This is a genomic window from Rhodomicrobium vannielii ATCC 17100, from assembly GCF_000166055.1.
GTDB classification, from domain to species: domain Bacteria; phylum Pseudomonadota; class Alphaproteobacteria; order Rhizobiales; family Rhodomicrobiaceae; genus Rhodomicrobium; species Rhodomicrobium vannielii.
On the sequence record NC_014664.1, the window covers coordinates 3,412,834 to 3,469,967 of the forward strand.

A 57,134-nucleotide genomic window follows, 5' to 3' on the forward strand; every position below is an offset into this window, starting at 1 on the left:
GGAAGCGATCAGGCTTCACCCTTCCCACTTCTAAGTCTCTGTCGGCAAACGCTTTCGCGGTTCGTGAAATCGCGTGAGCGGTTCGCGCGCGTCGATCGCGGCAAGGTGAACAGCCGCTCCCCGATCGCGAGGCTTTCAGACTTTCGCGATGTCCGAAGCGGCGTGGGCGCTCGGGCGCTCGGTCACTTCCAGCCTTTCCGGCCGCCCCGCAGCGAACGGGTTTTCGTGGTGCTTCAATTCCGCCTCGATCTCGTCGAGGCTCCACGGCGTGAAATCATGCGCGTCCGCCGCCACGTCGAGGCTAAGCCCTAGCGGCGCGTGGTTTAGCCGACCATGCACATGGCCAAACAGGTGCCAGCTTCCCGTCCACGACCCATTCCACTCGCGCATCGGATAATGGCACAGCACGATGTTGTGCCCGCCCGCGTCAATCTCGCGGATGAGGCTCACGCTTGCGAAAAGCCTGGCGTGGTGCTTCAGCGTCTCCGTGTCGTGATTGCCCTGAACGAGGTGGATCGTGCCGTTGAGCCGCTTCAGATACGCATCCGCGCCGATAAAATTGCGAAAGCAGAAGTCGCCGAGGTGGTAGACGGTGTCGCCTGGGCCCACGCGCTCGTTCCATCGCGCGATCATCGCCTCGTCCATTTCGGTGACGCTCGCGAAGGGGCGATTGCAGGCCTGGATAATGTTCTGGTGACCGAAATGCGTGTCGGAAGTGAAGAATAATGTCATCGCTGCACCTCGTCCGGGAGCGCCTCACGGCGCTTGAGCCCGTTTCGATCCGAAGCATCGCAATCCGACCGGTATCAGAGCGTGAAAAGACGGATCGGATCGGTTGCACCAACCGGAAGCGGCTCGGAACTCAGGAGCCAAGCTGTCGCTGCTCCGGCTCGGTCTGACATTTAGGAGCGGCTTAACGAATTGCAAATGACGACGTTGTTTCGAGCGCGAGACGGCCGCTCAGCGCGGATCAGCCGGTGACGATACCCAAGGCGGGCATGCTTTCAGAGCGCGCCGAGGCTTCAGACGTCTTTTCACGAAGCGGACACTCGCCCACGCGGAAAAAATGCGCCCGAACAAAATGCCCTAGTGCACTGACGCAAACATAGGATTCACAAAGCAGACGAAGCAAGGCATGCTTCAGGCATGGCTCAAACCGTCTGCATCCTTCTCTCGTCCGAAGACCGCTCACGTTTGGCGGCGGTCATCGGGGACCGCAACAGCCCGCAGAAGCACGCGCAGCGGGCAAAGATCGTGCTTCATTCTGCTGAGCGCCGTTCCGTTTTCGACGTCGCCCGCTTAAGCGGCGTCAGCCGGCCAGCCGTATGGCGTTGGCAGCGGCGCTACGCCGAAAAAGGGGTGGACGGGCTGTTGCGCGACCAGACCCGCAAGCCAGGCAAGCCGCCTTTGTCAGCGAAGAGCGTCGCGAAAGTGCTGGCGCTGCCGTGTTCCGAGCCCCCCGGAAACGCCACGCATTGGACCGGACGCGCTGTCGCCAAGGCGGCGGGCGTCAGCTTGCGCACGGTGCAGCGCATCTGGGGAGCCCACCGCCTTCAGCCGCACCGCTTGCGCACGTTCAAGAAGTCGAACGATCCCGCCTTCGCCGAAAAGGTCGAGGATGTGGTGGGCCTCTACATGAGCCCGCCCTGCCATGCCGTGGTCCTGTCCATCGACGAGAAGAGCCAGATCCAGGCGCTCGACCGCACTCAACCGGGCCTGCCGTTGAAGCCCGGCAAATGCGCGACCATGACCCACGATTACAAGCGCAACGGAACCACCACGCTGTTCGCCGCACTCAACGTGCTGGATGGAACCGTGCTCGGCCGCTGCATGAAGCGCCACCGCCATCAGGAGTTCATCAAATTCCTCAACGCCGTGGAGCGCAAGGTCCCAGCCGGCAAGATCATCCACGTCATTCTGGACAACTACGGAACCCACAAGCATCCCAAGGTGGACGCCTGGCTGGCGGATCATCCGAGGTGGGTTTTTCACTTCACGCCGACCTCGGCGTCCTGGCTGAACGCGGTCGAAAACTTCTTCTCCGCCATTACCCGGCGGCGCATCCGTCGTGGCGTCTTCAAATCCGTCGCCGACCTCGAAGACGCCATCAAGCGCTACATCGCCGATCACAACCGGAACGCAAAACCCTTCGTCTGGACCAAAACCGCCGATGAAATCTTCGACAAGCTCAACCGCCTCAATCTGCACCTTCTGAATGAGTCAGTGCACTAGACAGGGACTTTGCGTAAATCGGTGACGCGCGCCCCCTCCCGAGCAAGCGCGCTGTGTAGAGCAGCCCCGCTATGGCTTCTCGCATTTTCTTGGTGAGCGGCTTCGGTCCCTCGCGAAGAGCGGCGAATTGCTTCTCAATCTGCACCATGGCCGCCGCGTGGCGCTGCTTCACGAGAGCGGGGTCGCGTGTTCTGAGTGAGAAAGTTACCTCGCCACCGAGCTTCGCCGACACCAGCAGATCGGCCGCGTCGGGGGTTTCAGCCGGAAGCTTGATGGTGACGCGCTTACCCAAAGCCGCCTTCCGAATGTCAGCAGGAACGCGCTTGCGGAAGTGCGGAAAAGTGGTGCTGGAGCGTGTGGAAGGACGAGCCATTGCTAAGACCATGTGGAGCACCCCTGTGTAGCAGTGGGATGCCGAAACATGCAATGGCGTCAAATCTCTAAGCCGTTACAGATGCTTAGAGGCATGGTGGTGCCGCTTGCGTGACTCGAACACGCGACCCCCTCATTACGAATGAGGTGCTCTACCGGCTGAGCTAAAGCGGCGATGCGGGGAAACCCGCGTGACATGCATAGCAACGGACTTCTCGCGGTGCAAGCCCGCTTTGAACAAATTTTGGCGGACCATCGGATGGAATTATCAATCGTCAACGGCTGGCCGCTCAGCGCGTACTCGTTGGCCTCCTGCATGCCGCGCCAGAGTTCGGGATCACCAGGATCGTCCTCAAGATGCTCGGCGAACTGGCGAGGGACGTCTGCTTCTTCTCGATAGGCGTTTTGGCGGTTTCGTTGATCTGATCCTCCAGCGCGAGGGTATCGTCACCGACGAGCGAAGCCGAATGCTACTCCTCGCAGACGCCGGACGAGCACTCGTCGAGGCTGCACGTAAGCTTGAGCGGAACGCGCGTGGTGACTACGCTCCCGACCCTACGGCGCAGCGTTTTCCTGAATGGAAAGGCGCGGCTGATGGGGAGGTGAAACCTCTCGCAAGTGTCAGCTTCGATGAAGTCTTCGAGCGCTGGAAGCGGGAGCGCACTCCCGCCGCGAGCACCGTCTCCACCTGGAAAGGCTACGTAAAATCTGTCGTGGCTCACCTCGGCCACAACGACATGGCGCGTGTTAGAAAGGACGACGTGTTGGCCTGGAAGGACTCTCTCATCGAGCAAGGCTACTCGGCCAGCAGCCTTCAGGTTGGCCGAATTGCAGCCATCAAGGCGCTTTTCGGGTTTGCCGTGGACAACAGGCTCGTGCCCGCAAACCCTTTCGATGGCATGAAACTGCGTCAGAAGCGGCGGGCGGGCACCCGGATGCAGCCTTACACAGACGATGAAGTTGCCCGCATTCTATCGCTGTCTTCCCGAGAGACCGTGCCTTCGCGCCGCTGGTTGCCTTGGCTCATGGCTTTAAGCGGCGCGCGCGTGGCGGAGCTTGCGCAGCTATGGGGAGGACGTGTTCTCAAAGTGGACGGCGTTCACGTTCTCCGCCTCACCCCAGCCGAAGACGGTGGATCGCTGAAAAACGAAGGATCGGAGCGCGACGTGCCGATTCATCCCGCGCTGATTGAGCAAGGTTTCCTCGATTTCGTGATCGAAAAAGGCGATGGCCCGCTGTTTTATGGAAAAGCGACGAGAGCGGCGAAAGGCGGCCGCCACGCGAGCAAAGGCGTTTCTAACCATCTCGCCACGTGGATCAGGAAGCAGGGCTTCACAGACAGACGAAAGGCTCCTAACCACGCCTTCCGCCACTGGTTCAAAAGCGCCTGCCTTCGGGTCGGTGTGCAGGACAGCGTCGCCGACGCGATCCAAGGTCACAAGGGAAGCCGTGGCGAGGCCGACCGCTACCGCCATGCGGACATCAAGACCATGGCCAAGGCTATCGCCATCATCGGGGTGCCGAAAGAACAGCTCCGAAACTAAGGCCAGAAGCGGACCAGAAGCACGATAGGTAACACCAAAAACACAGGGCTCGGAGGACGGAAGCGGCGAACTTTCCCAAGGACAGCGGCACCGAGGCGGTTCAGTAGACGCGGTAGAGTTTAAGTCTTCAGCGTCTACTGCTGGGGCAAACCTCACAAAGCGCCTGCCTGGTCTACTGCGCGTAGCTCGGCGTGGCCTTGATGCCTTTGTCGGTGGCGATGCGATACACGCTGCTTCGCCCGATGCCGAGCCGACGCGCTACCTCGGTCGGCGACACACCAGCCTTGAGCAGCGCCTCGACCTCGGCCGCCTTCGCCTGCGCGGTGGGCTTCCGGCCCTTGTACTTGCCATCCGTCTTGGCCTTCGCGATGCCCTCACGCTGCCGTTCCAGCATCATCGCGCGCTCGAACTCGGCCACCGCGCCCAGCACCTGGAGCATGAGCTTGCCGGTCGGCGTCGTCGTGTCAAGGTTCATGGCGAGGATGCGAAGGCCAGCGCCACGCGCCTCGATGGCGGCCACGATCTCCATCAGATCCCGCAGCGAGCGCGCCAGCCGGTCCAGCTTCGTGACGACGAGCACGTCGCCCGCGCGGATGTAGTCCAGCGCCGCCACAAGCTCCCCGCGTTCGGCCACGCTGCTCACCTGCTCCACGAAGACCTTGTTGCAGCCAACCGCCGCAAGCTCGCGCTCCTGTGCTTCGAGGCCCGCAACCTGCTCCGTGGTCGAGGTCCGCGCGTATCCCACACTCACCATGTCCGCCCCCAATCTGTTCCACACACGTCTTAGACGTGGTCCTGACCGTGTGCCAAAACTCGAAAAACTACTCGTGTGGGACAGCTATAGCATGGCTTTGGAACATCCCGCAAGGGCATGCCCTATTTGGAACGGCTTATGGAGGTTGTGTTTATCGCCGGACCCAGTCCGCCCAGCACCCGGATAAAAGGAGGAAGAGGCAATCGATCTAAACGGCGTGCGACGCGAGCGATGGTCAAACCGAAGGTGGTCAGCCTCTGTATAGGTAACGCTGCACGTTGATAAAGGCTTGGCGGATTGAGAGCATGTCCCCCAGCTTCGATTTCGCGTCCTCGAAGGTGCCGTAGCGTGCTTTCAGCAAGTCCCCGAGTTTGCGCGGAGAGAGTTCGGTCTCTCCAACGGTTTCATAGGCTTTCAGCACGTCAAGAAGAAAGTCTCGCATTGGGGCGGTGTCAGCGCCGTCCAGACCGCCGTTTCTTGCGGCGTTCGCACGATCAGAGCGGGTTTTCGGTGGCGTCGTGAACCGGATGTAGGCGAGAACGTCAAACAAGTCGCTGTTTGGGGCATCGATCAGACGCCGCATATCGGCCAATTGGTCGGCACCATAGCCGCGCTGTTCCAGCAAGGTCACGAAGCGTTCGCGCTCGTCCGGATCGCTCCACTTCCCACGCAACTCGTCCTCATCGTCGATCATGCCAGACAGATCGCCAAACAGACTCTCCATGAACTGTTGGGCCGTCATCGGCTTGCCGCCCGGTCCCCAATAGCTCGTCGCGGCGATGTATTGAATGAGCCGTTCCTTGCCGTCTGCCAGCTTGATAACCAGCTTGGGCTTTGGCTCGTCATCTCCGCCTTCCTCGCCACCTTCAGGCGGTTCCGGTGGCTCGGGTTTTTCGGGTGGTTCAGGTTTGGGCGGCCGCGGTCGCGGCTCTTCCGGCGGCAGCGGTTCACCGTCCCACTCGGGATCGTTGAACTTCTCATGCGCTTTCACGAAGTCGTAAATCGTGAAGAAGTCTTTCCGGTCGTAGGTTCGCGTTCCTCGCCCGATGATCTGCTTGAACTCGATCATCGACCGTATCGGCCGCATCAACACGATATTGCGGACGTTGCGCGCATCCACGCCGGTCGAGAGCTTCTGCGAGGTTGTCAGGATCGTCGGGATGGTCTTGTCGTTGTCCTGAAAGTCGCGGAGATGCTGTTCACCCAGCTTGCCATCATCGGCGGTGACACGGTGGCAGTAGTTGGGATTCGAGCTGGTCTTGATCTGGTTGATGTAGTTGCGCACCCGAAGCGCGTGTTCCTGTGTGGCACAGAAAACCAGCGTCTTCTGGCGCTGATCGATCTCGGACATGAACTCGGCCACGCGGCTTCTCTCGCGGCCCTCGATCACGATGCGGGTGTTGAAATCGGCCTCTGTGTATTTGTCTTTCTCGACCTCGCCCGAAATGATTTCGTCGGTGCCGTCCCACACATATTCGTCAATCGTGCTGGCCATCTGGCGCACCTTGAAGGGTGTCAGGAAGCCATCCTCGATCCCCTCTCGCAGCGAATACACATAAACCGGCTCGCCGAAGTAGGCGTAGGTGTCGGCATTGTGCTTGCGGCGGGGCGTAGCGGTCAGGCCGAGCTGCACGGCGGGAGAGAAATATTCCATGATCCCGCGCCAGTTGCCCTCATCGTTCGCGCCACCTCGGTGGCATTCGTCGATGACGATGAAGTCGAAGAAATCGGGCGGATAGCCTTCGTAACTCGGTTGGCCGTCGCCGGTCATGAAGGTCTGGAAGATCGTGAAGAAGACGCTGGCATTCTTCGGCACTCCGCCTTTTTTGCGGAGCGTGTCCGGATCGATCCGGGTGATCGCATTGGGGTCGAAGGCCGAAAAGGCGTTGTAAGCCTGATCCGCGAGGATGTTGCGATCCGCCAGAAACAGGATGCGTGGGCGGCGCGTCGGCTCGCCGGAGAGGTTCCAACGGGCGTGGAACAGCTTCCATGCGATCTGGAAGGCGATGGAGGTCTTGCCAGTGCCGGTAGCCAGCGTCAGCAGCACGCGCTTCTCGCCCCTGCCTACGGCTTCCAGCACGGCATTGATGGCGTTGTGCTGATAGTAGCGCAGTTCCCACTTGCCACCCGCCACCTCGAACGGCACCGCCCCGAACCGTTCGCGCCAAAGGCTGGCTTCCGCAAAGCATCGCTCCCAAAGCTGACCCGGCGTCGGAAAAGGCTGGTTCAAATCGCCTTCCGCGCCGCCGATCATGTCGGTCTCGTACCAGCCGAGACCGTTGGTGGCGTAGGCGAACCGCGCCTTGAGCCGCCCGGCATAGTCCTTGGCCTGAGCGACGCCGGTGGTGTGATGTAGGCCCGCCCGCTTGGCCTCGATCACGGCGAGCTTCTGGTCTCGGTAGATCAGCACGTAGTCGGCGGTGAGCTGTTCGCCTCGCTTGCCGCCCGGCATGATGCGACCGGGGCAGATCACTTCGCGCCGGATACGGGAGCCTTCGACCGAACCCCAGCCCGCAGCGGCAAGAACCGGGTCGATCCGGTTGGCCCGCGTGTCAGATTCGGTTTCGCTCTCGAACATGCGACGAGCTTAAGCTAGGTCAATTCGCCTGAGAAGGCTTTTTGCAGGAGGGATTGGCGGAGGGAGTTTATAGATCCCGACTGCGCGATGTATGCCCTTGCCAAGTCGGCAATGTGGACCTCGATCTCTTCCAAGGTGTCGGCTATCGCACGCTGCGATGCGAGATCAGCAGGGAACCATATTGTCTCTTTCTTCAGATGGCTGAAATGACGGGCGTAGCCCTTCCCCGCTAACGGAATGCTGCGAAGCGCGTAGTAATAGAACTTCGGCTCAATTTGTGAAATGGGCGCGAGAAGCTGCGTGCCATCTGCCCCGACCACGAAGTCAAAATCAATGTATTTCAGGTGGCGCGTATGGTCACCGAAAACGACGATTGGTCTTTCTACCCGCACCAAATCTGCATCGTCCTCCCAGTAGCCACTGATGAAATCCGCCTCTTGAGAAACTATGGGGTATCGTCCTTCGCTGAGATAATCTTTGCACTGAACTTTAGAAGGAATTTTCGTTCGTCTATATGAATTTTCAACAAGGCACTGCTGCCAATCGCCGTTCCCCGATTTGAGCCTTTCCGCGATAGTGACTTCAAGCAATTTCCGTGCGTCGGCGAGGTTGGCTTCGGCGTTGGCGCGGGCGCGGGAGAGGCCCGCGAAGGCTTCATCCAGAATCGCAACAATCCGCGTCTGTTCGTCCATCGGTGGGAGCGGGATTTGCAGGTTTGTAACGTGTTCGCGGGAGATGCCGGGTATTGCTGCGCCGTTGGCCAGGGAGGCGAAATGCGCTCCGTGAGCACCTAGCAGAAGGTGCAGGAAGTCCGCATCAATTCCCTTGGCTCTAACGGCCATTATCTGGCGGCTGATCGCAACCCTGCCACGGCGCAGACGGTTGATCTTGCCGACACCTGAACCTTTAACCGTTAAGAGTATGTCCCCTGGATCGGCGAACCGTTTGGGCTTTTCGGTCCATTTGGATATTAGTGGCTCATCTCTGCCGAAATCCGAAGGACCTGTGATGTATCCAACGCCGTGCCCGTCGATATTGTAGTCAACCGCGTCGATATGCTGGCCGGAAATCAGTTCGATGAAGTCGCCTAGTGGCCTAACCTCCCACCCAACCTTCACAGCAGCCCCCTTATCCGCTCAAGGATTTCCGCCGTCTCGGCATCGCGGGCAAGGATCGCGTCGATGATCTCCTCGGGGCTGCGCATGGCCTCGGCTTCGGGCGCGTTCGGGTTCTTCACCGACAGATCGAACGTCTTCGCGTCGACTGTGGCGATGTCCACGATCCACGATTTCGGGCCGGTCACGAAGCCGCGCTGCAACTCGACAAACTCGGCCATGTCGTCGTCGTTCAGCGGGTTCGTTTTGCCCATGCTGCGGCCCGGAACAAGCTGGTAATACCAGATGCGCCGCGTGGCCTCGCCCTTCTGGAAGAACAGCACCACCGTCTTGACGCCCGCCCCCTGAAAGGTGCCCTGCGGGCAATCGAGGATTGTGTGGAGGTTGCAGCTTTCCAGAAGCTCGCGCCGCAGCGCCACGCTGGCGTTATCGGTGTTGGACAGGAAGGTGTTCTTGATGACCACCGCTGCCCGCCCACCGGCTCGCAGCTTGCGGATGAAGTGTTGCAGAAAGAGATAGGCCGTCTCGCCCGACTTGATGGGGAAGTTCTGCTGCACCTCGCGCCGCTCGCCGCCGCCGAAAGGCGGATTGGCCAGAACGATGTCGTGTCGGTCTTTCTCCTGGTAGTCGAGCACGTTCTCGTTGAGCGAGTTCGTGCGAACGATGTTCGGAGCTTCGATCCCGTGCAGGATCATGTTCATGATGCCGATGATGTAGGCGAGCGACTTCTTCTCCTGCCCGTAGAACGTGCGGCGTTGCAGGGTTTCATAGTCGCTGGCGCTGATATTCGGGCGGCGTAGGTAGTCATAGGCTTCGCAGAGAAAGCCCGCCGAGCCGACCGCGCCGTCATAGATCGTTTCGCCGATCTTCGGGGCGACCACCCGGATCATCGCGCGGATGAGCGGGCGGGGCGTGTAATATTCGCCGCCGTTGCGTCCGGCGTTGCCCATGCGGCGGATGCGAGTTTCGTAGAGAGCGGAAAGCTCGTGCTTGTCGGCCTGGGTCTTGAAGTGCAGGCTGTCCACGATCTCCAGCACGTCGCGTAGGATGTAGCCCGAGCGGAATTTCGAGCGCAGTTCGGTGAAGACCTCGCCGATCTTGTATTCGATGGTGTCCGGGCCGGTCGCGCGCTCGTGGAACCTGGCGAGGTAGGGGAACAGGCTGCGATCCACGAAGTCCACCAGATCGTCGCCGGTCAGCGCGGTGTTGTGGTCGAATTGCCCGTTCTTCTTGGGCGCGGCCCATTGGTCCCAACGGATTTGGCCGTCGATGATCGGCTTGTAGTCCTTGCCTTCGAGTTCGGCACGGTCGCGGCGCTCGCTTTCCAGATCGTGGAGGTACTTCAGGAACAGAATCCACGAAGTCTGCTCAACGTAATCGAGTTCGTTGCTGATGCCTTCTTCGGCGCGGAGAGCCTTCTCGATGCTGTTGAATGCGTTCTCGTACATGCGTTCTGCGATGCTTCTTGGGCCGGAGGGAACGGCCCATTGCAATCCGCGGCCACCAGGAATTGGCAGTCCACGCGAGTTGCTGCACCACATCCACGCGGTGATCGCTGTCCGTCGAAAGCGAAGACCGCCGCGCCGTCACGAGAGTCGAGGACGGCCACGGGGGGATTGAGCGCGAAGGCCGCTTGTCCGATTGGACTTTGAATGGCCATAGCAAAATACCCGCACCGCGTCACGCCCGGGCTTCATCTTATGCAAAATGCACTCCCAGAAGGCTGCATAGGCAGCCGTCAGAACTCGTCATGGTCTTCTTCTTCATCGTCTTCAGGAAGGTGGCCGTCCAGCTTCTGGCAAAGCTCTGGGAGATGCCGACCGAAGTAGGCGGCCAAGGCTCGCGCGGCAACGTCGGGACTCTGAGTGAGTGAGCGTCCGAAGGTTTTGCTCAGCTTCTCCGCTACCTCGGCCGCCTTGTCGTCCAGCCATGCTTCTCGTTCGTCGTCGCTCATTGTCTCCAAATTCTGTTTCTTCGTCATCATCACGGCGTGTTGCCAATTGCGCGCATCATAAGCGTCGTTGCCAAGAGCGGTTTTCATGCGTCTCATTTGGGCGACCTGACCGTCGCTCACCCCGGCCGACTCTCTGATCTGCTTCTTTGAGTAGTGGCCGAGGAGCACGAGCCGCCACGCAAAGTTCTGGCGCTCGTAGTTCGTCATCGGCAGCTTGGCCTTGCTGTTGATGCGCCCGGCGACAAGGATGGCTTGCTCGACACTTCCGTTGAAGTAGGAAACCGGCATGTCGTTTCGCTTGGATAGCTTATAGGCTGCGGCCCGGTGATGCCCGTCGATGATGATCGCCTCATCACCTGCCATGACAACAAGGATCGGGTCGAGGTCTCCATTTTGCCCCTTGGCCTTCAGAGCGCGTTCGAGATCCCCGATATGACGTTCGTCCATTCGGCCTTCGTTCATACCGTGACGAGGTTGAAACAAGGCCGGGACCATCATCAACCGCGACATCGGCAGCCGTTCAGGGCGATCTGGTGCGGTCTTCGAGCCGACTTTCTCCTTCACCTTGGCGAGAAGGCAAAGCGGTTGGTAGCTGAGTGCCGCATCGGCCTCGGCTTCTTCTGTATCCATTTTTCTGTGTTCTCCGTGGTGCTGCCTCGTGTCATTCGTGCTCCCCGCGCCTTTGGACGTGGCCCAGGCCTCTGTTGTGATCAGCAACAAGAGCCTGAGCCGTGGCACTGCGGAGGGAAGAGGTCCGCCCAAGTGGCACACGAAAAGCCACACAGAGCGAAGGACACAAAATTGTTGTGTGTCTGTACGGAGGCCACAATCACCGGCGAGGCAGGCAGAGACTGCTACACAGACGCAGCCCACGAGGCTTGCTTTTTGTGAGATTTTGAGTAATATTATCAATGGTCTATGATCGGGATCGCCCAATCACGCAAGCGGCACCACCCAACTCCCTGAAAATACTGGCCCTTTCGATAGTTCCGCCGCTCAGGTTGAGGGCGAGATGTGGAACGGAGTGGAACCAAACTCCACGAAAGGGAACGGTTTCCCCACGAAAAACCCACGACTGAATTCCACTCGCGTTCTCGCGAATCGCGGGCACGCCCCCGCCAGTGACGCTAGTTGCGCGGCATGCGGACACCAACGAGCGATTTTTTTCTCACGTAACGACCTAACTCGACAGGCGAACTGGCAGACGCTTTCCAAGCCGCTTACGGCCCTCGTGTCACTAGGTGAGCTGGCACCATCGCGGCCTGATGCGTGGGCGTATATCGAGTTGTAAAATTTATACCAAAAAAAGCCCGGCATGCGGATCAGGCAGCCGGGATTTAATTACAAAATAGTTACACCAACGGCTTCGAACTCGCAAGTGTCGCTGCATGATGTAGCGCGCTCGCCAACACTGTGCAAGGCAAGAAATGCGCGCGACATCGTCGAATATACGTCGTCATTCCATGCGATTTTCTCAGCGGCGTGACATGAGAAAATCGCAAGAAAACCCTAGGGCCACGGGAATTGCACGGGTTTGCTAGGCACCCTTGTCACGCTCATAAGTAAACAATGTCACGCCATTGAGCAAATCGCGATTGAGCAAAGAAAATCGACTGAAGCGCTATCCGAGATGGCCCGCGCGCTGCATGCCTTGACAGATCAAGAGCGCGGGAGCGCCTCCACCATCACGCAGGAAGCACCTGCGCGCGCGATAACGCACGAGAGGCGCGACGACGCCGAACCAAAGGCCGAAGGCGACTTTGCCACGCTCGTGGAGGACTTGCCCGCTATGGCGCTCCGGGAGCGCTTCCGGGCTGAAGCCAATAGCCATCGCAACATGCTTGACCGCGCAAAATCTCATGGCCGCGTCATCAATCCCGCCTTCCGTGATTTCCGGTCCTTCCTTCGCCATGTGGGACCGATGCCCGCACCCGGATACACCCTCGACAGGATCGACAACGAAGACCCGGAATATGCTCCCGGCAAAGTCAGATGGGCTGACAAGCAAACGCAGAACACGAACAAGGGCGACAGCCTCACCTTTGCGGATGAGAAGGGGCGCACCTTCACAACATCGGAGCTTGCGGGCAAACAGGGCATAGACCCTTCCACGATCCGGCAGCGTGCCGCACGCGGATGGACCGACATGGAAATCATTGCGGGCAAAAAGCAGGATGCCGTCAATGACAACACGAACAGCGATGATGCCTACCGCTCAGAGCGTAGGGCGAACCAAGCGGTAATTCGGGCAGAAAAGAAGCGTGCCGACGCCATCCAAGTCGCAAAAATAGACGAAAACCGTATCAGGCATGACACGGACGATTTGCCCGCTCCACCAACCTATTTTCTGGAAGAGTTTCCAGACATGATCGCGGCCCCCTTCGAAGTCATGTTCAAAGGCTATTGCAAGGCGGCGAAAGAAGGGTGGTGGCCAAAATACAGAAGATATATGACGCCCGAACGGTTCGCTATCCAACACCCCGACTTCCACAAAATGATTGCTGAGGTTGACCCGGATTTTGCTGCCAAGATGCACGATGCTTCCAAGGCAAAGGAAGCACATATAGCCGAGCTATGATATTCACTCAAGCTACGAATAAGGAACGCCCCGTATCTTAAGCGCTCGATCTTCCCGCTAGAGGAAAGGCGTCTCAATGAGAAAAAATGTTATCAAGCATGATGATAGATGGGGGGAAGTTGACCTCATAAAAAAAGATACATACAGGATCGTTATAATCGAGTGGAAAACCAAGCAAACGCGCGATAATACGCACGGATTTACTTGGGAGGTATATTTTCCAAATGCCGTAAGCCCGTATGCTTCAGGAAATGCAACAACTAAATCTGAAGCGGCGCAAGTTTGCTGTAACTTGGATTATTCGAAATTTCGATGAGGAAGATTAGCGCGTCGGACACAATTATATGCCACCACATAAACACTACGTGACTATCTACCGGTAGATGTTTATTTGTCGTGCCATCATCCCCTTTCAATTGGTGCGTGGCATAGATGTTTGGATACAGCTTTTTCAGGTCTAGCAGAAAGACGGCGGAATCACGTGCAATTGATTGCACTGAAATCCGTACAACGCTTGCCGCCCCCGATCAAGACCTGTTCGACATCTTCAGCGCATCTCCCTCTCAGGCGGGAATTTCTGTTACAGCGCAAACGGCCATGCGTTCAAGTGCAGTGCGGGCAGCCGTGGAACCCATCTCCGGCGGCGTGGGCAATCTCCCGCTGATCCTGTATCAGCGCGGCACAGACGGCCCCGCTCACGCGCTATGTCACCCGGCCTACAAGCGCCCTCACGATCAGGCGAACGATCGGACGCACGCAACCGAGTTTGGACCAGCTCACGAGTGAAGGTGCAACGTCGAGGTGGGTCGACAAGAGACATTCGCTCCGGGCGAAGTTCGGGCGAGTTTACCCTCAGCTGCGGACATTGAAGGTTTGATGGAATGGGCTAGCAAAGAAATCAGACCTGGCGTCGGGGTTTAGGCAACTCGTTTTTTCACCGGCAGCACACCGCCAGCCTTGAAGGTGCGCATGGCGAAGCTCGATCTGACGTCGCGGAGGGCAGGCATGGCCAGCAGGCGACGAAGCACCGTTGCCTCATAAGCCGCCATGTCGGGTACGACGACTTCAATCAGGAAATCGACATCACCCGATACCAAATGGCATGCGAACACTTCTGGAATCGCAAGGACGGCGCTGACGAAAGCATCGGCATTCTCAAGTGAATGGCGCTCGACGCGAATGCCAGCAAAAATCGTGAGACCAAGATTGACAGCCTTCCGATTGAGAATGGCTCGATAGCCCTCAATTACCCCCGCCTCTTCCAAAAGTTTAACTCGCCGGGAACACGGGGACGGTGAGAGGCCGACACGATCAGAAAGAGTAATATTCGGAAGACGAGCATCCGCTTGAAGTTCCTCCAAAATTCTACGATCGATTGCGTCTAACGTTGGCGTGACAGGATCACCCATGAAGCCCCTCAAAAGTTGCCATTTATGCCAAATTCTGTGCCATTGACTAGCAAGTTTGGCACCATTCAAAGCCGACTTCAGCGTATTTTGTCACTACTTCACTTCTGCAAGAGGCTGACAATGGCTGACTCCGAGCGCGTCCCAGGATTTTCCACGCGCGCCATCCATCATGACTACGATCCTCTCGATTATCACGGTGCGTTGAACCCGCCGGTGTTCCTCACTTCGACCTTCGCTTTTCCCAGCACTGAGATTGGAACAGAGCGATTCCAGGGTGCAGCCGAGGGGTATATCTATAGCCGCGTCGGCAATCCGACTGTCTCTGTACTTGAGAAGCGCCTCGCTGCCTTGGAGGAGGGCGAAGCGGCGCTCGCTACTTCGTCAGGGATGGGGGCGATTACGGCAGTGATCTGGACGCTGCTTAAGGCTGGAGACGAGATCGTTGCCGACAAGACGCTTTACGGCTGCACGTTCGCGCTCCTGCATCATCAACTCCAACGGTTCGGCATCGTCACGCGGTTCGCCGATCTCACCGATCCAGCAGAATTAAAGGCCGCGATATCGGAAAAAACGCGGCTGGTCTTAACCGAAACCCCGTCCAACCCCAATATGCGCGTGATCGACATCGCAGCTATTGCGGAAATCTGCCAGAAGGCGGGCATTCTATTCGCCGTCGACAACACGTATTGTACGCCGTATCTGCAAAGACCTATTGCGCTTGGCGCCGACATTGTCGTGCACTCGGCCACAAAATATCTCGGCGGCCATGGCGATCTCCTCGCAGGCGCCGTTGTGGCCCGCAAAGAGCACATCGAACAGTTCCGTCTTATCGGCGTCAAGGAGATGAATGGGGCCTGCATTTCTGCTTTCGATGCATTTCTTATCCTTCGTGGGCTGAAGACGCTGAGCCTTAGAATGGGCCGCCATTGCGAAACCGCGCTTAAGATCGCTCACGATCTGGAAAGCCATCCCGCAGTCGAACGAGTCTATTTCCCGGGCCTCGACAACCACCCTCAGAAAGCCCTTGCAAGTCGCCAGATGCGCGGCGCCTTTGGCGGCATGATCGCTATGGAGCTTAAGGGGGGGCTGCCTGCAGGACGAGCCTTCATGAATGCGGTTCAACTCGCCACTCGTGCCGTAAGCCTTGGCGACGCCGAAACGCTGGTCCAGCATCCCGCCTCCATGACGCATGCCACTTACACCGCAGAGGAGAGGAACAAGCACGGCTTTACAGATGGGCTTATCAGGCTCTCGGTGGGACTTGAGGACTATGAAGACATCCGCGTCGACCTAATGAGAGCGCTGGATCAACTCGTACGTTGAAGTTTAATAACGCCTCGACCGTTACTAGTGCACTGACTCATTCAGAAGGTGCAGATTGAGGCGGTTGAGCTTGTCGAAGATTTCATCGGCGGTTTTGGTCCAGACGAAGGGTTTTGCGTTCCGGTTGTGATCGGCGATGTAGCGCTTGATGGCGTCTTCGAGGTCGGCGACGGATTTGAAGACGCCACGACGGATGCGCCGCCGGGTAATGGCGGAGAAGAAGTTTTCGACCGCGTTCAGCCAGGACGCCGAGGTCGGCGTGAAGTGAAAAACCCACCTCGGATGATCCGCCAGCCAGGCGTCCACCTTGGGATGCTTGTGGGTTCCGTAGTTGTCCAGAATGACGTGGATGATCTTGCCGGCTGGGACCTTGCGCTCCACGGCGTTGAGGAATTTGATGAACTCCTGATGGCGGTGGCGCTTCATGCAGCGGCCGAGCACGGTTCCATCCAGCACGTTGAGTGCGGCGAACAGCGTGGTGGTTCCGTTGCGCTTGTAATCGTGGGTCATGGTCGCGCATTTGCCGGGCTTCAACGGCAGGCCCGGTTGAGTGCGGTCGAGCGCCTGGATCTGGCTCTTCTCGTCGATGGACAGGACCACGGCATGGCAGGGCGGGCTCATGTAGAGGCCCACCACATCCTCGACCTTTTCGGCGAAGGCGGGATCGTTCGACTTCTTGAACGTGCGCAAGCGGTGCGGCTGAAGGCGGTGGGCTCCCCAGATGCGCTGCACCGTGCGCAAGCTGACGCCCGCCGCCTTGGCGACAGCGCGTCCGGTCCAATGCGTGGCGTTTCCGGGGGGCTCGGAACACGGCAGCGCCAGCACTTTCGCGACGCTCTTCGCTGACAAAGGCGGCTTGCCTGGCTTGCGGGTCTGGTCGCGCAACAGCCCGTCCACCCCTTTTTCGGCGTAGCGCCGCTGCCAACGCCATACGGCTGGCCGGCTGGCCGGCTGACGCCGCTTAAGCGGGCGACGTCGAAAACGGAACGGCGCTCAGCAGAATGAAGCACGATCTTTGCCCGCTGCGCGTGCTTCTGCGGGCTGTTGCGGTCCCCGATGACCGCCGCCAAACGTGAGCGGTCTTCGGACGAGAGAAGGATGCAGACGGTTTGAGCCATGCCTGAAGCATGCCTTGCTTCGTCTGCTTTGTGAATCCTATGTTTGCGTCAGTGCACTGTAAGCATCCGGTGAGGGCCGCAGCGTGAGCGCTTGCGGTTGATGACTACGCCGCCAGTTGCAAGCCGGGCTGCTTCCATTCCCAGGGCAGCAGCTCATGGAGTCGGCTTTGCGGCTGGCCTGCGATGCGGGCGAGCACATCGGCCAGCCAAGCCATCGGATCGATGCCGTTGAGTTTGGCCGTCATGATCATCGTCATCATAAAGGCGGCCCGGTCGGCGCCGCGATCTGAACCGGCGAAGAGCCACGACTTTCTTCCGAGCGCAAAACCTCTCAGCGCTCGTTCGGCCGAGTTGTTGCTCAGGCAGATGCGGCCGTCGCCAAGGAAAGCGGCGAACCGATCCCAGCGCTTGAGCAGATAATCGATGGGCCTGGCGACGGAAGCCGAGCGCGACAATCGCGAGCGCTCCTCGCCAAGCGAGGTTTTCAGATCGGCCAGAAGCGGCGCGCTTTGCTTCTGGCGCACGCGCAGGCGCTCGCTGGCGGGAAGGCCGTTGATGGAGCGCTCGATGTCGAACAGCGCGTCGATGCGCTTGACCGCTTCCAGCGCAATCGGGGAGATGGCCGGCGCCTGTTTGCCGCGCTTCGCGTTGGCGGCGATGTCAGCCAGTTCGAAGAACTGGCGCCTGGCGTGCGCCCAGCACAGCGCCGAGACGATGGCGCCTTTTTCGCGCGCCGGATCGTAAAGCCCGTTATAGCCGCTATAGGCGTCGGCCTGCAAAATGCCGGCGAAGTCTCGAAGATGGCTCTCGGGATGCTCCTGCCTTCGGTCTCGCGAAGCGTAGTAAAGCGCGGCCGGCGGCGCGGTCCCGCCAAAAGGGCGATCGTCTCTGACATAGGTCCAGATGCGGCCGGTGACTGTCTTGCCTTTCGCCAGGATCGGCACCGTCGTGTCGTCGCCAAACAACCGTTCGGCCGAAAGAACATGGGCCTCGATCAGCGCCTGGAGCGGTTGCAGCGCCGCCATGCAGGACCCAACCTGATCGGCCAGCGTCGAGACGGAAAGTTCGACGCCTTCGCGCGCATACCGCTCGCTTTGCCGGTTGAGAGGCTGGTGCTGGCCGAACTTCTCGAACAAGATCATGGCCAAAAGGCCCGGCCCGGCAAAACCGCGCGGCGTTGCATGAAAGGGCGCCGGCGGTTGCGCGATCGCCTCGCAGCACCGGCAGGAGAACTTCTCGCGCACCGTTTGGATGACTTTCCAGCGGCGCGGAACAACCTCGAGCGTCTCGGTGACGTCCTCGCCGAGCTTCGACAGCTTCGTCGAGCCGCAAGACGGACAACATGTCGGCGCCGGGAGCACCACGCGCTCGCGCGGCAGATGCGCCGGGAAAGGCTTGCGCGATGGATGCTTGCGCGTACGAGGACTGGCGTGCCTTGCGTCCGGGCTGTGGCTGTCTCGGCGAGAAGCTCGTCCTCGGCCGCGGCTGTCTCCAGCTCTTCGAGCTGAAGCTCCATCTGCTCCAGGAGCCGCGCCTTGTGCTCCGAGCGGCTACCGTAAAGCACCCGCCGCAGCTTCTCGATCTCGAGCCTCAGATGAGCGATCAGCGCGTCCGTGCTGGATGTCGCCGCGCGAGCGCGAGCCGCAACGGCCTCGGCGGAAAGGCGGGCGGCGCGCTCGGCGAGGATCATCGCATGCGCGGCGGCAAGGTCGGAAGGAAGAGCGTCAAGCGGCGTGGTCACCCGACAAGAGAATCATGGTTCGCCAACGTTTTCAAAGGCAAACCGTCAGCCAACCGAAGTCGGTCTCCAGGTTTTTTGCGGATTGCGCCAATCGATCCCGGAGAGCAGATAGCCAAGCTGCGCGGGCGAAATCGAGATCGCGCCGTCAGCCGGGCTCGGCCACAAGAACCGGCCTTTCTCCAGACGCTTCGTAAAAAGGCAGGCGCCCTGGCCGTCATGCCAGATCACCTTCAGAAGATCGCCCCGGCGGCCGCGAAAGCAAAACAGATGGCCGCTCAAAGGATCGCGCTGCAAAACCTCCTGGACCTGCAAGGACAGCGACGGGAAGCCCCTGCGCATATCGGTGTGACCCGTCGCCAGCCACACCCGCACGCCGGTCGGAACCGGGATCATGGTCTCCTCCCGTCGGCAATATCGAGAATGCGCTTCAACGCGCCCATGTCGGCGCCGGGGCCAACCCGCACGCGCCGCCCGTTCAAAAGCTCGATCTCGATGCGATTATCGGCGGCGGGCGCGTCACTGGCGCTGTGATCGTAGATCGTGTCGCGGCTCTTCCCTGGCGCCGTCAGAGAGACCGGCAGGAATGCCGGTGCGGGCTCTGGCTTCTCGTCGTTCTTGGCCAGCTTCCGCCAACGAAACAGAAGGCTTGGCTTGATCCCATGCCTGCGGGCGACCGCTGACACATTCACGCCGGGCTGCAAAGCCTCGGCGATGATCGCCTGCTTCTCGTCCTCGCTCCAGCGGCGCCGGGTATCAGCAACTACGGAATACCGGCGGGCAAAAGTATCTCCAGACATAGGCACGGGCATAGCTCCTGTCGCGACAAGCGTCACAGACAAGACCTGTCTCTTACACGCCCCGCAAGGCGGCCCTCAGCGGAGGCTTACAGTGCACTAGCGTCTGGATGACAAGAAAAGTTCTGAAGCAAGAGGCGTGACGAGTACGTTTTTGGCAAGAGGTTACGGACGGCGGCTCAACCTCCAACAGCAGGCGCTTTCCGAAATAGGCCACCTATCTCTTCACGGCCTGTTTCGGTCTTCGCCCGCCGCAGCTGCGAGAGGTTTCCGCAATTTGCCCCCGTGGATTTTGCTTCGGCGCAATCCATGATCGCCTATTGGGCGCGTCTACCCGGGTAGAATCCCTGCATCGGTTGCGTGGAGCAACATTGGAGTCCGTTTCCACCCTGTCGCGCCATTTGGCTATCATTCTTCGAGTAGTAGCGAGGATAAAAGCCCAAATAACAAGCCCCGCCCGGCCGCGCAACCTGTCGAAGGGTGCTCATGAGACACTCAAAGCCCCGTTCACGCATCGGCGACAGAACTGTAGCTATCCCTCAGCGACGATCTTTCTTTCGCGGCACTTGAGAGAAAAGCAGACTGCGTATGCCGCGCCGCCGCCGCATCATCGATTGCCGCAAGAAGTCCGGCATCGAGTGACAGGTTCGCTTTGACCGCGCGCCCTGCTTCATTGAGGAGCGACAATCGCCAAAACCGCTCCTTCTTTCGTTGCCTCCGAAACTTCGACGGCCTAAATTGTGCAATTAATTGCATAAGAAAAGGAAAAAGACCATGAGCTCTTGTCGGCGGACAGGGATGGTAGCACGTGTATGGGCGGTAAGTGTTGGAACCGATGCAGTCTATTTCATGAAACGCGACACTTGGCGTTTGCGTCTCAGAGGAGAGCGGTGCGCACGATGGTTGGACGCCGTGTCTTCGACGCGCTGTGCGGCACCACGGACGAAATCTCACCCCGCGCGCTTCAAGGGCTCGATCTGCGTGAGGGTATCGCCCAAGGCGTCCTCGGCGGTTTCGATCGCATGGCGGGCTTGCAGATTCATCCAGAAGTCCGCCGTCGTGCCGAAGAAGCGCGCAAGGCGCAGTGCCGTGTCGGGCGTCAGTTCCGTCTGCTCGGTCGCGAGACGCTCGATACGAGTGCGTGGCACGCCGATGGCGCGCGCGACAGCGCCTGCGGACAGGCCGAACGGCTTGAGGAACTCCTCGCGCAGAACCTCGCCTGGATGAATGGGGGGAAGCCTGGTCATGCTCGTCCTCTCAGTGATAATCCGTAAACTCCAAGTTTTCCGGGCCTTCCGCCGTCCATCTGAAGCACAGTCGGAACTGGTCGTTGACCCGGATCGAATGCTGGCCGGCGCGGTCGCCCTTGAGGGCTTCGAGCCGGTTCGCGGGCGGGATGCGCAGATCGTCCAGAACGCGCGCGGCATCCAGCATGACAAGCTTGCCCCGCGTCGCAGCGATCAGGTCGGATGGAAAGCCCTTGGGCACGCGGCGGCTCATCAGCGCAGCAAGCCGATCGTCCTTGAAGCTTTTGATCGCCATCGCCGCACCCGCATCTCTCGATGGAATGTATCACGTCATGATACGCGACGCGAGAAGAATGTATCGCGGCGAGATACAAGCGCTCGCTTCTTTCTAGGCGGCCGCTGCTTCTGATAAGCTTCACGCCAGAATTTTTGCATGGGCAGCCGGGCGGGCGGTGCCATTCGACAATCGATTTTTCGCAGGCGGATTTCTTCATCTCGCGGTCGGGCGCGGACGCTGCCATCGCGGAGCGCATCGCGCATATCCTCGAAGACGCGGGCTACCAGGTCATTCTCCAGCAATGGGACTTCGGCAACCGCAATTTCATGCAGGCGATGCACGAGGCACTTGCGAGCGATGCCCGCGTGATCGCGCTCCTGTCGCGTGACTACCTCGAAAGCGACCATTGCCTTGGCGAAGCGCTTAACAAGATCGCTCACGACCCGCTCAACAAGAAATCGCGGCTGATCGTGATGCGTGTCGCGAACTGCACGCCGACCGGGCTGTTCGCCGCGCTCGCCTACTGGGATCTGGTGAAGCTCACTGACCCGGCGCTTCTCCGCGACGTGGTGCTGGCGGCCGTGAAGCCCGGCCGCGCGAAGACGGCGCACGACGCGGCCTCGCCCTTCCTCAAGCCTCCGGGCACGGTGCTGCACGACCACCGCCGAGGGTTACCCCTTCCGCCTGGGCGCTTATTCCATCGGTCATCGTCTTCTGCACACGCGCGTCGCGCACAGCCGCGCGCGCGTTATCCTTGAGAATAGAGGCTTGGCTCCTCAGTGCTTGAAACAGTTTTCCCGGTGCCAGTTCAAGAAATGAGGATGGGGGCGATCGGCAAGTCGTGTTGGTGGGTTAGCCCGACCGCTTTTGTTTATGAAGGCACGAACGCTGTCGATGTCATTTACCTGGCGAGACACCAGTATTTCGAGGTCGTCGGAAAAACTGATCAGGCCACGATCGAACATCCAATGCGCAGTCCCGGAAAGCGCAATGCCGTTATTAACAACATCCGGACCGTTGTGTTCGACCGGCCGAATATGGGCAGCATCAACTTCGGCCCTGCCGCCGCCGTTGATCAGCTTTAGCCCAGTAATCGCGCAGCGCTCGTCATATGCCCGAATGACAATCTTGCGGAAAACGCGATCGCGCAGGATTCGCGAGGTCAACTGTTGCACCCGTTCTCTTGGCGAGTCGAACACGAATGGCTCCTGTGACTCTGCAAAACCTGATAAGGCTTCTGCCGAGCCAACCCTTGGGAGGAGCGGTTCTTGATCGGTGAGACCGCGATCAATGATGCGATTGAAGTCCTGAGGAGAAACAGGTCTCACGGCAGACTGCGCACGCCCAGAAAGCTTGCCGTGTTCATTCAACAGTCCACGCTCGACAGGTCCGTCAGCTTCCTTGAAGGGAACGTGATTTGCGAACTCCAGAAACGATCCAGGCTCAATGAGAGCTAAAAACATTCCAGGCGCTTTGGGGTCTTCGATAACCTGCTGAACGCGTGCGACTGCAAAATATCCACGAGTGCCACTCACCTTGGATGGTTCCAGATAAACGATCCAATCTCCGACACTTTCCTGCACACGGCCAAGATAGTGCTTCGGAAACTGGTATCGTTCAGCGGGGCTGTCGTCGTAGATCGAATCGGATCGGTGGATGAATACGCTGAAGGTCATGATCTGATATTATCGCGCGCTCAAGGCCTTGCCTAGCCATTGGTTGCCTGTGTGAAGCAGCGCGCAATACATTCGAGCCAGACGAGTAGATCGTCGTCTCCTGCAGATCCCTCGCCCAGCCCTCCCGGACCAGCAAAGAGATCTACGATGCCGAAAGTAGGGGGCAAATCAAGCTCCTGACGAATGTTGTCTTGGTGTATATCAATTGCGGAGGCGAACGCCAGGAGGCATGTGACGGATATAGTGGACAAGACGACCCGATCGAGGATGATGGCCGGGATCAGGGGCAAGGACACCAAGCCCGAACTGGCCTTGAGACGGGCATTGCACGCCCGTGGCTTGCGTTATCGCTTGCATGTGAAGGACATCTCGGGTCGGCCTGACCTCGTGTTCTCAAAGCACCGGGCGGTGGTCTTCGTGCATGGTTGCTTCTGGCACCGCCATACAGCTTGTCGCTATGCTACCGACCCCTCTACTCGCGTGGAATTCTGGCAGTCCAAGTTCGACGCTAACACCGCTCGGGACTTCGCGGTGCGGAGCGAACTCCTCGCGGGCGGATGGCGAGTGGCAACGATCTGGGAATGCGCGCTTAGAAAACCTCATCAAGTAGAGGTGGCTGCCACTCTTCTTTCCGTCTGGCTGCGTGATGGCCGTGCCAAGCTGGAGATCGGAGAAACAGACCTGTGATGTAAAAGCGCGCTTGGCGATAGATGCCGCGATATCTGTCGATTATAGAAAAATGATAATGGCTTCAATAAGTTTCACACATCACAAATAGATATCTGTCAATCCAGCAGGAGGATAAGTTGATGAGTGGAAAAAAGTTAAATGCAGAAGACAAGGCCGAGATCATCGCCAACTACATCGGGATCAACTTCCTGGCGGCTGCAAAGGAGCTTCGCGAGCTTCAGGATCTGAAGCCCGATGTCTTCCTGAAGGTCGCGGAAATGGCGGGACTTGGCAAACGCGTCGCCTATGCGCTGGCGAGGATCGCGCGCCAGTTCGATGACCTGGGCGTGCCCGAGGAGCGGCTTCATGCGATCGGCTGGACGAAACTCCAGATCGTCGGGCGCTACCTCACCGAGGACAACGCGGACTATCTCCTCGAACTCGCCGAGACGAGCACGGTCTACGAACTCGAGTCCCGCCTTCGCGGCGAGATCCCGATCGAGGATGCCCGCGTGGTGACGTTGTACCTCTCGCCGGATCAGCACGAGCGTTTCAAGGTGAAGCTCATCGCGCATGGCGCCGTTCCGAGCGGCAACGGCCTCCTTCGTAAGGAGAAGGCTCTTATGGCGATCATCGACGGCAAGTAGGCTCAGTGGCGGGCGGCGAAAGTTGCCCGCTTCTATCGTCGGCCTGGAGTCTGCAAAGGTAGACGGCGTGCCCCCCGCTTACTCATTTAAGGCCGCTACACGCTATAGCAAGGTTGCGCTCTCACTTGGCGGCCTGGAAGACCTGAGCCAAATGCGCCAAGCCGGCGCCGCCAGTGGAGCAAGGCGGGCGAAGCATTTGTGGCAGCCATGTCGCTGCACATCGCGGATGCATGACCATGGCAATAATACTCAGAAAGAAAAAGCAAAGCATCCCTAGTGACGTTAATTGCACCACCGTGCTCAATCTATTGCCAACGGGGCAAGCCCCGACGAAGCCAATGAGCTTTATTGCGCCGCCTAAGATGTTTAGTCCCGGCATTTGATGGATTGGATCGATTTTGAATCTTTCCGGCTCATTCGTCCAGCATTTACAGATGAACTCATAAGGCGTGAGGCCTTTGAGGGTCTTTAGTCGGCGAGCAAAGTTATAGGCGTTGATGAAGTCCGATAGATGGGTTTCGAGCTGCTCGTGACGGTCGTAGTGATAGCGTTTGACCGTCGCCTCCTTGATCGTCCGGTTCATTCGCTCGACCTGGCCGTTTGTCCAGGGATGCTTGACCTTGGTGAGGCGGTGCTCAATGCCGTTCTCGCTGCATCGCATGTCAAACATGTGCGTCATGTATCTGGCCGTTGGTCCATCGGCATAACGCGGCGGAAACGTGAACTGGATGCCGTTGTCGGTGAGCACCGTGTGAATCTTGTAGGGAACTGCCTCTATCAGGGCGACGAGGAAGGCTGAAGCGGACGTCCTGCCGGTCTTTTTGACGAGTTGCACGAAGGCGAATTTGCTCGTGCGGTCAATGGCGACGTAGAGATAGAGCTTGCCTTCGGCCGTCTGCACTTCGGCTATGTCGACATGAAAATAGCCGATCGGATAGGACTTGAACTTCTTCTTGGCGGGCTTGTCGCCTTCGACGTCCGGCAGCCGAGAAATACCGTGGCGTTGAAGACAGCGATGCAGCGACGAGCGAGTCAGATGCGGTATCGTCGCCTGTAGCGCATAGAGGCAATCGTCGAGCGGCAAGAGCGTATGCTTGCGGAAGGCGACGATTATCGCCTCTTCCTCGACCGACAGAACCGTGGATTTCGGCTCTTTCGGTCCAGTCGGCACATCGGCGACGGATGAGCGCTTCTTCCATTTCGAGACCGTCTTCGTGTTGATGCCGTAGCGCTTGGCCAGGGCCCTCAAGCTCTCTTGACTATGCTGTATCGCTCGACGGACCGCCTCAGTCGTTGTGGCGCTCCCATGAAGAATTTGTCCTATAGCGCATCCTTCCAGCCGAGGGAGAATAATGCACCATCAAAATCTGGGATTAAACATCTAAGTGAGAGTGCGCGGTAGGAAGATGGTAAGTTTACGTCTAAGCAAATCCGGAGCGCATGGGGCAGATTCGTCTTGCCGGTGTTGTTCTCTCCGATAACACAGGTCGTATTTTGACTAACGCGGATATCTAAAGTCTGTAATGATCTAAAATTTCTGATGACGATGCGGCTGATTCGCATGAATTTCATCCTAGTTCAATTAGAACTTACAGTCTATTAAGCTTGGCGACAATTTAAATCCACGGGTTATCGTATATCGTACAGCACAGAAGGCGCACAGCAACATCGCGAGTTCCTCGACCTTCCGCTCGTACTTTTCAGGATTCGCGAGGAATTCTTCATCTTCCCATGGGTCCGCCACGTTCGCGCGGCGTGCCGCGTGTGGACGACTGCCGCGTGCTGAACGGCATCCTCTGGCGGTTCCGCACGGGTTCGCCCTGGGCGGAGATCCCGGAGCGCTACGGCCCTGCGACGACGTGCTACAACCGCTTCGTCAGGTGGCGGAAGGCCGGCGTCTGGGATAGACTTCTCGAAGCGGTTTCAAAGGCTTACGACGTGGACTTCGTCATGATCGATTCCACCTGCGTGCGCGTCCATCAACACGGAGCGACTGCAAAAAGGGGGCCTTCGATCACGGCATGGATCGGGGCATGGGACGTTCCCGAGGCGGGCTTACGAGCAAGGTCCACGCGCTTGTCGACGCCGGAGGCCGCGCGATCGGCTTGGCGCTGACAGCCGGCCAGGTCCACGACAGCGTCGAGGCCGAGGCCCTGATCGAGCCGGTGGCGGACGGCGGCATCCTCTCGCCGACAAGGGCTACGACGCAGCCGCCATCCGGGCGAAGGCGGCCGAAAAGCGGATGTTTGCTAACATTCCGCCGCGCCGCAACCGGAAGGGACGGTTCGTCTTTTCCGGCTGGCTGTACCGGCAACGCAACCTCGTCGAACGGTTCTTCAACAAGATCAAACAGTTCCGTGGCATCGCCACCCGCTACGACAAGGATCCCGCCGACTTCCTTGCCGCCGTCAAACTCATCGCGACGCGCCTTTGGTGCTCTCAATTATGAGTCCACGGTTTAGTTGCCCCTTCTCTGCCATTCTGAGCGGGTCAGATTGCCCCTTTGTTTTGTCCGGTGGCAAGCTGGGTTATGGTCATTTAGGAAGGCAAGCGAGTCGCCGTACACCTTGCTCGATCCTAACTCAAAAATTTCTGCAAAAGAAGCGGACTCAGGCGCGGCTTCTGGCTCAAGCCAGTGCATATCCAATACGGCCATCGCGACGCCGCCATGGTCAGGGACGTTTTCTTTGCCGGAGCGCCTGTTCGACGGCCTCGTCGAGTGGCACGCCGCTTTTCGGCATTGGCTTGCCGTCCGCGCCGAGCGTCGGGTTGACCCTGTTTCCAGCGATGCAACTCGTCCAGATCTTCGCACCGCTGGGCAGCGGATAGCGGCCGCATCCGAAGCCGGAGACGATGCACGGATCGCCCGGCTGTGAGCAACTATACTTGGGGTCGTACTCGCCGATCGTATCGGGATGATAATATTGCGCGGCGCTGGACGAGCCATAACCGGCCGACCGACACAGGCAGTTATAGAAGTCGACCGGCGGCGCTATCCCCATACCATCAAGCGCCGCTTTCAGCTTGGTGTGATTGAGGTTCGCGAGCCGATCCATGATGTGGGCGCGGCGCTTTGCGATCTCCTCGGGGCTGACGAGCGGCGCCTCGGGGGCTGCGGTCGAGGCATCGTCGCCCCTGAGCTTATCGCGCAGGCGCCGAAGCTTTTCGATGCCTTCATCCTTGCCGTCGAACCAGGCATCCACCGCCGTTTCCGCCTCACGCGGATCGGCGCCCATTTCGGTCAGTCGCCGGATCAGCTTGGTGCGGGTGATCGCATTCTGCTGCTCGATGACTTCGAGATCGGCGTCGGAGATGTTCCTGTGGGCCTTGTAGATGTCGCTCGTGATGAGAACGAGTTCGCCGAGATCCTTGCCCGTATCCCAGGCAAGTTTGACGGGCGCCACGAGGATGCCCTTGACGATGTCGGCGGCGACACCGCCCTGTTCCTTTGCGTATTCCGTCCAGCCTCGGTCCGAAAAGGTCGTGCGTTCCACGGGTACCGGTTTTGTATAGGCGACGCCTTGAGCGGCCAGATCCTTGATCTTGCCGTCGAGGCTCGCTTCAGACCCCTTCTCCATGTCCGCTACGATGCGCTTGACGTCGGCAAGGTCCACGCCACGGTCGTGCAATTCCTTGGCGATGCGGAAGATGCGCGCCTGCGTCTCGTTCGTGAAAGCCGACTTGTTGAGGTCGTAGGTTTCCTTCCACCCTGCGAGGTTCTTGCCTGTGTTGTAAAGGCCTTGGCTCACCATGTCGGCAGCTGTCTCGGCCGCTTCCCAATTCGACTTCTCGCCCTTGACCCAGGCGCGGACTTCGTTAGCAAGCCCGGCGATGGCGGAAACGACCGCAATCTTCTCGGCGGCGGCCTTGGCGTTTGCTTTGAAAGCCTCGGTTCGCCCTGCCGCGGCCTTCGCGGAGTTGGCGGCGCGGGCGCGTTCGGTAAGCTCGCGGGCCGCATCGTCGCCGAAGCGTCGACGGACATCGTCGATCACTTCGCCTTGCTGCGAAGGCGGCAGATCAGTCAGTTGGTCGGCCGCGTTCGCCATCAGCCGGTCGCGATCCGGAATACGCCCCGCCTGGGCCTCGATGTTGCCGCTGGCTTCGACGTTCACGCGAACGCTTTCACCGGTCGCCTTTCCGGTCTGGTAGTCGGCCAGCGATGAGGATTTCGCGGCCGCCTTCTGGTTCGCGCGCACCTTGTCGGATTCGAGTTGCCCTTCGCCGGGTTTCAGCGAGCGGTCGGACCCTTCGTGAGCGATGGGTGAGCCTTCAGGTGCCGCGACCCCATAAGTCTCGGCGGTCAGCCGCGTCGCCTCCGTGAAGCGCTCGATATATTTCGCCTGCTGCTGCTGGCGGATTTGCAATTCGGCCTTGAGATTGCGCGTCTCCGGCTTGAGGCCGGAAGGATCGGCCTTAAGCGCGTCGGAAAGCTTGCCCTGCAAATCCTTGATCTGGCCGCTCTTCTTTCCGATCAGGTCGCGCATATCCTTCTGGTAGTCGACGATTTCGCTCGCCGTGACCGTCTCGCCCGGCGTGCGCACCTTCGCTTCGTAACTCGCTGCGCCCTGCTTCTTGTAGGCATCGTTGTTGAGCTTCGAAACCTTGGCGAAGTCATCCGCGCTCATCTGGTTCGGATTGGCCATGAAATCCGTATTGAGCCGCTTCGCGTAATCGACATTCTGCGTGCCAAGCCGCCGGTTCATTTCGGCGTTGTAATCGCGGATCGAGCCTTCGATCTGGCCCACGTCCATCTTGCCGCTGCTGCTCGACGTGATGAAATCGCTGTCGGTGCCGGGGGACGCGGCCTTCGTCGCCTTCTGCGCGTTGAGGTCCAGTCCGTTGTTGCGGGCGGCATTCGTCGCCACCTCGGCGTTGAAGCGGGCGAAATCGGCCTGCACCTTCTGATAGACGTGGTCTCGCAGATGGCCCGTGCTCGCCATGTTATTGATGACATGGTTGTTCGCGCGGACGAGCGCGATCTGCGCCTCGCTCGCGGTGCCGAGATAGACCTGCATGATCGCTCGCGTGAGCTGGGTGTCCCAGGCCGATGCCGGGGCCGTGGCAAGCAACAGCATGGGCAGCGAGACGATCAGCGCCACCGCGCCGCGAAGAAAGGATGCAAAGGCGAGACGGGACATCGTGCGGCCCTCAGTTCGGTTGCGACGGTGCATCAAGATCGGCGGCGAGGTCGTCGAGGAAGCGATCCTTGTCGAATGCGGCGTCATCGACGAGCGTCCAGCGTTCCGCCGCGGTCATGCCAGCGGGCGTGACCCAGCCGCCCTCGATCCTCCGCAGCACGAGCCGGGACGGCTGGTATTCCTTTTCCGGCTCGGAGTAGATCGTCATGTATTTCGACGCGCCCGGGCCGAGATTGAACGCGGTGCCGCGCAACGAGACGATGCCCGGAAGCTCGGCCGTCGCCCATGTGTCGCCGATGGTCAGGACGATGCGCCCATCCCAATTCCTGTCGAGGAAGGCCGAAGAAATGGCTCGGTCCCAGACCGCGTAAGGGCCGCCGTTCGCCCGGATCTGAAGATGCGTTTTGCCCGCCATCTCGCCTTGCGTCCGGCGGATCAGCCGGAAGGCGCCCGCCATGCCGCCCCACATCTCCTGAACCTTGTCGCCGCTGAAGACTATTCGCAAGCCGGTCGTCAAGCGCGGATCGAGCGTCAGGATCAAACGGTAGGGCGTTTTGGCTATGCGTTCGTTGAATCGCAGCAAAGGCTTCGCTGTGAGGAGCCCGGCCATTGCCCAATCGTTTATCTTTTCCGGCACATCGGCGATCATCGCAGCGGAGCGAAAGGCAACGAACTTCGCCTCCTGATCCGCATGAAGGCCGGCGGCCTGCCAGAGCGCGCCCGGCTTGCCCTCGAACAGAACCTGAGACGGTAGCGGCGCGACGCCCTGCGCGGGCTGTACATCGGCCGCTAACTTCTCGCCGCCCTTGCGCGAAAGCGTGATACGCTTCAGCGCCATCGATACAGCCTCGCCATTCTTGTCCGGGCGGGAGATGGCGTAGATGCGAAACCCTTGAGCCTCGGAGAGATCGCCCCATGGCGTGACATCGGCGGGCAGGCCTTCGCCATCCACACGCACGCCTTTTTCTGAAATGACGAGGCGCACCGTCCTTGGTGCCTTCGCGAGCGCCTCCTTTTCCAGCGTTGCGTTGTAGTCGCGGATGAGCGTTGCCTTGCCCTTACCGTCTGCCGTCCTGCGCCAATGGAGAAGGAAGCGCGGGTTCGAAGGTTCGTTGCCGTTGAGATTGTGATGCGTGCTGAGGCCGATCAGAAAGCCCGAGGTCTCCGATGGGTCGAAGTCGAAGGTCAGCACGGCTTCGCCGCCGTTGCGCAAGGAATCGAGCCACAGAAGAGAGTCCTCGCTGTAAAGGCCCACCAGCCCGTTGCCCGATCCTTCCGGCACGCGCACTCGAAGCGCACCGCTTTCGACGCGAGCGTGATCCTTGAATTTTCCGCCCTGGCCTTGAAACGCGCTCCACGGCGGCAGCACCTCGTCACCCTGATAGAAAACGAGAGTTTGTGTCTCGCCCGGCTTCAGCGGCCGCGCGGGATCGTCGTCCGCAGTCGGAGCGACGGGCACGTCCGTCTGATCTGGCGAGGTGCCGTTTGTTTGCGGGTCGTCCGGCGGTGCATCGCCAGAAAGCGGCTCGGGCGTCGGCTCCTGCCGCAGCAGCTGATAGTCCATGCTGTAGAAGCCCCGCCAGCCCACGCCCGCATTCGTGGCCCACGTCTCGTTGCTGGAGGTCGTCAGCACATAGCTGCCCTCGTCGAGCCGCTGATTGACGTCTGCTTCCCAATAGGCGTTCGGCACGCCGCCCTGACCCGGCTTCCCGCGCGCCACCCAGCGGCCAACCTCCGTTCCATCCGGCCTGAGCAGCGCGATGATGCCTGGCTTCCGGCCGCGCGCGTTGTTCCAGTGATAGGTCTCAAGCGTGCGCACGAAGATCGGGCGCTTGATCGCGATGATCGTGTTCTTGCGCGGACCGTTGACGACGGCGGCGATATTGCCGAGTTCGGCGCGCTGCACCGGCCCTTCCGGCTCAGGCTCGGCGGCGGCTCCCGCATCGCCGCCCGAGACATCGACAGCGTCCGGCGTCTCCGGCGAGGTGTTGGACGTTGCCCAACCGGCGAGAGTCAGCCGCGTCACCATGCCCATCAGGGCGGGGTCGTTGATGTCGAGGCGGCGCTGTGCCTCGAAAAGGAAGTGCAGCCGTTTGCCGTCCTTGCGCGGCTTGTCGAGCGTGACGGAAATGGTATCGCGCCCCTCGAAGCGGGTATGGACGCGAAGCGCGGGCTGGCCCGCGACCGTCACCTTGTCATGCGCGATTTCATCGGTATAGCCGAGCAGCGGCTCGTCGGGAAACCACCACCAGACGCGGACTTCCCGGCCTCCGCGTGGCTCGATAGCCTGCACCGTCCGGCGTTCCTCGGTGAGTTCGGCCCGCCAGCCGGGCGGGGTGGCGACGCTAGCCTCGTCGATTTTGAAGCGCTGCCAATCGTCGGTTTGCGCGGCGGCGGGGAGCGCCTGCACGATGAGCCCACCTACGGCAAGCATTGCCAGAAAGCCTGCGGTTTGTTTCGACGGCGTCCGCTCGGGCGCACGGCCTTCCGCACGAGCTTGAAGCCTATCCACCGCCGCGCGGGCTTCGGCGATCGCGTCGGACGGAACCGGCGCATGCACCGTCACATATTGCCGGCCGCCGCGCGTCCAGAAGGCGTAGGTGATGGCGAGGACGGCAGGCGTCGCGCTCTCATCGAGTTCGACGCCGACAAGGGCGGAACCCGGAAGCCGCCACCCGTGAACCACGCCGTTCACGAGCACGCCGTCTTCGCCGACCGAAACGACGCCATCGCGGTAGCGCAGATGCGCCTTCGCAGCGTTGCGGCCGAGGAGGAAGCCGATCGCGCCGACCGCCATGATGCCAAGGGATATGACGGCGAAGATTTGCGCATCCCCGAGGATCAGCGCCAGCACGGCCGGGATCACGACGGCAAAGCCGAGAATGATGAAGAGTGTGGCGCGGTGGCCTTCTTCGGTCTCCCGCGCCTCCGTCGCCGCGAACGCGTCCCAATCGCCGCGCGCCACGAGCCAGCGAGCGAGGGGTTTGCCCTGCGCGAGGTCAGCGCGAATTCTTGCGAGACGGCGGAAGTAGAATGCGGTGATGAACGCCGAAAGCCCGACGAAAAGAGAGAGGAAGGCGCTCGCATGGGCGCCGTCGCCGATCCTTCGCCGAAGCTCCTCGTTGAACTCGATATAGACGGCGATCCAGCCGAAAGCCGCAAGCGCAATCAGCAGGGAAATCCGCATCGCCTTGGCGCCATCGAGCAGCATGCGGATCTCCCGTATGAACCGGCAGTCGGTGCGTGCCGACGGCCGAAAATGGATCAAAAAAAACTCTTTGGACGGAACACTAGATGAATGTCTTGGCGGGCGGCATGCGGCACTTTGCGGCGGTTTGCGCTGCATGCATTTGTCCCGCGAATGCTCGCGTTGTGCGATCTGCCTTCGCGCCTTGCTCGACTGATCGGACCCGGCTCCGGGCCGACATCCCAGCCCGCTACGGCCCGCATACGACCTGCGTGAACCGCTTCAACCGCTGGCGCAAGGCGGGGGTGTGGGACCGGCTTCTCGACAGCTTCGATCCCGTGGGATCGTCCAATCACAAGCGACACCACTTCCCTGCCAAGCCGCGGGCGCAAACGATCTGCCTGTGCGCCTTTTCGAGTGCCTCGGGCGTTGCCTAAAGTGTTGAGGGCTCGTTTGACATCGTCGATCAGGCCTCCGTCGTGCGGGTGAGGTGAAGTTCATTGCCGCGCCATGAAAAGCTGTCCCCTGACCAAGCCGCGATCCACAGCACAGGCAGCATCAGGTCGCGTAAAGCCCAAGCAACCGGAGACGTAGGCGTTAAATGCCAACCCGATACTTTTGCGAGAGCTGCCTCACTTCCAAACCAAAGAACCATAAGGATTAGCAGGGCGTATGTTGGCGACAGGCCGGCATTGTCTGCTGTGTAGGCACCTGCAAGTATCGGCAACAGGCTACTGGAAAGCAGCTCCGGAATGAACACGGTCGGAAATGTCGCGCGCCTTAGCCGCGCCCACCGAACCTGTCTGTTCCAAACTTGGGCGCGGGATCGATGCCCCAATGGCTGTCCGAAAGGGCGATCAACAAGTCGGACGCGAAGCCCCTGGCGCCTTACGATCTTCGTCGCGGCGGCATCTTCGGCGATCTCTTCGCCAAGCGCGCGGATACCGCCAGCTTGATCAAGCTGCGATCGGCGCCAAAGCATCGTTTTTCCCTGGGCAAAGCCAAGCCCGACGCTGTCAGCGGCGTACTGCCAGCGCAGTTGATAGGTGTTCAGAAATGCGCATTCAACTTCGGCCCAAATGCCCTTTGGCATGCAACCCACTGGTGGGGAGCAAAGGACTCCGGTGTCTCCTCGCCATCCTTCAAGGAGACGCTGGATATAGTCCGAAGGCATGAGGACATTGCAATCCGCGAGGATGACCCAATCGTGGCTTGCCGCCTCCCACCCTTTGATGACGTTGTTAAGTTTCGGATTGGCTGTCGTCTTGTCCGGTCCAATCAAGACCCGCGCGGAGATCTCGGGATGGGCGGCGATTAAGTCTCTTACGAGATGCAAAGCAGGATCGTTTGCATCCTCGCAGCAAAAGATGAGCTCATAATCTGGATAGTCGAGTGTAAAGCCCGATCGCAACGTGAGCTTATCATAGGCGTCAAGTCCGCGCAAAGGGCGCAAGATAGTTACCGGCGGAGTGAAATCGCATGCCGGCCGTGAGAGACTGAAAAGTGGGGAACATCGAAATGCGGCAAGAAACGTGCTCAAAAGCTGGATTACTACGGCAGTCGCGCAGAACAGGGCTACAAGCCAGTCAAACAAGTGCATCGGCAAAGCTACGCATGTGAGCCCCAACATTGAGGTGGCGAACACAATGCCAACGAGTGATGACCATTGCATGACAGAGATGGGGAGGTGTCTTGGATGAGGCTCGGCGACGCGATTACGGTGACGGCGGCGCGTAAAATTTGGGCTATCCGCAGAGCCCCTCTGGCCGTAGGCGGATTGTTTCGGGCGCCTCGCGGGTGCCTGCGCTGTTCGACGTCGGACGCTGTCTTCGACGCAAAGCGCTGCCGCCCGCAGTTCTCTCTTTTGTTCGGGAATGGCGCACCATAGACAGCGAAGATGAGAACTTCACCATCAAATTGGAGCTTTAGCTATGGGCAAATTATCAGGCGGCGTTCGCTTTGCGTTTAGGTCATGTGCTTGACCCACTGCGGCTCCCGCTTGAGGGGCTGGTTGAAAACGGTATTTCTCACGGTTCTGCTCGCATTCCTCCCTGACGCGATCCAGCCATGTTTCGTACCAGCACCACGTGTTTCCGACAGCAACGACACCATAACCCTTGGCAGGCTTCTTTGCTTCGAGCCTCTTCCAAAGCTTCGTGTGAAGCGGTTCCAGCCCTCTGCTCGAATCTTCCTCACAACTTCTGTTGGTAGGTATTTTTTCTTCTCAACCTCCTTTAGGGCGATGTCAAATTTTTGAGCAACCCTTGAGTTAGGTGGCACAAGCTCAACAGCCAAATCAGAGCTTGGAGCCCGATTAGCTGTTTTTCGTATCATGAAAAGCCGATGGGCATAGCGTGGATCGGCCTGTTGCTCGGGGGTCAAATGGCGTTCGAATCCCTCCATCATCGTTTCGATGTGGCGAGGCAGTGTTCCAGCTTTTTTCAGAAGCGCCCGCTGGTCGGGGCTGAAAGTCACGAATTGCAGCGCTATCGGCAAACGGCGCTCAAGGCCGTATTGTGGACCGAAGTGCTGCTTAATAGTGTCATTGAAATTCAGGCAGCACGCCTGAAGCTTTGCACTCACGGCTTCGTCTACCCGGTTGGTCGAACGATGCTCAATCTCGTGGCGAAGTTCCAAAAGGAATCGGAGGTTATCCCTGGCTCCTTGTTCGACCGGACAGCGTTCATGTTTTAGACACTGCTCAACTTCCCAAAACTTGTCAGCACCGTTCGGCGTTTTGACGACGACTTTCTGACCGCCCTCGTTTTTTGTGTGCCGGTAGTCGATGCCTTCGCGTTTGAACCAAGCATGCAAAAGGTAGGTCCAAGCGATGATAGCAGTGACAATAAACAACTCGGCGCGGAACGTGAGCCCCGCACTATTGAATGTGTGCACGGCCGCAATCATCGCTTCGCGGGCTTTCAGAAGCAATTCATCGCCGCGCAATGCTAGACCGGTTTCCGGGTCGACTGCTGGCCATGAGGCAATGAAGCTATCCAATTCATCAGCATCAGCGGCTTTAACCGCTGCGTGCTTCGCGCTGGTACGAATTTCGCTGATAGCGCGGTGATTTATAGAGCGCGTCGGACGAGTGAAATAGGCAAGGATATCTTGATCGTTCGGCCAGCGCTCATCGCCTATCATTGCCTTGATTAGGGCGACTTCCCAGCTTTCAAGCTTATTCCCCCGCCTGCGCACCGGCATGCCGATCCCTCTTTGCTGGAGCTTTTGTCGCCTTCGCCGCTACTGAACCTCTCGCCTGAATTTTTTGGTGCACAACGCGCGCGAGAAATTCGTTTATTCAAAGAAATCTTCGTCCAGCCTTTTGACATGCAGCGTTTCTTCGATCCGACAGCCGATATTGTAGCGGATCATGAGCCGCGTAAGGTGTTCGCCGTCGATCAGCACGATGCGTTTGCTTAGATAGTCGGCCGTTTCGCGCGCGCTCGCCGTGAATGCTGACGTGGTGACGAACAGGCCCTTGGCGGCCTTGTGCCGACCAAGGCTGCCGAAAAAGTCACGAATCGCGCCCGACCCCACGGTGTTGCCCGCCGCGTAGCGCTTGGCCTGGATATAAAAGCGGTCGAGCCCAAGCGCGTCCTGATCGATGACCCCGTCCACGCCGTCATCGCCGCTTCCGCCCAAGGCGCGGCCTGCCTCCGCTGCCGAACCTCCATACCCCATGGCGAGCAGAAGGTTCACGATAAGCCGCTCGAAAAACTCAGGGGGCGCGGCACGCACCCGATCCAGCAATTCCTGAGCAAGAGCCGCCTCGATACGCCGATGCGCTGTTCTCATCACCTCGTCGGGTGTCTGATCGGCACTGCTTTCAGCGGCAAGGGACGGGGCCTCTTCAAACGATGCCGCCGAACGATCCGTAAACAGCCGGAATTCCTCAAACCGGCTCAAGAACCGATTGTCTATGCGGTCGGGGTTTGCCGCCAGCACCTCGCTTCCGCGCGGCGTGATACGGAAATGGCCACGTCGTGTGTTTTCGACCAAACCCGCCTTGGCAAGATAGGTCTTTGCCCAATGGACCCGGTTGGCGAACAAGGTCTGTCGCCCGGACGGCAGCAAGATCGCGCGGTCTTCATCGCTCAAGGCCAGAGCTTCCGCCAGCGCACGAACAACGTCGCCAATGCGCACTTCTCCGCTATTGGCAGCCTTGAGCACCGGCAGCATGAGGCTCTGGTAATCGGGAATTGGCGATTCGGGAGTGACGGTGCTCATCCGCACACCTCGACGGTCTCGGATACGTATGCACGGGTAGCTTTGCTTTGCTCTGCGGCCCGCTCCTGGTTGAGCCGGAATAGGCGGGCAAGAATTTCATCGTCGGTCAGTTTCCCGGCGCGGAAGTCTGCGCCCCAGCCATATGCGTCCGCAACCGCCTCATCAAGCGCTCTGTGCGCATGATCGAGCCATGCGGGGCGCGCGTTATAAAGGTTGGTGAGGGTGCGCTTGGCCAGCTCCTTTGCTGCGGCATCGTTTACCGGCAGGACGCGATCCGGATAGCCGGGCACGACCTCGGGCTCGCGTCGCACGAGGTCCGGCGGATTAAGCCAGTTCTCGCGCAGTTCATTGAGCCTCGCGGCGGCCAAGGCGATAGCCTGTGCGCGGGGGTCGTCGGCATAAATGGCAGCGGAAATGTCGGGGGTGAGGCCTTCCGGAAAAGGGAACGTCAAGAATACTTCCGTGTTCGAATAAGTGATGTCGTTTCCCGCACCTATCCACGAACACTTATTAAAAGTCCAAACATCATGGAATTTGGAGTGTAATATTCCGAGTGTCGTAAAGTCATCCTTAGCAAATACGACGAGCTTTTGATCAGGCAGCACGGAAGACGGCAGAAAGCCAAATGTCCGATAGCTCGATACCATTGGTGTGCCGATGTAACGGCTAAATCCGTTCAGAGCTTCCCTCATTTTCGGGCGTGATCGAGCATGTCGCCACCAAACTTCTCGTTCAATCTTCGCCCGTACAGCAAATGAGCCATCATTTTTGAGCCGCTGACGGTAGGGTCGCACCCGCTTCTCGATATACGCATACGGCGTTTCATAATATGATGACTCTTTTTCGGACACCTCAGTCCCGAAGTCGATAACCCACTTGTCGGGGCGCAGCCCGTTGAAATCGTCTCCGTTGAGACTTGGCTTCAAAACGTCGCTGTTTGCTCGCCCGTTTACGTTACGTGGTGCGGCCAGCATTGCCCTAGCCAACGCGGCGGGGAGTTCAAACTCTCCATTCAATATTACCCCTACAAAGCAAACGCCCTTATTCTGATCGAGCCGCTGTGTTCTGGTTAAATCCAAGCCGTTCGAAGCGGCCGTTTGGCCATTGGTAACGTCGAAGCAGACGAGCGAAACCCGCACTGCGGCTCCTTCAATAGTCCATTCTTCGTCGCTCCATGCAGCGAAAATTCGCCCCTTGTCGACAATGTTCTTGAGCGGTTCCCTGTTAGCCCCGCTCCGGATCGAATTAGTCGCTACCAATCCGGCGCGTTCGAGTTTGCCCTCTAGCATGTTTGCAAATGCGCTAGCAAACCAGTAACACACCAGATCGACGCCGCTTGGCACTTCCGGCCATGCCTGGCGTAAGGCTAGCGTGTAAGCCTCGCCTAATTCGCCGATCATTTACTTGTTGCCTAAGAACGGCGGATTCCCAACGACCACGTCCGCTGAGGGCCATTCCGCCCGCGTGCCGTCGAGGGCGAGAACGGCATCTCGGTTCTCGATGTTTTCCAGCGTCCGCAGGATCGGATTTCGCGCCGCATCAAAACCGTTGCGGCGCATCCATTGGATTTCGCCGATCCATACCGAAACTCGCGCCAGTTCTGCTGCATAGGGATTGATTTCGATGCCAAACACGTTTTCCGGCCCGACAGACGGGGCAAATCGCCCGAGCCCCAGCGCTTCGGCGTCGAGATTGGCGCGGTGCTCTATATCCTTCAGCGCCAGAAGCGAAAGATAAAGAAAATTGCCTGAGCCGCACGCGGGATCGAGCACTCGGAAGTTGCGAAGCCGTTCAACGAATTTCGAATGATGCTCTTTGGCCGCTCGCAATGCCGCTTCTTCGGCGCGGCGAGCTACCATAAACACCTTGCGGGCCTCGGCCTGTGTCGCCGGAACGCGAGCCCGCGCTTCGGCAGCCTTGTCCATCTGGCCTGCGATGGCGGCCTTCGCTTCAGTCCATTCGCGCTCAAGCGGCTCGATGATCACCGGCCGCACAATCTGCATGATCTTGTCGCGATCCGTATAGTGCGCCCCAAGCTGGCTGCGCTTGTTGGGATCGAGCCCGCGTTCAAATAAGGTGCCGAAAATTGAGGGATCAATTTCCGACCAGTCAAGTCGCGCGGCGGCAAGCAGGTTGGCTATGTCGTCAGCCTCAAGCGGCAAGGCGCTGTCATCGTCGAAAAGGCCGCCGTTGAACCATTCGACTTGTTCAAAGCCCACCATGCCGCCTGAACGCATCGCAGAAAACAGGGTTTGGGCATGGGCGGAGAACTGGCTCGGATTGCTCCGGCTCGCCTCCAGCATGCGCGTGAATATCGCGTCCGGTAACAGACGAACGTCTTCGGCGAACATGCAGAAGACCAGACGATTGACGAAATGGGCAACCTGATGAGCCTCGTTCCCACGGTCGCGGAGCCGTTGAGCGAGGGAAGCGAATTCCCGTGCCGCTTCCTCGGTCAGCATTTGACGGGTTTTAGCCGGGCGCAACCTTTCTGGGTCTTCGAAGCAGGCGCGCAGCAAGTCGCGCTTCGCCCCATTGGCTAGGTCTTCCAGCGTGATTTCGTGGACCTGCTGGACCGTGTTTGTCCAGTTGGTGTGGATGCGAATGCGCTCCATGTCGGACACGATCAGGAGCGGCGGGCTTTCAAGAGCGATTGAGTAGCGAAGAAGCTGGTCGAACGCCTTTTGAAGGTTGGCGGCGTGTCCCTTGTATTCCCAGGCGAAGCAGCCCTTTCGCCAAACATCAGCCCAGCCTTCGCCGCCACTCGTTTTTGTCGCGCCCTTCTCGAACGTGAACCACGTCCCTTTCGGATCGGCTTTGATCGGGTCTTCAATGCCGAGCAGGCGACAAATGTCGTTGAAGTGGCTTTGGGAGGCGGATCGCTCCTTGAGCTCGACGTTGCGCCATTTTGAAAGGAACTCGTGCGGGGTCATGCGTTCTCGCATCAATGGCTCAGCCCCTAACCAGAGCGTCGCGCGCAAAAGGGCGATCAAAAATCACTTCGCAACCGAACAGACGTGCGCCGACCTTACGACGACTCACGCTTTGCCATTTATGACTGAATTACTATTTTAGGCAATCGCGGCGCGTTGCATTGCGTCAATCAAAAAACGCCATTGCTTTCACCCAAGGGGCGTTAACAGTAAAGGTCATCCGTCCGGTCCCAGCAAACAGGCGGCGGTTATATTCCGCATGTCTGACTTTCGCGGCGTCCGTTCCTCTCGTCAAGCATCGAGAGCGGAAAGAGCATCACCTATCTACCCGGGTAGATTCCTCTCAGGGCCTTATCCATTGCGGTGTCCAAACGGTTGCCTCGCCGCCGTGTCCGGAAATCATGTCGCCTTGAGCGGTGTATCGTTCACTTTCGAAACGCCGATGATAAGACCACGCGCGCCAGCAGGTGTCGAAGGCGCCTCTTAATGAGCCAGGTCGAACATTCGACCTGTGCACGCATGGAGCGGCTTGCTAGTGCACTGACTCATTCAGAAGGTGCAGATTGAGGCGGTTGAGCTTGTCGAAGATTTCATCGGCGGTTTTGGTCCAGACGAAGGGTTTTGCGTTCCGGTTGTGATCGGCGATGTAGCGCTTGATGGCGTCTTCGAGGTCGGCGACGGATTTGAAGACGCCACGACGGATGCGCCGCCGGGTAATGGCGGAGAAGAAGTTTTCGACCGCGTTCAGCCAGGACGCCGAGGTCGGCGTGAAGTGAAAAACCCACCTCGGATGATCCGCCAGCCAGGCGTCCACCTTGGGATGCTTGTGGGTTCCGTAGTTGTCCAGAATGACGTGGATGATCTTGCCGGCTGGGACCTTGCGCTCCACGGCGTTGAGGAATTTGATGAACTCCTGATGGCGGTGGCGCTTCATGCAGCGGCCGAGCACGGTTCCATCCAGCACGTTGAGTGCGGCGAACAGCGTGGTGGTTCCGTTGCGCTTGTAATCGTGGGTCATGGTCGCGCATTTGCCGGGCTTCAACGGCAGGCCCGGTTGAGTGCGGTCGAGCGCCTGGATCTGGCTCTTCTCGTCGATGGACAGGACCACGGCATGGCAGGGCGGGCTCATGTAGAGGCCCACCACATCCTCGACCTTTTCGGCGAAGGCGGGATCGTTCGACTTCTTGAACGTGCGCAAGCGGTGCGGCTGAAGGCGGTGGGCTCCCCAGATGCGCTGCACCGTGCGCAAGCTGACGCCCGCCGCCTTGGCGACAGCGCGTCCGGTCCAATGCGTGGCGTTTCCGGGGGGCTCGGAACACGGCAGCGCCAGCACTTTCGCGACGCTCTTCGCTGACAAAGGCGGCTTGCCTGGCTTGCGGGTCTGGTCGCGCAACAGCCCGTCCACCCCTTTTTCGGCGTAGCGCCGCTGCCAACGCCATACGGCTGGCCGGCTGACGCCGCTTAAGCGGGCGACGTCGAAAACGGAACGGCGCTCAGCAGAATGAAGCACGATCTTTGCCCGCTGCGCGTGCTTCTGCGGGCTGTTGCGGTCCCCGATGACCGCCGCCAAACGTGAGCGGTCTTCGGACGAGAGAAGGATGCAGACGGTTTGAGCCATGCCTGAAGCATGCCTTGCTTCGTCTGCTTTGTGAATCCTATGTTTGCGTCAGTGCACTAGATTCCGCCAGGAGATTGGGGATTTCGCAAGCGGCGCGCGCGAAGGCGCCGCCTGCGTCTACCCGGGTAGATTTCTGCCAGCCCTATTTCACTATCAGCTCGGTCTACTGATGCATGGCGAGGTGTTCCTGGAGGACTTCAATGGCGGCCATAGCTACATCAGGGCCGCAGGAGGCAGCAGCGGTCGCAAGCTTTTGCAGCAGGACATCGGGGTCCTGGTACTTCAACCGCTCCTCCAGCGTCATGCTGCCCATAAAGTCGCCGCAGATAAGCTCCAGGGCGACGTTGTCGTGAGCGGTTCCGGTGTCATGCTTCACCTTTTCGAGAGCCAACTCTACAATTTCGGCCTGCCCCTGATAAAGGCGAAAGGTCTTGACCTGTTTTTGCTCCTCGCCCGCTTCCAGGCTCTTGCCTTTCGCTTTCGCCTTCCGGACGAGTTCGTTGAGGTCACCCCTCGACATCTTTTCTGCCGCCTCAAGCCACTCCGCTGCGTTTTCGGGGGTAACGACGCCTGAGATCGCACGCAGCTTGGTCCAGCCGATGGCTTCAAGCTGCGCGGCAGAAATCTTGCAATTCGAAAGCACGTCGTAGATGCGCATCAATACGCTCTCGCCCGCCTGATGCCCTTTCCCTTCTCGAGCCATTCATTAAAGGACGAGTAAGGAGCGAACCAGCCCTCTCGTTTCACGCGCAATAGCCGACCACCCATGCGGAAGGCCGTCTTGTCGTAAAGATTTGCCGAGGAGTCGATATCGCTCAGGGTCTCTTCGAGATCTGCGTTCTCGATTTCATGAACGATGTCGCCAAGTTCGCTGTCGTAGGGCTCGGTCCATCCGGCAGGCGCGGGAAGGCTCGTCTCCGGCGCCTCAATTTGAAGCGCCGCTTCGACAAGCGCATCGTGACCAATAGGCACGCTTGCATCCTTCGGCCGAGTTATCTTCTTCTTGAAGGTGACGATCATTTGCGGAGGCCTTTCCTGGAAAATGGAGAGGCACCGGCACGCCTGCCGAAAGACATAGAGAGCCCCGAACAGTTTTCATGTCGGTGCCCTCCTTGGCTATGGCCAGACATCTGAGAACTCGGGATGATCCGTCCTCACCCTGCATATCGGGCTCGATGATCGAGCATGCGGGAGAAGACATCAGCACTCGATTTCCATCGACGTGCTGCGGGAGCGCAAAGCGCGGATACCGAGACGTTTCTCAGCGTCTGTCGGAGCAGAACGTAGGGTGCATTTATTTCAAAGGCAAGCAATCAACTGGCTTGAACGCGGTAGTCCACCCGGGTAGACACCGCACTGCCTTGGCGACAAGGAGGTCGATCCGCTGTAAAAAGCGGCAGGCGCACGGAAGTGCGCGACCTCCCTTTGAGCGCACTCCAAGAAAGGAGATGCGCGGTGCCAGTTGCCCTGATCGAAGGCGTTCTGTTCGAACACAATCTTTCCGACGCCTATCTGAAACGGGTGCGGAAGGAGATCGGTCTCGCGCGCAAGACCACAAAAAAGCTGACCCAGACCTCATTCAGTCAATCCAGAACGGTGACTAGCTGGCGAAGCAGGAAGCCGTCACCGCACTTCTCACCGATCAGGGCGTCAAGCTCGTCTCCGCCCTCAGCGCCAACCGGAAGCTCGCGGCCTCCAAATGCAAGACCCTCGACGAATGCCTTGAGGTCTCGACCACGCTCGACCTTTGGCATCCCATCACGGAGCCGGTGCGGGTCTGGCCGATCATGAAGTCGAACGGCGGCTATCGCATGATCCACGATCACGGTTTGCGGCACAGGACGGCGCAGCACCTCGTCAAGCGCGTGGTCGACGTCTTCTTTGTGCCCCGCTCCTTCCAGTATACCCATCTCGGCTATCAGGCCGCGATCCAGCAGACGAAGGCTTTCATCACGCAAGGTTATGTCCATGTCGCGCATCTGGACATCACCGACTTCTTTGGCAGCTTCGACCTTGAGAAGCTGCTTTCCGAGCTGCCCTTCAAGCAGGCAACGGCAGGAGCGCCCTCCAATGGGGGGCTACCGCCCCAATCGGGGAAAGGGAAAGGACTGCCGCTCCCGCATGAAGTGGTGGAGCATGTCGTCACAGGACGATACATGACTGTGCGTTTGAAGCTCAGGAAGAATCCCTATTGGAATTCTCCCCTCCCTTCCCCTGCACAGTTGCTTGACACCGCCCGCCTGGGAATTCCCCAGGGCTCGGCTTGTTCATCGGTCGTGGCCGCGTATACGGTTTCGGGTCTGGAGTGGTCTCCCACTCCGGATGTGAAGCTCGTCAATCTGGCTGACGATTTCCTGCTTCTCGCAAAAAGCCCAAAGCTTTGCGCGGAGGAAACCGATGCACTCGCCGAGACCATAGGGAAGCTCCCGGGCGGGACTTTCAAGCTCAAGCTCAAGACCGCGACAGAGGCCAGCAACGGATTTCAGTTTCTGGGGCACCACATTCAACTCGTCGACGGCTCGCTTCATGTCGCCCCGACCCTTGCGGCCGACGAGGACCTTGTAGGGAAGCTCGACGACCTCGAAGTGAAACTCGGCGAGATCGTGTTTCCCAAGCTTTCCAAGACCGTCAAGGTCGACAAGAAGGCCGCGATCCAATCCCTCGCGAAGTCCGCCGCCATTCTGGCTGGATGGAAGTCCGCCTTCTCCCAATGCTCGGACATCGACGGCTTCATCGCGCCCTATGTCGATACGCTGAGCTGGTGGCTCGATGAGATCGGCGCGACCGTCGACGACCTCAAACAGGCTATCATCCCCGATATGGAGTACACGCCAAGTTTCTATGCCTTGGGGAAATAAGTCAGGAATGGGAGCAAGAACGCCGTGTTCGACAAGCATGCCGCGATCCAACAGCTCGCGAAGCCCGCCGCGATCGTCCATGGCTGGCAGGCCGCATTTTCGCAGTGCGACTGCATTGACGCAGTCCTGTCGCCCTACCCCGAAAATCAGGCCTCATGGCTGGAGACCATTGGCGCTACCGAGGCTCAGATGAAACACGCCAATCACGTCGGATATGGTGTACCGCCCTGGGTTCTATGCCTTCGGGAAGTGATGCGGGTTATCGAGATAAATGCAGGCGTCAGCGCGACGAGGTCGTCGCGAAGGGTGATGACCATTTCGGTCGTTATGCCACTGCTGAGCGCCGAAGAGTTCTACGGTTTATTCACGGCTTCCGAATTGTCGCCCGACCGCGAAGAGCAAGCGCGGCATTCTCATTCTCGGACGCGGATGCACTATGTCGCTCGCGAGAAGATATTGTGCCGAGATGGTCGCTTGCGGACGCTCGCTCCTATCGAACGGAAGTTCGCTTGTCGCAACAAAGCGGACTTCCGCAAGGAACATTAGGGTGGGGCCGTCTTTAAGACGGCTTTGGCTACAAGAGCTTGCCTTGGCGCATATCGCCCTCAGGCTTCGATCTCATCCGCCTGCCCCGAAAAAAGCCAGTCAGAGGACAGGATATGCCCCTCGCACAAGACGTCAAGATCCTCCTCTCTCAGGGACGAAGAACCCTTTTCAAGCAACAGTGCGGTCTCGATGCTGATCCCGCACGGCGCATAGAACTGAGTCAGTTCCATGTTGAGGACGCGCCTGGCGATCCGCGCCCTCAGGGCAATAGCGCGGGGCGAAGCATCGTCGGGAAACAGGTTTCCATGCCAAGGCATGAGCCTCTCGGCAAACTCGATGCGTCCCATTGATTCCAGAATGATGAAAGTCTCCAGCCAAAGACTTTCGGGCAGATCATTGATTGTCCTCCCCGGAGTATCCGCCGATTTGAGCATTCGCAGCAGCCACTCCCCGGCAAGCTCGCCAGAAGACATGCCTTGTTGCTGTATGTGAGGATCCGTACCTGCGGCGACGGCGGCTTCGATCCAATGACGGGCTTTCCGTTCTCTGGCGCGGGCGTGCGCGATGCCGGCAAAGCTGAAGTTGGCGGACTCGAACATATCGATCGTCATGAGTGTCTCCGTATATACGCAGCACAATCCGGCGACGCACAGTGCGCGCGCCGATGGCTAAGCGGCAAATCTGTTGGACGTGTTCGGCAGAAGCGATGAAATGAATGATCGCTAACTGGCTTCTTTATTCCGGCCGTTTCTTCGGCAAGGTACCGAAGTCACGCGAGAAGCCTTCAGATCTACGAGACGTATCTGACGGGATTGAATTTAAGCGTCGGGAGCGTTCCTGGCTGTGCATCTTCTACTCGCTGACATCGGACTGTGTCTAAATCAGTAAAAATCTTTTACAAAAAGCGCAACCGTATTTTTGGCACGAAACGGCCATATTTTGTAAGCGGTGTTCTCAGACCACGGGAGCAGCCTTTTGGTGAACGGCAAAGGCCCAGGGCATGAGTTCATCGATTTTGCGCATCGGCCAGCCATTGACGAGGCGTGAGAGAATGCTGGCGAGCCAGGCCTGTGGATCGACGCCATTGAGTTTGGCCGTTTCAATGAGCGAAGCGACGATTCCCCAATGCTCTGCTCCGCGGTCGTGGCCGGCGAAGAGTGCGTTTTTCCTGTTCAGAGCCAAGGGCCTGATGGAACGCTCGACGGTGTTGGTGTCCATCTCGATGCGCCCGTCGTTCGCGAACAGGATGAGGCCGTCCCAATGGTGGAGAGCATAGCGGATGGCCTTGGCCATTTTGGAGCCGCCGGGAACGAGGGAGAGGGTCTTTTCAAACCAGGACTTGAAACGATCGAGTAGCGGCATGCTCTTGGCCTGTCGGACCTTGCGGCGCGCTTCGGCGCTCTGGCCACGGATGGTTTCCTCGATTTTGTAAAGCGCTGCGATCTGCGCGAGCGCGGCGTCGGCGAGCGGCGCGTTGCCGCCCACAGCGATTTCATAGAACCGCCTCCTCAGGTGCGTCCAGCAGAAGGACAGGATGAGCGGTGCCGACGCTGGCCGGTTGCTCGCGAGGTCCTTGTAGGCGCTATAGCCATCGACCTGCAGGATCCCGCTGAAGCCTGCGAGATGGCTTTTCACATGCTCCGATCCGCGGCCTGGCGCATAGCAGTAGACAACGGCGGGCGGATCGGAGCCGCCCCAGGGCCTGTCGTCGCGGGCGTAAGCCCAGAGCTGGCCGAGCTTCACGCGCTTTCGTCCCGGATCCAGGACGGGGCAGCGCGTCTCGTCGGCGAACAGTTTCGGCGAGGTTTTCAGGATCTCGAACAGGCGCGTCTGAAGCGGCGCCAGAAGCGCCGCCGCTTTGCCGACCCAGTCAGCGAGCGTGGAGCGATCGAGATCGACGCCCTGGCGGCGATAGATTTGCGCCTGCCGATACAGCGGACAGTGATCGGCATATTTCGCGGTCAGAACGTGAGCGACCAGTGCCTCGGTCGGGATGCCGGCCTCGATCAGACGCGTTGGCGCCCGAGCCTGAACCACAGCGCCTTCGCAGGCCCGGCAGGCATATTTCGGCCGGCGCGTCACGATCACTTTGAACTGGGCCGGGATCACGTCCAGCCGCTCCGAGCGATCCTCGCCCATGACATGCATGGCACCGCCACAACACGGACAAGCTGTGCTTTCCGGTTCGATGACGATCTCCTCCCGCGGCAGATGGGAGGGCAGCGCCCCGCGATTGACAGAGCGGGGTCCTTTGCGCGACGCTTTCAGCGTCGCGTTCGAGGTCTCATCCGTGGCACCCGTTTCGGCGATCGCCTGCTCGGTCTCCTCCATGGCGAGGCTCAACTGATCGGGATCGAGCTTCTCCGATTTGCGGCCGAACTGCGCGCGACGCAGCTGGCGCAGCGTCTCCCACAATCTCGCATTGGCGCCCTGAACGCGGGCCAGTTCGGCGTCCTTTTCGGCGAGCGCTGCGTCTTTCGCCGACGCTTGTTCCGCCCAGTGCGCCACCAGAGCTTTCAGGACGCCGATATCGTCAGGGAGCTGATCCGTAGCTGCAATCATGACGCGAACAGCACCATGATTTGCAATCACAATCACGCAAAAACAGAGAGATATCAGGCTTATTGCACCGCCTGAGGACGCGCCCTTCGAACCGCACGGACCCGGGCCCAGTCCAAGCCCTCGAACAAGGCGGACGCTTGCGCAGGCGACAGACGCATGACCCCGTCCTCGATCCTTGGCCAGCGGAACTTCGCATCCTCGAGCCGCTTGTAGATCAGGATCAGCCCCGAGCCATCCCAGATCAAAATCTTGATCCGGTCCGCCCGCTTGGAGCGGAAGATGAAGGCAGCGCCGCAAAACGGATCGAGCTTCAAGACCTCCTGAACCGTGGCCGCAAGCCCATCCATGCCTTTCCTGAAATCGACAGGCCGCGTCGCGATGTAAATCCGAGGTGGAATGGCGCCGAAAATCACCGCCGCCTCATCGAAAGCCCGTCGATAATTGCCAGGATAACCTCGCGGCCGGCCGTCACCGGGATCCGCGCCCGTCCCCCTGCGAGTTCGAGTTCGATCAGCCCGGATGGCGGTGCCTCTTCTTTATGCTCAGGCTGAGGCGCATCCTTTTTCTCGATCAGCAAAGGGGCAAACGTCACCGGCTCTGGTTTGGGCGGTCGCGATCTGAGCCCCGCTTCACGGCGCCATTTGAAAAGCTGGCTCGCAGCCACGCCGTGTCGGCGCGCAACCTCGGAAACGCCGACCCCGTCCTCAAGCGTTTCCTGCACGATCGCCGCCTTCACATCGGACGGCCACGACCGTCGCCGGGCAACGCCGGTGATCACCTCAATGCGCTGGAACGTGTCGGCCCGCGCGCACGACGCAAGCTCCGTGATAGGACTACGACCAGGATTAGACATAAGACGATCCCTCAATGAACCGTCACACTCGCAGCCGTTCGTGCAAAATGGAAGGTGAGGTCAGAACGCCGCTTACCATATTTTCGCCATAGTGCTGACAGATCGCTTACTAAACAATTGTTATATATTGACTATTTCTTCTTCCTGTGGATAACCCAGGTTGCTAATTTGGGGCCTAATTAAGGCAGATTATGCCGGGCGCACCTTTCCTGAGAGGCGAGGCAATTGACACACGCCTTCACTTCCTCAAGACATCCATCAATCGAAGGTTTTGCTGCAAATCGGGGAGGCTTTGGCGTTATGTTCGCCAGACTGGGGATCAATTCAACCGTCCCATCGCTGATGCCGCCTTGGGCGGAGCGATGGTTCAGTTTTGGGGCCTCGTTGTTCGTGGCGGTCACATTGTCCGTGAACGTTCAAGCGGGAAGTCAGGACGTCACGATAACCGTCCAGACTGTCGTGCCGCCTGCGTGTACCGTATCGAACACGACGCCGGTCGTCGATCTGGGCGACATCACTCGTACAGGGTCTGTATCTGTGCGGGTCGGCTTCTCCTGCAATTCGCGGTTTGCCTTTTCGCTCAGCTCGCAGAATGGCGCTGTCACGCTAAACCGCACAACAACCGCAAACCCGCCATTTCTGACCAGCCTACCCTATTCGTTATCTTATCAGCTGGAAACGGACGCGAAAATTCTTGTTGACACGTGCCATTCCGGCAACATGAAGGAGGCCACCTCTATCTGTGGAGGCGTCTCGAATGCGAACGCTTCGGCGTTCCAGAAAAATATAACACTCGGATTTTCATGGGATTCCGGAGATCAGTTTCCAATCGCCGGGACTTATCAGGACGTGGTCTTTCTTCGAATTTCGCCTGAGCTCTGATCTGTTGTGACGAGAGGCTTTGCAACCTGGTTGACTATCCGCGAGAACGAAATATTTTCAACAAAATGTATATAATGTAGGTGCGTCGTGTTCGTATTGAGTCGCCATGTGTGTGTCCAACTTGCCTTCTTCCTCGCGGGAGCGAGGTCCGCTTACGCGGAGGAAGGAGCGCGCCAAGCCATCGTTCTGCAAGGCAGGGCGCAACCCGTCTGCCATTTCGAGGCGGCGAGGGCGGTACGCTCAACCAACATGGCGGTAGGCGGCGGCTCAGCCTCGCAGAACATCCTCAGCGTGACCCAGCTTATTGATAGCAACGCCCGCGCCGTTGCGACGTCAATTGCCGTTACGCTCAAGGGCATGTGCAACCATCCCCATGTCATGACGGTTAGTTCCGGAAATGGCGGGTTGGACCCTCAGACCAGGACAGAGGCAGGATCGGGCTTCGTCCAGCGGTTCAACTACGGCGCGAGTGTCGCGTGGGGACCGTCTGTCGTGACGCTGCAAACTGGTGGTATTCAGGGGCAATCGACACCCGAGGCCGTCGCTCCGGGCGCGGTCTCCGGTGATCTTCGCATCGACATCGAGGTCGATGATCCTGGTGATTCGCCGGTCGTGGCGGGCACCTACACAGATAATCTCGTAATCACCTTTAGGCCACTGCTTTAAGGAAGGGCACTATGCAACCCGCTTCTAAAAATGCTTACTATTCCGTCGTGTCGACCCTGCTTCTTGCAGCGGGTTTTTGCGTGCCGCAAGCGACGGCCCAGTCGGCATCGTCCAGCGCGAGCACGTCCTTTCAAATAAAGGGCGTAGCCCCGCAGGTCTGCCAGCTTCCCGGACAGGCTGCCCCATCAGGTGCAGCATCCAACGCGACCTACTCCTCGAACATGGTGACCATTGAAAGTCTGATCGATAATACGACCGCCTTCGTGAAATCGTCGAGCCTTACGCTCAAGTTCGACAAGGCTATGTGCAATTATGAAGCCTATCTGAGCTTGTCGAGCCAGAACAGCGGGATGACGTCGACCGATGCAAGACAAGCCACGGCCGGGGAGTTCTTGAGCAAGGTCGACTACACGGTGACCGCCAATTGGGGATCAATCCGCGAATTGATCCTCGATACCTCCCAACAGCGCACCGCTCAACTTCAGACTGCGGGCGCAAATTCGGGCACGCTGACGCTCACTTTTGCCACGAAAGACGGCGACATTCCTCTTGTGAACGGCACTTACACCGACACCATAGCGGTGCAGATCGGTGCGAAGCTTTAGTTAAAGGAGGGCGTCGGGCAACGCCTTCCTGATCAGAACGGAAAACCAGACAGAAAGAGACCGTCCGCGGCAACGCGAGCGGGTGGGGCAGATGTGTGCATTTTTAACCCGCGTATTCTTCGTTTCTATGTCCCTCGCTTTTGCCGGTCCGTCGGCTCATGCGCTCGGGGTGACGCCACTGGTTGTTGAGATAAACTCGGGTGACCCGTCGCAGCGTACAGCGCAAATCCTGGTCAATAACGATAGCGACAGGGATGTCCCAATCGAGGTCGTCGTTTCGCGCGCGGAGATTGCCGAAGACGGCAGCCGGCAGGTGACGCCAGCGCCGAATGATTTTCTCATCTTCCCGCCGAGCCGAATGCTCAGACCTCACTCGAAGCAGGTTTTCCGCGTGCAGTGGGCGGGCACCCCGGTCGCAAGGAGCCAAACTTATATACTGGCTGTGAACCAGCTACCCGTGGCGATGCCGGAGAAAAAAAGCGGCTTTCAGATCGTGTTTAATTTCGACGTCGTGGCAAACGTCGCCCCGCCCTCGGGAAAAAAGGCGCTCGACGTGCTTTCCAGCGGCGTCGTGAGCGAAGACGGAAAAAAATACGTGAGCCTGCTTCTCAGCAACCCGGGAACCGTGCATTCCAAGCTGAGCGAGGCCTCCTTGACGCTGAAGTCGGGCAGTTGGGCAAAGACGCTTTCCCCGGGCGAGCTGGAATACGCCGTCGGCATTGGCCTCGTCCAGCCGGGTAAGAAAAGACGGTTCAAGCTCGCAGTTCCGATGCCTGCTGACGTGAAAAACGTGGGCGCTGAGGTCGAGCTCGGCAAAGCAATGCGTTAGCAGGCAAGCATAACCGTTGAGCATACCATGCAATGCCGTTCACCTGTTCTCGGGATTGTGGCCTTGCTTGCTTGCGCAATAGGGGCGCGTGCCCAAGATGATGCTGGGGTGAGCGTGATGCAAAAAAATCAGGGGTCTGGGCATACAATGATCGCAAGCAAGACTTATACAATCAGCCTCGCCCTCAAGGAGGGGCGCTTTTACCTTGGCGACATACCCACCCAGCTTTTCGGAGAAGACGCATATTCCTTAGACCAGGAAACCTTCCTGAAGCTTGCTGCGCCGATTCTGAAACCCGAAATTGCGGCGGCTGTCCGCGCACTCCCTGCCTCCGGCGGGTTTGTCAGTCTTCAGGCTCTCAAGGAGGCTGGCTTGCCGGTTTCCTTCGATATCGGTGAGATGACCCTCAGCTTTTTTCCAAAAGCCGAGCAAAGGCCTGGTGCGCATATTTCGCTCGCCGAAGAGCAGATCGTTCCACCCGAGCATCTGGCCCCTCGAGCAAACTTTTCAGGTTACGTCAACATCACAGCGGGCGCGCAATATACTTCACCGGACATAACGTCAAAGCGGGGGGCCTTCTCTCCCGGAATCGGTCTTGCATTCGCCGTTCGCGTGATGGGTGTTGTGGTGGAGAACGAGGTTGCCTCCTCGAACGGTCTTGCGATGCGGCAGGGAACCCGCGCGGTTTACGACGATGTCGGCAACGCCCTTCGTTATACGGCAGGCGACATCACCCCAGCGACTACGGGTATGCAGAACGGCGGGAGTTTCCTCGGGGTATCCGTTCAGAAGTCCTACGATAAGCTCCAGCCGCAGAAAAATATCCGGCCTACCGGACACCGCTCTTTCCGTCTTGAGCGCCCCTCCGAGGTCGATATCCTTATTAACGGTCAGGTTGTTCGCCGACTGGAGATGGCGCCCGGCGATCACGACATCAGCGAGTTGCCCCTGAGAACCGGCGAAAACAACATCACGCTCGAAATCACCGACGATACCGGCAAGCGCACCTCATTCAACTTTTCCCAATTTTACGATTACGCCCTGCTGACGCCCGGCGTCAGCGATTGGGGTTTCTCAGCAGGCTACAGAAGCGGATCCGGGTTGACCGGTCTGCAATATTATTGGAGTGAGCCAGCTGCGACGGGGTACTATCGCCTTGGTCTAACGGAAGATCTGACCGGCACAGCTCATCTTCAGCTTGGCTCCCGTTCGGCGATGGGCGGGTTCATGGTCATCTCACCTACGTGGCTCGGCCGTGTCGCCGCCGAGCTGGCGGCCAGCAAAAGCTGGCATGGTGGAGAAGGTTTCGCGGCGGCACTGACCTACACGCCCGAGGCGCTGCTCAAGCGTTGGGAGGTGCCTGGCAGATTCCAGGTCGGGGCCGAATACCGAAGCGCTGATTTCGCGCCGATATTTTCCACCTCGAGCGCTCTCGAAGGGTTTTCGCTCAACGGGTTCTACACGCTCGAACTTCCTGATGATTTCGCCCTTTCCCTTTCGCTAAATGCGGTCGCGGGATCTGCGTTCTCGTCGTCGCGCGTTGGCGGAGGCGTGACGCTTTCCAAATCGGTCCGCCCAAACCTTAACTGGGCGGTTTCATTGTCTCGGGACAATACGACGAACTTGGCAGGCGAATATCAATCTTCGTGGACGGTCATGGGGCGCCTGAACATCCGGGCCGGAAGAGATACCGAGATCGCGTTCACACAGGATGGGCTTCATGGCAGTTCCATCCTTGGGATCTCGACTGCTGGCGAGACGGAAAACGGCCATTATGCGGTAAAGGCCGATATCGAGAAAATCCCGCATGCAGTCACGGGCTCCGATCCAGAAAATAAGGTCGATTTCAGCGCTGCCTATTCCGACACTCGGTTCGATATCGCGGCCAGTCGCTCTCGCCAAGTCTATGGCCTCAATCGCGATGTTGCCAGCGATGTGAGCACCGTCTCGGCCTCGGGTGCGATTGCGTTCGCGGATGGCCATGTCGCGTTTGGCCGCGCTGTGACTGACAGCTTTGCCATCGTTGCTCCTCATAAATCGCTCGCGGACGCAACGCTTCGTATCAAGGCAGGCGACGCGCCGTCGCGCGCTGTCTCCGGCACCCTGGGGCCTGCGCTTGTTTCCGACCTGCCATCCTATGCTCATTCCCAGTTGCCCCTCGAAGCCGACGGCGCGCCCGAAGGTTACGATCTCGGCTCCGGCGTCTTCGATGTACAGCCCGCTTACAAAAGCGGCTATGTGCTGAAGGCCGGATCCGACTACAGCGTGATGGCGGTCGGAAATCTCGAGATGAATGGTCAACCGCTGGCACTCTTGAGCGGTCTTGCAAAGGAAGAGGGCGTCGCCCAACCCCGCAAGGTTGCGCTCTTCACCAATAGCGGCGGGCGTTTCAGCATCGAGGGCCTGAAGCCCGGCCGCTGGCGCATCGAGATGCTCGGCGAAACCCCGCAGTGCTTCGAACTGACTGTTCCAGAAAAAACGATGGGCATCTACGATGCAGGTGCTGTCACCCAAAGGTGCGCGGCATGAAGCTCGCCTTTATTGTCGCGATGCTGCTGGCAACAGAAGTCTCTGCACATGCCTGCGCCGGGAAAATCGAAACCTTCTCGGCACGGCGTCCCCTGATCTACAATCCGTTTTCCGTTGTGGATGCGCACCTGCGGCTCGCCGTCACGATCCGAAATACAGGCTCTGAAACATGCTCTTATCGGCTTTCGATCCCAGACAGCTATCGTCCGCTTCTCTTCGAGAACATCGCCTTCACAATTGATGCCCGCGATGCAAGCAATGAAACGCCGGGGACCTTCAGCGTCACGACGCCTTCGGTTGCTGCGGGGCAAACGCATCAGTTGAGATTGAGATTATCGGCTTCGCGTGGCCAGCCGGCGCTGTCGGGCGACCTAACGAAAAGGGTCGGCTTCGTGTTGACCGAGGCCGGAGCGCAGGGCTTGCCGCTGGATCAGACCGAGCTTGATCTTCACTGTCTGATCCCGCCGGTTTTCGAGATCAATGTCGCAGGCTCCGGTTTGCGCGCCACTCTTGAAATAGACGACTCGAAACTGCCCTCGAAGGCCGTCGTGTTACAGACGCGGAGCACTCAAAGCCATCGGCTTCAAATTCGCGCCGAAAACGGCTTCCTAGTCCGTGAGGGCAGTCTACCTAGTGCAACAACCATCATCCCCTATGAAGTGGCGATCGACGGTTTGTCGCGCCAACTCCAGAAAGACGCAGTTTGGCAGGTGGATGGTCCCGCTGGCGAGGCAAGCCGTCGATTGAGCGTCACCATCGGCGACACTTTCAACAAGCTTGCAGGGCTCTACAAGGAGGTGATCACCGTTCACATCGATTCAAAATTGTAAGTATCAATCAAGAGGAATGAAGTCATGCGTTATTTTCCTAGCACGATCCTCGGCTGCGGCGTGATCATCGCTCTCAGCATGAACATGCCCGTATTTTACAGAGCGGATCCGAACCTCGTTCTCAGCGCCGCAAGCGTGTCCGAACTCAGGGCTTTACAGGGTGCGAAGCTCCTCGAAAACCGTGTTGCGATCAGTCCCAATGCGGGTGACACAGCTTTCGTGACCTTGTACCTGACTGAGGCGCAGTTCTCCGCCGAGGGGCCGCTCACAAAAACCGAGATAGGTTACAACCTTCATCTGACCACCCGGTCGCGGTGCTACGAGCTCGAACCAGGCTGCCTCGAAATCAGGAATAAATCGGTTTTGAAGGCTATTTCGGTGGGCGTGGCGCTTTGATCTCTCTACCCGCAGGTAGCATCGAATATGGACGATAGTATATTTCAGCGCGGCAATCTTTCACTCAGCAGCATAGAACACTTTGTTGCCAGTGTAGAAGACGGATCGATGAGTGCAGCCGCGCTGAGACTCGGCATCTCACCGGCCCTCGTATCGAAGTCGATTGCACGGCTCGAAAAAAGGACGGGGGTTCGCTTACTCCACCGGACTACGCGATATTTTGCTTTAACTACGCCGGGGCTGGCCTTTTACGAGCGCGCATGCCACATCATTGATGGTTTGCGGCAAGCCGAAGCGCTGGTGATGTGGGAGAGCCCTGCACAGAAATGCAGCCTTTGCATTCTCACGTCCGATTTTTTGGCGGTGGGGGTGCTCTGGCCGTGTCTTCGAAAGCTACAAGTCCTCTACCCGGGCATCTCAATTGAGATCCGAACGGGAGATTTCGATGTGGCACAATATTCATCGGGCAGCGCCAACATCAAGGTTTGGACTGGTCCATCAGAAGAGAGAGCGGGAGCGATAAGGCTGGCGCACTGGCCAAATTTCTTCGTGGCGTCAAAACAATACTTGGAAGACAACGGCTTTCCCACTGACTTAGACCACCTAACGGACCACGTCTTTGTCGCCGGGCTGGAAGATGCATGGACAATTCAGGGACCGGAAGGTCTGAAGACCGTGCGTCACAAGGCCGTTTTCAGAAGCAATGCCCCCGACCTCATTCAAGAGGCGATCCGCGCCGGGCTCGGCATCGGCCTAACCACACCGCTTGGTCTGGAAAGGGAATTGGCCTCGGGCCAAGTGTTGCGCGTGCTTCACTCTCATGCCTCTCCAATGTCGGAAGGCCTGTGGGCGGAAACTCCGGCAAGAGGGTGCCATCCCGCTCATGATCTAGTTCTCGACTCCATTCGCGACGCCTTGAACGAGAAGCTCTTGGTAGATTTGCCCAGAAATCAATGGGCAGCGTAAGCGCGTGACCGGACGAGGCCTTATTACAGGCCTGAAGCCGGAAATCGATCCGGCAAAGGTTCAAGAGCTGCTCACGTTCAGAAGGGACGGTAAAGAAGCCGGACGCCGCCGTAGCGAGTCATCGCGCGCATATTACACAGATGCTAACGACGTAGCCCAGCGCTAGGGAACTTGATGAGCTACCGGTGCGTATTTCGGCTTTTACCAGCCGCTAAGAGCGCGCGGTGAGGGGCGCGCCGATAGCGATCTTCCCACATCTCGACGAAGCAGGAGCAGTTCGCCGCCGCATCACCGATTCGAATAAGAAAGTCAGGTGACGTACGCACCGAACACCACCCGCTGGTTCTACCCGTCGACGGGTGACCTTGCCACCTTGAGGACGCGTACATATTTCGGGCGGACCGCCACACCGGGAAGGGCGAGGCGAGAGCCGCTTGCTGCCTAAGCGACGTCCGCCACCTCCGCCTTTATGGGCTCTCCATCTTCGCCAAACTTCTCCTCCAACAGCAAAAGTTCGAGCGTCCTCACCTCGATAGCACGGAACAGTGCATCCTCCGGATCCTCGGCGCACACGTATTTTTCCCAGAAGCGAGAAATGGTGTTCATCCGGGGCATGCTTCCTCCAACGGTGCATCAACCGGATAAGCCAAATATTTACCAAAACGCGAGTTAGTCAACTGATATCGCACTTTGGTTGTAATACGGCTGACCGATGTCTTCGTGGGTCGAAGCGCAGCGCGTGTTTCGGGACATCAACCCAGACTTGTGGAAAGTGAAAGTGGGCTGGTGATGCAGGGATGTCCACCCGGGTAGATTCTGCAAGCGCTGGGTGGCCCACCATCCAGACCAAGCCGGATAATCGCGCTGGACGCTGAATCCATTCGGGATTCTGATTCTTGAGGGAAGCGCGGCGTTGAGCCTGATCGGTTCCCGAGAGGAAGGCAAGCGCGATGGCGCAGTCGACGAGCGAAGAGAAGTCTCCAAGGTTCAAGCCGTTTTTTACCGTGAATGAACTGGCGGCGCGCTGGGGCATGTCGGCCCGGCACGTGCGGCGCGAGATCGAGAGCGGCGCGCTTCAGGCTCATCGCTTCGGCAAGTCGATCCGCATCGCGGCCGAGAGCGTGGCGATCTACGAGGCGACGCGTCGGACGTGAGACGCAGCATGTCCTCTGCTGTCGAGCCATTTTTGCCTCCGCTCTCCAAGTAGTGACATGGCAACCGCAAATAACAGATCGAAAATTATGGTGTATATCTCACAATCATGGAGGCCATTCTCACCGGGTCTTCACCAGTCATAATCGGTCAACACCGGAGGGTCACCATGACCATTGTCCGCCATCAGATCCTGAACCTCGATCAGCTGCGTGCGGTCATTTCGGAGCGAAACGATCTTCAGGTCCAGACGCGACGAGAACTTGCGTCTGCCATCAAGCGCTTCTGCCAGATCGCGGGCGTGGAGCCCGGGCAGGTGGCGGCCG

Annotated in this window: 50 protein-coding genes, 1 tRNA gene and 5 pseudogenes (1 of these 56 running past the window's edge); 22 read left to right on the forward strand and 34 right to left on the reverse strand. The window is 59.0% G+C overall.

Annotation, left to right across the window (positions count from 1 at the left end):
* Positions 1-135: 135 nt before the first annotated feature.
* Complete coding sequence (locus RVAN_RS15740; RefSeq protein WP_013420705.1) at positions 136-732, reverse strand: metallophosphoesterase family protein; 597 nt, start codon at positions 730-732, stop codon at positions 136-138.
* Positions 733-1,146: 414 nt separating this feature from the next.
* On the opposite strand from RVAN_RS15740, the gene RVAN_RS15745 reads away from it, so the two are divergent.
* Positions 1,147-2,232: an IS630 family transposase gene (locus tag RVAN_RS15745; RefSeq protein WP_013417725.1), complete on the forward strand. Its 1,086-nt coding sequence runs from the start codon at positions 1,147-1,149 to the stop codon at positions 2,230-2,232.
* Here RVAN_RS15745 and RVAN_RS20330 read toward each other — a convergent pair.
* Complete coding sequence (locus RVAN_RS20330; RefSeq protein ID WP_013420706.1) at positions 2,198-2,617, reverse strand: DUF6538 domain-containing protein; 420 nt, start codon at positions 2,615-2,617, stop codon at positions 2,198-2,200. The two genes, RVAN_RS15745 and RVAN_RS20330, sit on opposite strands and share 35 nt — an antisense overlap.
* 85 nt (positions 2,618-2,702) lie before the next feature.
* Positions 2,703-2,778: transfer RNA gene (locus RVAN_RS15750), tRNA-Thr, on the reverse strand.
* 293 nt (positions 2,779-3,071) lie between these two features.
* On the opposite strand from RVAN_RS15750, the gene RVAN_RS15755 reads away from it, so the two are divergent.
* Positions 3,072-4,148, forward strand: coding sequence for a site-specific integrase (locus RVAN_RS15755; RefSeq protein WP_013420707.1), 1,077 nt, complete (start codon positions 3,072-3,074; stop codon positions 4,146-4,148).
* A gap of 172 nt (positions 4,149-4,320) precedes the next feature.
* Here RVAN_RS15755 and RVAN_RS15760 read toward each other — a convergent pair whose 3' ends face one another.
* From RVAN_RS15760 to RVAN_RS15780, 5 genes are all read right to left on the reverse strand, one after another.
* Complete coding sequence (locus RVAN_RS15760; protein ID WP_013420708.1) at positions 4,321-4,902, reverse strand: recombinase family protein; 582 nt, start codon at positions 4,900-4,902, stop codon at positions 4,321-4,323.
* A gap of 250 nt (positions 4,903-5,152) precedes the next feature.
* Positions 5,153-7,480 carry an EcoAI/FtnUII family type I restriction enzme subunit R gene (gene hsdR, locus RVAN_RS15765; RefSeq protein ID WP_013420709.1) on the reverse strand — a complete coding sequence of 776 codons (2,328 nt, stop codon included), beginning with the start codon at positions 7,478-7,480 and terminating at the stop codon, positions 5,153-5,155.
* A gap of 14 nt (positions 7,481-7,494) precedes the next feature.
* On the reverse strand, positions 7,495-8,598 hold the full coding sequence (locus RVAN_RS15770) for a restriction endonuclease subunit S (RefSeq protein ID WP_013420710.1): 1,104 nt from the start codon (positions 8,596-8,598) through the stop codon (positions 7,495-7,497).
* Positions 8,595-10,043, reverse strand: coding sequence for an N-6 DNA methylase (locus RVAN_RS15775; protein ID WP_013420711.1), 1,449 nt, complete (start codon positions 10,041-10,043; stop codon positions 8,595-8,597). Before RVAN_RS15775 ends, RVAN_RS15770 begins: the two co-directional genes overlap by 4 nt.
* A gap of 290 nt (positions 10,044-10,333) precedes the next feature.
* On the reverse strand, positions 10,334-11,179 hold the full coding sequence (locus RVAN_RS15780; RefSeq protein WP_013420712.1) for a ParB/RepB/Spo0J family partition protein: 846 nt from the start codon (positions 11,177-11,179) through the stop codon (positions 10,334-10,336).
* A 904-nt stretch (positions 11,180-12,083) separates the two neighbouring features.
* Here RVAN_RS15780 and RVAN_RS19290 point away from each other — a divergent pair.
* Positions 12,084-13,127, forward strand: coding sequence for a hypothetical protein (locus RVAN_RS19290; RefSeq protein WP_049779482.1), 1,044 nt, complete (start codon positions 12,084-12,086; stop codon positions 13,125-13,127).
* Positions 13,128-13,751: 624 nt separating this feature from the next.
* Positions 13,752-13,913 (forward strand): hypothetical protein, encoded by a 162-nt coding sequence (locus RVAN_RS20335; protein WP_169309568.1) that lies wholly within the window; start codon positions 13,752-13,754, stop codon positions 13,911-13,913.
* Positions 13,914-14,044: 131 nt separating this feature from the next.
* On the opposite strand, the gene RVAN_RS15790 is transcribed toward RVAN_RS20335, so the two are convergent.
* The gene (locus RVAN_RS15790; RefSeq protein ID WP_013420714.1) at positions 14,045-14,536 is read right to left on the reverse strand and encodes an Lrp/AsnC family transcriptional regulator; all 492 of its coding nucleotides are present in this window, start codon (positions 14,534-14,536) and stop codon (positions 14,045-14,047) included.
* A gap of 120 nt (positions 14,537-14,656) precedes the next feature.
* Here RVAN_RS15790 and megL point away from each other — a divergent pair, with 120 nt between their 5' ends.
* Complete coding sequence (gene megL / locus RVAN_RS15795) at positions 14,657-15,859, forward strand: methionine gamma-lyase (RefSeq protein WP_013420715.1); 1,203 nt, start codon at positions 14,657-14,659, stop codon at positions 15,857-15,859.
* A gap of 37 nt (positions 15,860-15,896) precedes the next feature.
* Here megL and RVAN_RS15800 read toward each other — a convergent pair.
* The 6 genes and pseudogenes from RVAN_RS15800 to RVAN_RS15830 form a co-directional block, all read right to left on the reverse strand.
* Positions 15,897-16,977, reverse strand: a pseudogene (locus tag RVAN_RS15800) (IS630 family transposase).
* A 104-nt stretch (positions 16,978-17,081) separates the two neighbouring features.
* Positions 17,082-18,667 (reverse strand): IS66 family transposase gene (gene tnpC, locus RVAN_RS15805; protein WP_425337406.1). Its coding sequence is split into 2 segments (ribosomal slippage): positions 17,082-18,413 and positions 18,416-18,667, totalling 1,584 coding nucleotides; the frame shifts between segments, so codons are not numbered across the junction.
* Between the two features lie 96 nt (positions 18,668-18,763).
* A complete protein-coding gene (tnpB, locus tag RVAN_RS15810) occupies positions 18,764-19,111 on the reverse strand; it encodes an IS66 family insertion sequence element accessory protein TnpB (protein WP_013419097.1) in 348 nt (115 codons plus the stop codon).
* On the reverse strand, positions 19,108-19,515 hold the full coding sequence (gene tnpA / locus RVAN_RS21050) for an IS66-like element accessory protein TnpA (RefSeq protein ID WP_041787200.1): 408 nt from the start codon (positions 19,513-19,515) through the stop codon (positions 19,108-19,110). Before tnpA (RVAN_RS21050) ends, tnpB (RVAN_RS15810) begins: the two co-directional genes overlap by 4 nt.
* A 947-nt stretch (positions 19,516-20,462) precedes the next feature.
* Complete coding sequence (locus RVAN_RS15825; RefSeq protein ID WP_013420716.1) at positions 20,463-20,759, reverse strand: HigA family addiction module antitoxin; 297 nt, start codon at positions 20,757-20,759, stop codon at positions 20,463-20,465.
* A gap of 10 nt (positions 20,760-20,769) precedes the next feature.
* The gene (locus RVAN_RS15830) at positions 20,770-21,054 is read right to left on the reverse strand and encodes a type II toxin-antitoxin system RelE/ParE family toxin (protein WP_013420717.1); all 285 of its coding nucleotides are present in this window, start codon (positions 21,052-21,054) and stop codon (positions 20,770-20,772) included.
* Positions 21,055-21,188: 134 nt separating this feature from the next.
* On the opposite strand from RVAN_RS15830, the gene RVAN_RS19295 reads away from it, so the two are divergent.
* Positions 21,189-21,794, forward strand: a complete 606-nt coding sequence (locus RVAN_RS19295; RefSeq protein WP_013420718.1) for a toll/interleukin-1 receptor domain-containing protein — start codon at positions 21,189-21,191, stop codon at positions 21,792-21,794.
* Positions 21,795-21,812: 18 nt separating this feature from the next.
* On the opposite strand, the gene RVAN_RS19780 is transcribed toward RVAN_RS19295, so the two are convergent.
* On the reverse strand, positions 21,813-22,712 hold the full coding sequence (locus tag RVAN_RS19780; protein ID WP_081449501.1) for an HNH endonuclease: 900 nt from the start codon (positions 22,710-22,712) through the stop codon (positions 21,813-21,815).
* A 231-nt stretch (positions 22,713-22,943) separates the two neighbouring features.
* On the opposite strand from RVAN_RS19780, the gene RVAN_RS15845 reads away from it, so the two are divergent.
* Both RVAN_RS15845 and RVAN_RS15850 read left to right on the forward strand, forming a co-directional pair.
* The gene (locus RVAN_RS15845) at positions 22,944-23,399 is read left to right on the forward strand and encodes a very short patch repair endonuclease (RefSeq protein WP_013420721.1); all 456 of its coding nucleotides are present in this window, start codon (positions 22,944-22,946) and stop codon (positions 23,397-23,399) included.
* A 122-nt stretch (positions 23,400-23,521) separates the two neighbouring features.
* Positions 23,522-24,028: a hypothetical protein gene (locus RVAN_RS15850; protein WP_013420722.1), complete on the forward strand. Its 507-nt coding sequence runs from the start codon at positions 23,522-23,524 to the stop codon at positions 24,026-24,028.
* Between the two features lie 364 nt (positions 24,029-24,392).
* Here the strand turns inward: RVAN_RS15850 and RVAN_RS15855 are convergent.
* Positions 24,393-25,352 (reverse strand): annotated as a pseudogene (locus RVAN_RS15855) (IS481 family transposase); the annotation flags it as partial.
* Complete coding sequence (locus RVAN_RS19785; RefSeq protein WP_342410989.1) at positions 25,349-25,600, reverse strand: AAA family ATPase; 252 nt, start codon at positions 25,598-25,600, stop codon at positions 25,349-25,351. The pseudogene RVAN_RS15855 and the gene RVAN_RS19785, both read right to left, overlap by 4 nt.
* A gap of 159 nt (positions 25,601-25,759) precedes the next feature.
* Between RVAN_RS19785 and RVAN_RS19790 the strand changes: the two are divergent.
* Positions 25,760-26,477 (forward strand): annotated as a pseudogene (locus RVAN_RS19790) (IS5 family transposase).
* 223 nt (positions 26,478-26,700) lie between these two features.
* Here the strand turns inward: RVAN_RS19790 and RVAN_RS15870 are convergent.
* Positions 26,701-29,166 (reverse strand): hypothetical protein, encoded by a 2,466-nt coding sequence (locus tag RVAN_RS15870; protein ID WP_013420725.1) that lies wholly within the window; start codon positions 29,164-29,166, stop codon positions 26,701-26,703.
* Between the two features lie 10 nt (positions 29,167-29,176).
* Positions 29,177-32,377: a hypothetical protein gene (locus tag RVAN_RS15875; protein WP_013420726.1), complete on the reverse strand. Its 3,201-nt coding sequence runs from the start codon at positions 32,375-32,377 to the stop codon at positions 29,177-29,179.
* Positions 32,378-32,586: 209 nt separating this feature from the next.
* Between RVAN_RS15875 and RVAN_RS20340 the strand changes: the two are divergent.
* Positions 32,587-32,676, forward strand: a pseudogene (locus tag RVAN_RS20340) (transposase); the annotation flags it as partial.
* Between the two features lie 143 nt (positions 32,677-32,819).
* Here RVAN_RS20340 and RVAN_RS15880 read toward each other — a convergent pair.
* The 9 genes and pseudogenes from RVAN_RS15880 to RVAN_RS20345 form a co-directional block, all read right to left on the reverse strand.
* Entirely contained in the window at positions 32,820-33,806 is a 987-nt protein-coding gene (locus RVAN_RS15880; RefSeq protein WP_245258000.1) for a ceramide glucosyltransferase, read from the reverse strand.
* A gap of 512 nt (positions 33,807-34,318) precedes the next feature.
* Positions 34,319-35,557: a DUF3644 domain-containing protein gene (locus RVAN_RS15885; protein WP_013420729.1), complete on the reverse strand. Its 1,239-nt coding sequence runs from the start codon at positions 35,555-35,557 to the stop codon at positions 34,319-34,321.
* A 93-nt stretch (positions 35,558-35,650) separates the two neighbouring features.
* Positions 35,651-36,535 (reverse strand): restriction endonuclease, encoded by an 885-nt coding sequence (locus RVAN_RS15890; RefSeq protein ID WP_155942486.1) that lies wholly within the window; start codon positions 36,533-36,535, stop codon positions 35,651-35,653.
* A 44-nt stretch (positions 36,536-36,579) separates the two neighbouring features.
* Positions 36,580-37,983, reverse strand: a complete 1,404-nt coding sequence (locus RVAN_RS20685) for a class I SAM-dependent DNA methyltransferase (RefSeq protein WP_210160440.1) — start codon at positions 37,981-37,983, stop codon at positions 36,580-36,582.
* Complete coding sequence (locus RVAN_RS20690) at positions 37,984-39,576, reverse strand: DNA methyltransferase (RefSeq protein WP_210160441.1); 1,593 nt, start codon at positions 39,574-39,576, stop codon at positions 37,984-37,986.
* Between the two features lie 485 nt (positions 39,577-40,061).
* Positions 40,062-41,134: pseudogene (locus RVAN_RS15900) on the reverse strand (IS630 family transposase).
* A 163-nt stretch (positions 41,135-41,297) separates the two neighbouring features.
* Positions 41,298-41,792: a hypothetical protein gene (locus RVAN_RS15905; protein ID WP_013420731.1), complete on the reverse strand. Its 495-nt coding sequence runs from the start codon at positions 41,790-41,792 to the stop codon at positions 41,298-41,300.
* Positions 41,792-42,106: a hypothetical protein gene (locus RVAN_RS15910; protein ID WP_155942487.1), complete on the reverse strand. Its 315-nt coding sequence runs from the start codon at positions 42,104-42,106 to the stop codon at positions 41,792-41,794. The genes RVAN_RS15905 and RVAN_RS15910 overlap by 1 nt, the downstream gene beginning before the upstream one ends.
* A 611-nt stretch (positions 42,107-42,717) precedes the next feature.
* Complete coding sequence (locus RVAN_RS20345) at positions 42,718-42,888, reverse strand: hypothetical protein (RefSeq protein WP_155942488.1); 171 nt, start codon at positions 42,886-42,888, stop codon at positions 42,718-42,720.
* Positions 42,889-42,903: 15 nt separating this feature from the next.
* Here RVAN_RS20345 and RVAN_RS15915 point away from each other — a divergent pair, with 15 nt between their 5' ends.
* Positions 42,904-43,992 carry a hypothetical protein gene (locus RVAN_RS15915; RefSeq protein ID WP_041787761.1) on the forward strand — a complete coding sequence of 363 codons (1,089 nt, stop codon included), beginning with the start codon at positions 42,904-42,906 and terminating at the stop codon, positions 43,990-43,992.
* Positions 43,993-44,016: 24 nt separating this feature from the next.
* The gene (locus RVAN_RS15920; RefSeq protein WP_013420734.1) at positions 44,017-44,538 is read left to right on the forward strand and encodes a hypothetical protein; all 522 of its coding nucleotides are present in this window, start codon (positions 44,017-44,019) and stop codon (positions 44,536-44,538) included.
* Between the two features lie 59 nt (positions 44,539-44,597).
* On the opposite strand, the gene RVAN_RS15925 is transcribed toward RVAN_RS15920, so the two are convergent.
* From RVAN_RS15925 to tnpA (RVAN_RS15940), 4 genes are all read right to left on the reverse strand, one after another.
* Positions 44,598-45,149, reverse strand: coding sequence for a hypothetical protein (locus RVAN_RS15925; protein ID WP_013420735.1), 552 nt, complete (start codon positions 45,147-45,149; stop codon positions 44,598-44,600).
* A 343-nt stretch (positions 45,150-45,492) separates the two neighbouring features.
* Positions 45,493-47,100, reverse strand: coding sequence for an IS66 family transposase (gene tnpC, locus RVAN_RS15930; RefSeq protein ID WP_013419090.1), 1,608 nt, complete (start codon positions 47,098-47,100; stop codon positions 45,493-45,495).
* 59 nt (positions 47,101-47,159) lie between these two features.
* Positions 47,160-47,513 carry an IS66 family insertion sequence element accessory protein TnpB gene (tnpB, locus tag RVAN_RS15935; RefSeq protein ID WP_013419091.1) on the reverse strand — a complete coding sequence of 118 codons (354 nt, stop codon included), beginning with the start codon at positions 47,511-47,513 and terminating at the stop codon, positions 47,160-47,162.
* Positions 47,510-47,953, reverse strand: coding sequence for an IS66-like element accessory protein TnpA (gene tnpA, locus RVAN_RS15940; RefSeq protein WP_013419092.1), 444 nt, complete (start codon positions 47,951-47,953; stop codon positions 47,510-47,512). The genes tnpB (RVAN_RS15935) and tnpA (RVAN_RS15940) overlap by 4 nt, the downstream gene beginning before the upstream one ends.
* A 300-nt stretch (positions 47,954-48,253) precedes the next feature.
* Here tnpA (RVAN_RS15940) and RVAN_RS15945 point away from each other — a divergent pair, with 300 nt between their 5' ends.
* The 8 genes from RVAN_RS15945 (at position 48,254) to RVAN_RS15980 (ending at position 55,656) form a co-directional block, all read left to right on the forward strand.
* Positions 48,254-48,835 (forward strand): outer membrane autotransporter barrel, encoded by a 582-nt coding sequence (locus tag RVAN_RS15945; RefSeq protein WP_013420736.1) that lies wholly within the window; start codon positions 48,254-48,256, stop codon positions 48,833-48,835.
* A 249-nt stretch (positions 48,836-49,084) separates the two neighbouring features.
* On the forward strand, positions 49,085-49,501 hold the full coding sequence (locus RVAN_RS15950; protein WP_155942489.1) for a hypothetical protein: 417 nt from the start codon (positions 49,085-49,087) through the stop codon (positions 49,499-49,501).
* A gap of 11 nt (positions 49,502-49,512) precedes the next feature.
* A complete protein-coding gene (locus RVAN_RS20350; RefSeq protein WP_013420738.1) occupies positions 49,513-50,106 on the forward strand; it encodes a hypothetical protein in 594 nt (197 codons plus the stop codon).
* Between the two features lie 91 nt (positions 50,107-50,197).
* Complete coding sequence (locus RVAN_RS15960; protein WP_013420739.1) at positions 50,198-50,935, forward strand: fimbria/pilus periplasmic chaperone; 738 nt, start codon at positions 50,198-50,200, stop codon at positions 50,933-50,935.
* Between the two features lie 117 nt (positions 50,936-51,052).
* A complete protein-coding gene (locus tag RVAN_RS15965) occupies positions 51,053-53,464 on the forward strand; it encodes a hypothetical protein (RefSeq protein WP_155942490.1) in 2,412 nt (803 codons plus the stop codon).
* Complete coding sequence (locus RVAN_RS15970) at positions 53,461-54,294, forward strand: hypothetical protein (RefSeq protein WP_013420741.1); 834 nt, start codon at positions 53,461-53,463, stop codon at positions 54,292-54,294. The genes RVAN_RS15965 and RVAN_RS15970 overlap by 4 nt, the downstream gene beginning before the upstream one ends.
* Before the next feature lie 24 nt (positions 54,295-54,318).
* Positions 54,319-54,690, forward strand: a complete 372-nt coding sequence (locus RVAN_RS15975; RefSeq protein ID WP_013420742.1) for a hypothetical protein — start codon at positions 54,319-54,321, stop codon at positions 54,688-54,690.
* A gap of 27 nt (positions 54,691-54,717) precedes the next feature.
* Positions 54,718-55,656: a LysR family transcriptional regulator gene (locus RVAN_RS15980; RefSeq protein WP_013420743.1), complete on the forward strand. Its 939-nt coding sequence runs from the start codon at positions 54,718-54,720 to the stop codon at positions 55,654-55,656.
* A 441-nt stretch (positions 55,657-56,097) separates the two neighbouring features.
* Here the strand turns inward: RVAN_RS15980 and RVAN_RS20355 are convergent, their stop codons facing one another.
* On the reverse strand, positions 56,098-56,262 hold the full coding sequence (locus RVAN_RS20355; RefSeq protein ID WP_155942491.1) for a hypothetical protein: 165 nt from the start codon (positions 56,260-56,262) through the stop codon (positions 56,098-56,100).
* A 344-nt stretch (positions 56,263-56,606) separates the two neighbouring features.
* Here RVAN_RS20355 and RVAN_RS15985 point away from each other — a divergent pair, with 344 nt between their 5' ends.
* Complete coding sequence (locus RVAN_RS15985; protein WP_013420745.1) at positions 56,607-56,810, forward strand: helix-turn-helix domain-containing protein; 204 nt, start codon at positions 56,607-56,609, stop codon at positions 56,808-56,810.
* Between the two features lie 167 nt (positions 56,811-56,977).
* Positions 56,978-57,134 carry the start of a site-specific integrase gene (locus RVAN_RS15990; RefSeq protein ID WP_013420746.1) on the forward strand. 1,562 nt of this gene lie beyond the right edge of the window, so the window shows 157 of its 1,719 coding nt (coding positions 1-157); the start codon lies at positions 56,978-56,980; its stop codon lies beyond the right edge, outside the window.

Excerpts from the sequence above, each read along its gene's own strand:
- tnpA (WP_013419092.1), bottom strand. The coding sequence starts at position 47,953 with ATGTCTAATCCTGGTCGTAGTCCTATCACGGAGCTTGCGTCGTGCGCG.
- RVAN_RS15760 (WP_013420708.1), bottom strand. The coding sequence starts at position 4,902 with ATGGTGAGTGTGGGATACGCGCGGACCTCGACCACGGAGCAGGTTGCG.
- RVAN_RS15740 (WP_013420705.1), bottom strand. The coding sequence starts at position 732 with ATGACATTATTCTTCACTTCCGACACGCATTTCGGTCACCAGAACATT.
- RVAN_RS15980 (WP_013420743.1), top strand. The coding sequence starts at position 54,718 with ATGGACGATAGTATATTTCAGCGCGGCAATCTTTCACTCAGCAGCATA.
- RVAN_RS15975 (WP_013420742.1), top strand. The coding sequence starts at position 54,319 with ATGCGTTATTTTCCTAGCACGATCCTCGGCTGCGGCGTGATCATCGCT.
- RVAN_RS15870 (WP_013420725.1), bottom strand. The coding sequence starts at position 29,166 with ATGTCCCGTCTCGCCTTTGCATCCTTTCTTCGCGGCGCGGTGGCGCTG.
- RVAN_RS15885 (WP_013420729.1), bottom strand. The coding sequence starts at position 35,557 with ATGCCGGTGCGCAGGCGGGGGAATAAGCTTGAAAGCTGGGAAGTCGCC.
- RVAN_RS15755 (WP_013420707.1), top strand. The coding sequence starts at position 3,072 with ATGCTACTCCTCGCAGACGCCGGACGAGCACTCGTCGAGGCTGCACGT.
- RVAN_RS20345 (WP_155942488.1), bottom strand. The coding sequence starts at position 42,888 with ATGCCAAAGGTCGAGCGTGGTCGAGACCTCAAGGCATTCGTCGAGGGT.
- RVAN_RS15775 (WP_013420711.1), bottom strand. The coding sequence starts at position 10,043 with ATGTACGAGAACGCATTCAACAGCATCGAGAAGGCTCTCCGCGCCGAA.
- RVAN_RS15825 (WP_013420716.1), bottom strand. The coding sequence starts at position 20,759 with ATGACCAGGCTTCCCCCCATTCATCCAGGCGAGGTTCTGCGCGAGGAG.
- RVAN_RS15945 (WP_013420736.1), top strand. The coding sequence starts at position 48,254 with ATGTTCGCCAGACTGGGGATCAATTCAACCGTCCCATCGCTGATGCCG.
- megL (WP_013420715.1), top strand. The coding sequence starts at position 14,657 with ATGGCTGACTCCGAGCGCGTCCCAGGATTTTCCACGCGCGCCATCCAT.
- RVAN_RS20685 (WP_210160440.1), bottom strand. The coding sequence starts at position 37,983 with ATGATCGGCGAATTAGGCGAGGCTTACACGCTAGCCTTACGCCAGGCA.
- RVAN_RS20355 (WP_155942491.1), bottom strand. The coding sequence starts at position 56,262 with ATGAACACCATTTCTCGCTTCTGGGAAAAATACGTGTGCGCCGAGGAT.
- hsdR (WP_013420709.1), bottom strand. The coding sequence starts at position 7,480 with ATGTTCGAGAGCGAAACCGAATCTGACACGCGGGCCAACCGGATCGAC.
- RVAN_RS19780 (WP_081449501.1), bottom strand. The coding sequence starts at position 22,712 with ATGACCTTCAGCGTATTCATCCACCGATCCGATTCGATCTACGACGAC.
- RVAN_RS15960 (WP_013420739.1), top strand. The coding sequence starts at position 50,198 with ATGTGTGCATTTTTAACCCGCGTATTCTTCGTTTCTATGTCCCTCGCT.
- RVAN_RS15850 (WP_013420722.1), top strand. The coding sequence starts at position 23,522 with ATGAGTGGAAAAAAGTTAAATGCAGAAGACAAGGCCGAGATCATCGCC.
- RVAN_RS15875 (WP_013420726.1), bottom strand. The coding sequence starts at position 32,377 with ATGCTGCTCGATGGCGCCAAGGCGATGCGGATTTCCCTGCTGATTGCG.
- RVAN_RS15985 (WP_013420745.1), top strand. The coding sequence starts at position 56,607 with ATGGCGCAGTCGACGAGCGAAGAGAAGTCTCCAAGGTTCAAGCCGTTT.
- tnpA (WP_041787200.1), bottom strand. The coding sequence starts at position 19,515 with ATGTCTGGAGATACTTTTGCCCGCCGGTATTCCGTAGTTGCTGATACC.
- tnpB (WP_013419097.1), bottom strand. The coding sequence starts at position 19,111 with ATGATCCCGGTTCCGACCGGCGTGCGGGTGTGGCTGGCGACGGGTCAC.
- RVAN_RS15925 (WP_013420735.1), bottom strand. The coding sequence starts at position 45,149 with ATGACGATCGATATGTTCGAGTCCGCCAACTTCAGCTTTGCCGGCATC.
- RVAN_RS20350 (WP_013420738.1), top strand. The coding sequence starts at position 49,513 with ATGCAACCCGCTTCTAAAAATGCTTACTATTCCGTCGTGTCGACCCTG.
- RVAN_RS15905 (WP_013420731.1), bottom strand. The coding sequence starts at position 41,792 with ATGCGCATCTACGACGTGCTTTCGAATTGCAAGATTTCTGCCGCGCAG.
- RVAN_RS15780 (WP_013420712.1), bottom strand. The coding sequence starts at position 11,179 with ATGGATACAGAAGAAGCCGAGGCCGATGCGGCACTCAGCTACCAACCG.
- RVAN_RS15950 (WP_155942489.1), top strand. The coding sequence starts at position 49,085 with ATGGCGGTAGGCGGCGGCTCAGCCTCGCAGAACATCCTCAGCGTGACC.
- RVAN_RS20330 (WP_013420706.1), bottom strand. The coding sequence starts at position 2,617 with ATGGTCTTAGCAATGGCTCGTCCTTCCACACGCTCCAGCACCACTTTT.
- RVAN_RS15745 (WP_013417725.1), top strand. The coding sequence starts at position 1,147 with ATGGCTCAAACCGTCTGCATCCTTCTCTCGTCCGAAGACCGCTCACGT.
- RVAN_RS15830 (WP_013420717.1), bottom strand. The coding sequence starts at position 21,054 with ATGGCGATCAAAAGCTTCAAGGACGATCGGCTTGCTGCGCTGATGAGC.
- tnpC (WP_013419090.1), bottom strand. The coding sequence starts at position 47,100 with ATGATTGCAGCTACGGATCAGCTCCCTGACGATATCGGCGTCCTGAAA.
- RVAN_RS15790 (WP_013420714.1), bottom strand. The coding sequence starts at position 14,536 with ATGGGTGATCCTGTCACGCCAACGTTAGACGCAATCGATCGTAGAATT.
- RVAN_RS19785 (WP_342410989.1), bottom strand. The coding sequence starts at position 25,600 with ATGAAATTCATGCGAATCAGCCGCATCGTCATCAGAAATTTTAGATCA.
- RVAN_RS15965 (WP_155942490.1), top strand. The coding sequence starts at position 51,053 with ATGCAAAAAAATCAGGGGTCTGGGCATACAATGATCGCAAGCAAGACT.
- RVAN_RS15890 (WP_155942486.1), bottom strand. The coding sequence starts at position 36,535 with ATGCTGCCGGTGCTCAAGGCTGCCAATAGCGGAGAAGTGCGCATTGGC.
- RVAN_RS15970 (WP_013420741.1), top strand. The coding sequence starts at position 53,461 with ATGAAGCTCGCCTTTATTGTCGCGATGCTGCTGGCAACAGAAGTCTCT.